The sequence below is a fragment of the Cellvibrio sp. UBA7671 genome (assembly GCA_002483145.1).
Lineage (GTDB): Bacteria > Pseudomonadota > Gammaproteobacteria > Pseudomonadales > Cellvibrionaceae > Cellvibrio > Cellvibrio fibrivorans.
Map to the genome: position 1 here is coordinate 1 of DLHJ01000006.1, position 57,060 is coordinate 57,060.

The following is a 57,060-nucleotide window of genomic DNA, read 5'->3' on the forward strand; positions in this document are numbered from 1 at the left end:
GCGTTTTTCTACAGTTTCGTTAAGCATAAGGAGGTAACGTGTTAGAAATTATAAGGAATCTGCATTTGGGTGAATGGGCAACATTTGTTCTTGTTGCATATCTGCTTTGGAAATTTGTCATCAAATCATTTGTTGAAGCTTGGTTTAAAAATAAACTAGAAATGCAAAAGCAAGAAGTTGGTCTGTCACTTCAATTACAAAAGGACTTGGCTTTAAAACAAGCAGAGTTTGAGAAGATCAAGCTTGAAAGGGTGCTGCCTTTGCTTGAAGGAATGAACGCCTCACTATCTGAGCATAAAATGATGTTTAACTCTTATATTAGCTACATTATAAACAAAGGAGGTTTGCCTGAAGATTTTGAGGATATAAGGCTAGAACAAGACAAAAAAATAGTTTCTAATTTGTCTTCGTTATCAATCTATTTACCCGAAGAATTTAGGAATTTGTTATTTCAACTTAGAAAAGTTATTAGCTGTTCGTGGCATGAGCCAATAATCATTTATCGAATACTGCATTCTTTTAACGCAGTACAGCAAGTACCTCTTGCCGCACAAGATCTATACATTGATCTTTTAGAGTGCTTTTATTCCATGTGCAATAAATATTTAGGATTGGGTAATGAAGCTCTATCGTACATAGAGATCCTTAACGCTCACAACCTTAACCATGAGGCAGCAACTACAAAATTAGACCCTGTAAATCAATTAGCATATAAATTTATACTGTTTCACGAGTACTTTGGGTCTGGTGAAAAAAGCGAGGCCCAGTCAAAGGTGGAAAATCTATTTGGTGCATTTTCAAAAAACAATCAGGCTTAACAGTATTATCCGTTTATCACAGCTTTAGGCGACCGAGTTACCGACGAACAGCAGATGCAGAATGTCCGCAATTAGCCGTTAGCTGCCCTTAATAAAAAGAATTTAAAAATCTGGATTGAATCAGAGGTAAGTTTACAAACACTTTTGAACGTGTCCCTGTTCATCGCAACCTATATTTAGAATACAGCGGGTTGGCCAATCAAGCCAGCCCGGGCAGTTATATTTTTCGAAAATATTTAATCCCGTTTCATCGCAGGCAATAAAATAGTGATGATTCCCAACAATGGCAAAAACGCGCAGTAATTAAACATATTTTCAATCGAAGTCGCATCAGCAATCGCGCCCAATCCCGCCGCCGCTATACCGCTAATCCCAAACATCAATCCAAAAAACACACCGGAAATCATACCTATTTTACTGGGCACCAATTCCTGTGCGAGCACCACAATGGCGGAAAATGCTGAGGATAAAACCAAGCCAATCACGACCGACAATACTGCTGTCCAAAACAAATTGCAGTAGGGGAATAGCAGGGTGAAAGGCGCCGCGCCGAGAATGGAAATCCAGATTACTGCTTTGCGCCCCACCTTATCGCCAATCGGGCCACCTGCAAATGTCCCTACTGCAACGGCAGCGAGAAACAAAAATAAAAACAATTGTGCATTGGCGACTGAGGTTGAAAATTTTTCGATCAAATAAAAGGTGTAGTAGTTGGTAAACGCGGCCATGTAAATGTATTTGGAGAATACCAGCAGCGCTAATACCACGAGTGCGCCTATAACTTGCTTGCGAGTTAAGTGCGCAAAATGTGGATGTTTTTTGACGCTTTTAAGTGAAGCTCGTGAACGGATTGTCCAGCGGCTTACGCCAAATAAAACGCTGAAACCGAGAATCGCAAAGAGCGTGAACCAACCAATCGCACCTTGCCCTTGCGGAAGAATAATTGCCGCTGCCAACAGTGGCCCGAATGCAGACCCAGCATTGCCACCCACCTGAAAAAAGGATTGTGCGAAGCCAAAACGCCCGCCCGATGCCATGCGCGCAACGCGCGATGCTTCCGGGTGGAATGTTGATGAACCCAAACCAATCATGGCCGATGCAATTAACAGCCAGGTAAAACTATCGGCCAGCGCCAGCATCACTAATCCGCACAAGGTAAATAGCATTCCGGTTGGCAATAAATAGGGTTTGGGATGTTTGTCGGTATAGAGCCCAATGCCTGGTTGCAGGAGTGAGGCGGTCATTTGAAAGGCGAGGGTGATCATCCCGATCTGCGTAAAACTCAACTCGTAATTGGTTTTCAGCATGGGGTAGATCGAGGGCAAAATTGCCTGGATTAAATCATTCAGCAAGTGCACAAAACTCACCGCTCCCACGACCGGCAAAATCGTTTTGGTGGGATCAAATTCGGTGGGCGTGAGAGTTTGGTTTGGAATGGGTTCCATCTTGCTCATGGCTGTGGGTATCTCCGGGGCGGGGCGTAAACAGTAAATGCAGTCGCACAGTATAAAATAACGAAAAAAGCAGATATGACATAAACTGTCGAATAAGTGACAATTTGGTCAACGCTTATTTGGAGCCGTTATGAGTAAACTTCTGCCTCGCAGTCCGGAAGAGTTGCAACATGTACCGCGCCCGATTGTGGCGTGGGGTGGGCATTACAAAAATGGAGATGAAATTCCCCCGCACACCCATCCGCGTGCGCAGTTGCTCTATGCCGTTGAAGGGGTAATGCGGGTGTTAACGCCGAATAGTGTGTGGACAATTCCATCGCACCGCGCGCTCTGGGTGCCGCCGAACGTTGAGCATCATTCATTTATGATGAGCGACCTGCAAATGCGCACGCTTTATGTGAGCGCCGATATTCCGCTTTCGCTCGGCACAGAGTGCCGCGCAATTTCGGTCTCGGGTTTGCTGCGCGAACTGATTTTGGGGTTGCTGCAGGAGCCGGCGGAATATCCTATTCCGGGGCGCGGCGAACATCTGGTGGCGTTAATTTTGATGGAGATTAATCGCGCTGCAACCCAAGCGGTAGAAATCCCCTGGCCTCAGGATCGACGCTTACAAACGGTTTGCCAATTTGTGATGAACTCACCCGGTGTCAGTCACACCATTGATGATCTCGCCGCTATGGCGGGCGCAAGTACGCGCACGCTTATCCGGTTGTTTCCCAAAGAAACTGGTTTGAAATATCACCAGTGGGTGCAGCAAGTCCAACTCGCCGAAGCGCTCTGCCGTTTGGGGCGCGGCGAGAGTATTGCACGCATCGCCAGTTTTCTCGGCTACGCCAGCCCCAGCGCATTTTCGGCGATGTTCAAACGCAATTTTGGAGTGACACCCAATCAGTATTTTCAGCGCGCAAGCACTAACTAAGTGATCGACATTGGCTGTTGTTGTTTTAGGACACTATCTTGTCAAAAAGCATTCTTCCGTTATTGTTGCCAGTGATTGAAACGAGGGGCGAGCAAAATAATATCCCTGGAACAATTCAACGCCCATATCTTGCAACGCGGCAAATTCTTCGTATGTCTCTATACCTTCTGCTACAACCGTCATTCCCAGTTCGTTACAAACTTGAATGATGCCGCGCACGATAATTTGGCTTGAGCGGCGTTTGTCGATATCACGCAGCAAGGCCATATCCAGTTTCATAATATCGGTTTGAATTTCAGCAAGCAGATTCAAACCTGCATAGCCTGCACCAAAATCATCAATGGCGGTTTTAAAGCCGCGTTGGCGATAGTAGTCAACAATATTACGCAGGTGCGCAAGGTCATCGACTTTTTCACTTTCCGTGATTTCAAAAATAATTTGCTCGATAGGAAAACCGTATTTTTCAGCCGCCGCAAGCGTGGTGCGAATACACAATTCAGGGCGATAAACTGCATTGGGCATAAAGTTAATACTGAGCAGCGATTGCATACCCAATTCAGCGGCCAACTTGATCGCTGTAGTGCGGCAGGCTTGGTCAAAACGATAGCGATTAGCGTCATTTACATGCGCAAAAATGGTTCCGGCGCCTTCGTTGTTTAATCCACGCACGAGTGCTTCATGCGCATATATGCTGTGAGTGCGCGCGTTTACTATGGGTTGGAAAGCCATAGTGAATTCAAAGTCCAAACCTTCGCCATTGGTGCATTCTTCACAGCCCGTGGGGCGGCATTGTTTTTGGTCTGTCATTGTAAAGATCTTTTTTGAAAGGATTTGTAAGCGTTAAGAGGGGAGTTTGTTGTTGCCCTCAATCATGCAAGGGCATGAGGGGATATCAACTACCACTTTTGATCATAGACCGAATGCCGGGATTTGCCATTCGTGAAGGAGTTTTGTTGTTTTCGATAGGTTGTCAGGTTAGCGGCTGGCCGATAGGCCACCGGTCCATTTTTTAAATGCGCGGCGCAAATTGGCAACGTCGTAGAAGTGAAGTGCCTGTGCCACTTGGTCTTTACTCCAGCCTGCTTGATGCAACCAATAGAGCGCAAGATCTTTGCGCACCAGATCGTATTGTTCCTGAAAATGGCTATGGTGTTTTTTCAGTTTGCGTTTGAGGCTGGCGCTGCTCATACCAAAGGCATCGGCCGTTTGCTCAAGGTTAGGGTTGTGCTGGATATTATGATGCAGGTAATGATACAGCTCGCTTAAAAATCCCCGCTGCAAAGGCATTGATTGTGAGGGCACATTAGCAATTGCAAAAGCATCTGTAATCCTTGATACACAACGATTGTTCCATGGGCGGTGTAAATAATCGCGCGCAATCGCCATGGCATTCGCTTGACTGGAAAATTGCACATGATTGTTTAGATGAACTTCATATTGTTCAATGTAATGGGGTTTGCTGTGGGTAAAATAAAATTGCCAGGGTAAATTTTCTCCATTCTGCCAGCGCGACAGTGAACTGAATGCGGTGAACATCATTTCGAGTAAAAAGGGCATAGCCTTCTCGGCTCCGCAGGCATCTTGTCCGTATATGACCAGACGATCGTGTTCATAACATACGCGTAAATTGAGCAGTGGCATAAGCTGTGTTTGGTGTTCAATTAACCTATCGATTGCTGCCTGTAAGTTGGCGACCTGGGTGAGCGCTGCGATTGCAGGGTTATCCGGTGAAGAAAAAAATTCATGCCCTAATAAAAAGCCCAGTTCATTGCTGTGAATCTGCTTTTGCATATTGTTGATCAGCTGGAAACACTGCTGCGGCGCTAGTTGGCTATTTTTATTTGCGATGTCTTCGCGAAAAATTCCGGTGCCGCGCAACAATTTATATTCTTCCACACCACGGCTTAGCGCCATATCAATAAGCGCGAGTGGCCACTCATGGCCAGGAATAAACGGCGTATCAATTTCAAAGTAGGGTGCTGGGTGATAGTAATGACCCACAACGCCAGCGGATTCATTGACTGTATTGTGCATGCTGTTCATCACGCTGCACACTGTAGTGTAGTGCGACGTTTTTCTTTGGCGTGCAGCAGTGCCCGATTGGCGCGCTCAATCAATGTTTCTACCGAGTCGGTCGTTGTTGCATCACTGCTGGAGAGTGCAATACCTATACTAACCGAATGAAATAAACTTTCATCCTGATTCTGGGGTTTGTAGGCCAAATGTTGCACTGCAGTAGCAATTTCGCTGGCAAGATTTTCTGCTACTGCTCGTCCGGTATTGGGCAATATCAAGGCAAACCTATCACCCGCATAACGGCACAATACATCCCCGCGGCGAATATTTAATAAGATCAATTCGCTCAGTGACTGCAATAAGTGATCGCCCTGTTGATGGCCGTAGCGACGATTGATTTCGCGAAAGTTATCGACATCAATAAACAATAGCGCCAGCAATTTTTCTGAATGGCGATGTTCAGGCAGCGCCTGTAGTAGTTGCTTGCGTAAATAATCGGCTCCGCTCAAATTGGTAGTGAAATCCAGGCTGCGGTGTTCGCGAAACAATCGTTCACGTTTGCGCAACTGTTCATTAATGCTGAGTTGCTCTTTATGCCAGTGGAAAATACCGAGTGTGAGCAACACCAAGCCAATTGGCATACAGCCCGATTCTATCCAATGATCCCAGCGAGTCGCTTCAGGGAAACGAATAAATTCATCAAGTAGATCCTGAAAGCCTGCCAAAAAAATTCCGCTTAATCCCAAACTTAAATATTGCGTGACGCGTCCGGCGGGGCGACTATGCAAAATCAATCCCAACCATACCAGCGCGAGCATCGCGGCTCCACCCTCACTGAGTACATCAAGCCAATTTATCTCGGCCAATACTTTTAAATCGGCGACGGCAAGGCTGGCGATCAAAGCCACATTGGCGCCCATGCCGACAAAAAACAGTTTCCATTTATGGTGTTTCAACATAACGGCTCGCAACCCATTGGGATAAAAGTGCTGCACCGATAACAGATCAATATGACAGTTTTATGAATGTTGGTTTTATCAAAAAAAATCGCTCGATTAGTTGCAGGGAGGCAAATCAGCTCAGCCTATTTGTTGGCTGCAGAGCCTGCTCGTCACAGAAGTGTCATTTATTCCCCCTAGTTTGGCGTCGTCTAAATCTCTTGGCGTTTTAACTATCGAGTCTTTTAAAAAAGATCGGGGAGCACACTGTGAAAAAAACTGTATCCATATCCAAAAACAAAAATTTTGTTAAGACGGCGTTGGCGGTAGTGGTTGCTGGCCTTGCCGGGACTGTTCTGGCTGACGGCCGCATTGAAGGGCAAATTAAAGCTACTGAGCAAGGTATTGCATTACAGGGAGCAAAAATTCGTATCCTGGAATTAAATCGCGAAGCAGTAAGTCAACGCGATGGGCGTTTTGTGTTTTTGGATGTGAAGGCGGGTAATTACACTTTGGTCACCAGTTATATCGGTGCGGATGATATTAAGCGTTCGGTGGTTGTACAGGATCAACAAACCACACGCGAAAATTTTCAATTAGTGGGTGTATCCGGTCTGGTTGAAAATGTCATCGTGATTGGGCAAGCGGCAGGCATTAACAAATCGCTGAATAAACAGCGCAGCGCCGACAATATTCTCACTGCGGTATCAGCGGATGCGATTGGCCAATTTCCCGATACAAACGTTTCCGAATCCTTGCAGCGTTTGCCGGGTTTATCGATTGAGCGCGATCAAGGCGAAGGCCGTTATGTGCGCGTACGCGGAATGGGGCCGGATTACAACGCAGTGACTATTAATGGTGTGGGCGTGCCGGGGCCGGATGCGGATCGTCGCGCAGTTGCACTGGATGTAATTCCATCGGATTTGTTGGAAAACTTAACCGTGACCAAAAGTTTAACGCCGGATATGGATGCCAATTCACTCGGCGGCAGCATTGATGTACAAAGTTTGTCAGCGTTTGATCGTGATGGTTTCTTTTATCAACTCACTGCTGAAGGCAGTTACGATGAAAATACCGAAGAGACTAGCCCAAAAGTGGCAGCGACTGCGAGCAACCAATTTAGTCTCGGTGGCGACGAAAATAATCTCGGTGTTGCATTTGGGGTAAGTTCGTTCAAGCGCGAATTCGGTTCCGATAACGTCGAAACTGGCGGTGCATGGGATTTTGAAGATGGCGAAGCGCGCTTGGAAGAAATGGAACAGCGCGATTACCGCATCACTCGTGAACGTTCAGGTGTGACCTTAAATCTGGATTACAAGCCAAGTGATGACACGGATTTATATTGGCGCAATCTTTACAGCGAATATACCGATTCAGAAATTCGCTTGGCGAATGTCATTGAGTTTGAAGATGCGCTTGCCGAAGGTGAAGGAGGTTCGGCTGAAGTGCAGCGCGAATTAAAAGACCGCACTGAAACACAAAAAATTCTCTCGACTTCTTTGGGCGGTCAAACCCGTTTGGATAAGTGGACCGTGGATTATCGTGTGGCCTACAGCAAATCCAGTGAAGATGAACCGCAAAATGTCGCCGGTGCCGTGTTTAAAATAGATGACGATGTTATTGCTGATGAAACTTTCGATCTTTCCTACACCAATACTGGCAAGATATTGATTTTCGCTCCGGCTGAATATTATCAATCCGCCAGCTATAAATTGGACGAAGTGGAATTGGGTAGCACCAACACCAATGATGAGAGCACTGCGATCAATATGGATTTTACGCGCGATCTCGAATTAGCAGGTAATTCAGCGCAATTGAAGTTCGGTGTCAAACACGCTGAGCGTGAAAAAGACAATGATGTTGATATCTGGATTGCCGAAGATTTTACTGGCGATACGTCGCTCACTGAATTTTCTGGCAGTGAAGTGGATTATCAAATGGGTCAGTTTGGCAGCACCATTAATGCCGCACAGGTGAAATCCGCCATCGAAGATGCTGAAGAAGACGAAGTGGAAAGCAGTATCGGTGATTATCTGATTACTGAAGATACCAGTGCTGCCTACGTGATGGGGCGCGTGGATATTAACGACTGGCGTATCCTGACTGGTGTACGTTATGAAAATACCGATTTTACCGCGCAGGGCAATTCATATGATGGCGAGAACGAAGAATTAAATGCGCAATCGTTTGAGAATTCCGATGATTATTTTTTACCAGCATTGCATATCCGCTACAGTATCAGCGATAAAACCCAAGTGCGTGCAGCCTGGACTAATTCAGTGGTGCGCCCCGGTTTTGCACAGTTGTCGCCCGGTCGTTTAATTGAAGAGGATGATGGCGATATTGAAGCGGAATTTGGCAACCCGGGTTTGAAATCACTGGAATCCAGCAATATCGATTTTGGTATTGAGCATTACCCTGGTGTAGCCAGCGTTATTTCTGCGTTTGCGTTTTACAAAGCTATCGATAATTTTGTTTATCAAACCGATTTGGGCGGCACAGCGGGCTACGAAGATTTTGATAAATCGGTAACCTTTGTTAATGGCGATAAAGCAGATATTCTGGGGCTCGAATTGGCTGCATCCAAACAGTTCACCAGTTTGCCGTCACCTTGGGATGGCCTGTTAATTGGCGGTAATGCGACCTTTGTTGATTCGACTGCAGAAATTGGCGGTTATGACGATGGTGAGTTTGTTGCGCGCGATATTCCCATGCCCAGCCAATCCGATACTTCAGCTAACTTTATGATCGGTTATGAGTCAGACAAAATTAGCATGCGTTTGTCAGCTAATTACAAATCCAATTATTTGTTGGAAGTGTTAGAACCGATGGAAGCGGATTATGATGCTTATGTCGATGATCAAATGCAGCTGGATTTTTCACTGCGTTATTATTTGACCGAATCTATCAAGCTGCATTTTGAAGCGCTGAACTTGACCGATGAAGTTTATTATTCCTACGTGAAAGATACCCAATACAATGCGCAATACGAAAGCTACGGTGCCACTTACAAACTCGGCATTACCTTTATGCAGTTTTAAGTTTTGATTAAGTGTGTATTTGTAGTCTGAATGGCTCCTGCTGGAGCCATTTTATAAAAAGGTCTTGATTATGATCAGTTTGCGTAAATCCTTGCTTGCCTGTTTGTTGACAGGTTTTTGTTCGTCAGTTATTGCAGATGCTAGTCCGCCACCATCATTAAAAGATGGGGTGATCGCGCCTCTGCCCACCTTGCTGCAGCACCAATCTACTTTTTTGGCGCTGGGCGATAACATTGACTGGCTCGATGCCAGCGGTAAATCTCTCGCGCAACTCAAACTGCCGGCAGAACTTTTGGATTGGCGTTACCCAGTGCAATTGCAATCTGGAAAAACAATATCATCCGAATTGGTCGCGGCCACGGTATTTTTGCCGGAACAACAACCGGGGCTGGTTGCGCTTGATCCTGAATCGGGAAAGTTGCGCGAATTGCTGCGTCTGCCCACGCCGGAATTTAAAATCGAGAACTTGTGCCTCAGCCGCGTAAATAACCATCTTTCTTTATATCTATTGGATGAGCGCGGCACGGCGGAGCATTGGTTGGTCGTAGATGCAAAAGGCACGGCGAATGCAAAACTGCTGCGCCGTTTACCTATCGCACCCAACAGTAAATCCTGCGCGGTCGATGATGAACAGGATTTATTGTTTATTGCAGAAGAAGGTATTGGTATTTGGGCGCAGGGTGCATCAGAAGAATCGGCTCCCGGCCGTGTCGCGGTCGATTTGCAAAAACCTTTCGGTTCATTATCCGGCAGTGTGGAATCACTGGTAGTAATTCCACAAGGTTTCGTTGCTGCGGTGGCAGAAGAAAAACAACTTGCGCTCTACAGCACCAAAGAAAGTAAATTCAAACAGCAGCAGTTAGTTGATCTCCCCAATACCGATGAGCCGGAAGTAGTTAAAGCAGCTGTCGGTGCTCCTGACAAAAATTCACTTGCACTGGTAGTCGGCGATGAAAAAACCGGGAATCATTTTTTATCCTTGCCTTGGATGGTCGCGCCGCAGAAAAAATCAGCTCACGCCATAGTGAGCGTCACGCCCGATGTGCAGACCCAGGTTATGGCGAGATTTGGTGATGCGGCAGATGATCCCGCGATTTGGGTCAATAAAAAACGCCCACAAAAAAGTCTGGTGATTGGCACCAACAAACAGCAAGGTTTATTCGTGTACGATATGCATGGGCGCGAAGTGCAGCATTTCAATACGGGCAAATTAAATAATGTGGATGTCCGTTATGGAGTGCGATTGGGTAAAGAAGTTGTCGATATTGCCGTAGCTACCAATCGCGATGACAACAGTTTAGCGATTTACACGATTGATCCTAAAAACGGGAAATTACGTTTTTCTGGCAGTGTCCCAACGGATCTTAAGGAAATTTATGGTTTTTGTTTGTATCAAGATGCCAGCGGAGTTACCTATGCGATTCCCAATGGAAAAAGCGGTGAGTTTCAGCAAATTCAATTAAGTGCTGTGATTGATCAACAAGATAAAAATTCTCATGTCTGGCAAGGAAAGAAAGTACGCAGTTTTTTTGTAAAGAGCCAACCGGAAGGTTGTGTAGCTGACGATAAAAATCAGCGCTTATTCGTCGGTGAAGAAGACGAAGCTGTGTGGACAATTGGCGCTGAGCCAAACGCGGGCACACAAGTGGAATTGGTATTGCGTGCCGGTGATGTGTTGGTTGCCGATGTGGAAGGCATGGGCATCTATCAAGGTAAGAATAAAAACTATCTTGTAGTATCCAGTCAAGGCAACAATAGCTATGTGATTCTGGATGCAACAGCGCCCTATAAAACGCGCGGTGTGATTAGAGTGGATCTGGATGCAGAGCGTGGCATTGATGGTGTGTCGGAAACGGACGGCCTTGAAGTTACCCATGCCAATCTCGGTGGTGCTTTTGGCGAAGGTATGTTGGTGGTGCAGGATGGTCATAAAGTGATGCCGGAAGCGCCGCAGAATTTTAAATATGTGAGCTGGGAAAAAATTCGCACAGTATTAGCACTCGAATAATGGTGATGGCCAATGAGTAATAAAAATGAAATGCCGGTGGTGGATATCGATGATATTCCGGTAAATCCGTCCAACAATCCCTGGTTGTCAGAGGTTATCGCCAGCCGTCGCAATTTATTGAAAGGTGGATTGGGTTTGGCGCTGGGAGGATTTTTGGGTGGACATTTATCGGGCTGTGCAGCAACCAATGAAAAGGCATCGCCATTCGTTGGATTAAAAAATACATCGCCAAAAATTGGGTTCACCTCAGTTCCTCTTCAGCACGCGCAGGATTTTGACCGTGTTCTGGTCGCCGATGGCTACACTGCGCGCGCGTTTTTTTCATGGGGTGATGAAGTGGTGACTGGCGCTGTGCCCTGGAAGGCTGATGCGAGCAATAGCTGGCAGGAGCAGCAATTGCAGGCAGGGCAAAATCACGACGGCATGGCCTATTTTCCTTTTTCCGATGCACCGAATGATCATGGCTTGTTGGTGATCAACCATGAATACACTAATCCGACCTTGCATCCTAATGGTCCCACAGAAACGCGCGACGCACAGGGTGTTATCCGTCGCCCAGAGCATGAGGTATTAAAAGAGCAGGCGGCGCACGGTGTAAGCGTGATTGAAATTAAACGCGACCAGAAAAATCTTTGGCAGCGAGTAAAAAATTCTTCGTTCAATCGCCGGTTGACTGCTAATACGCCAATGGGAATTACTGGCCCGGCCGCTGGATCGGAACATTTAAAAACCGCGCAAGACCCTACCGGTACGCGCGTGCTTGGCACCTTAAATAATTGCTCTATGGGAAAAACCCCTTGGGGCACCTATTTAATTTGCGAAGAGAACTGGAATAATTATTTTGTGAACCGCAATACCGCCGATTGGCAGCAGCGCGTATCCCATAAACGCTATGGTATTTCCAACGGGTTAAATAGCAGTAAATATTATTGGGAGACGGTTGATCCGCGTTTCGATGCAACACCCACCGACAAACAATATTTTAAGGGTTTTGTGAATGAACCTAATCGTTTTGGTTGGGTGGTGGAGTTTGATCCTTTTAATCCGGATTCACTGCCACAAAAGCGTACCGCGTTAGGCCGCTATGCACGCGAATGCGCAACGGTGGTAATTGGCGATGAGGGTGAGGTAGCAATTTATTCGGGTGACGATACGCGCGGCGAATATATTTATAAATTTGTTGCGCAAGAGCGTTTTGATAAAACCAATCCCAAAGCAAAATCCGATTTATTGGATGAAGGGATTTTGTATGTTGCGCTATTTCACGCTGATGGTCGCGGTGAGTGGTTGCCGTTGTTGTGGGGTGAGCGAGGTTTAACGGCGCGCAATGGTTTTATGAGTCAGGCCGATGTGGTGATAAATGCCCGTGCTGCTGCCGATATTCTCGGTGCAACACCGATGGATCGCCCTGAGTGGGTCGCGGTTGATCCGCATACACGCGAGCTTTATGTCACGCTCACTAATAATGTTGAACGCGGTATCAAAGTGGATCAGCCAGTCGATACAGCAAATCCGCGTAAAGAAAATCATCACGGACAAATCCTGCGCTGGGTGGAAAAAAATTCTAATCCTGCGGCGACAGAATTTAACTGGGAGATTTTTTTGCTTGCGGGTAATTCAGCGCAATCTTCTGTACCGGAAAATCAACAGGGCAATATTCGCGGCGATATGTTTTCCTGTCCGGATGGGCTTTGGTTTGATGCGGATGGTCGCTTGTGGATTGAAACTGATTTTGATGATGCAGAAGATGTGTATCAGCCCATGGGGTGCAATCAACTGCTCTGTGCTGATCCTTTAACGCGCGCTGTAAAACGTTTTTTAGTGGGACCGCGCGGCTGCGAAATCACCGGGTTGACTGGAACGCCGGATGGCAAAAGTCTGTGGTTGAATATCCAGCATCCCGGGATTAGTTATCCTGCCAGCGATGGAAAAACCCGCCCACGTTCCACTACAGTGTTGGTGACAAAAAATGATGGAGGGGTGATTGGAACTTGAATAAATAAAATGGCGTAATCAATAAAAAAGCTCGTCAAATGTGCGAGCTTTTTTATGTGGGCTTGATATCCCAGGAGGGTTTTAAGACATAGCCTTTTTCAACGTCACCGCGAAACCCTAAGTTCTCATAAAATCCATGTGCTTCAATACGCTGAATTCCCGACAATAGCATCACTTTATAACAATCATGTTGCCACGCAAGATCAATAACAAAGCGCAGCATCTGTTTGCCTATTCCCTTTCCGCGCACCGCATTGGTGGTGACAACATGTTCGATCATGCCAAATGGTCGCGCGCCATTGGTTAGTGTCGGAATCAGGCCCAGCATGCAGGTACCAACCAGCTGTTCACCGTTATCAACAACAATTAAATGTGTTAATGGATTTTCAATCAGCTCGCGCAAACGTTGTTGCGCGAGTAATTGGGGTAGGTCTGGATCGGCAGGGCGAAGCTCGCGGTAGAGTTCGAGAATGCCCGTCAAATCTTGTGTGCGGGCGCTACGAATATCAAGCATAAAAATTACTGGCCTTTCTGTGATTCGCGGATATAAAAGCGTGCGTCTTTGGCTAGGTTGTAGCAGTTGTCAAAATTCTCTACGGTTTGCATGGTGCCCGCCGAGGTAATTAAAGTCAGTGCTTTTCCGTAACTGGCTGTGCCACCAAAGCCTTTTGCTTTTGAAATGGATAATTCGCTCCAGGCGGCTTCGAGTTCTTGATCACAGGCGCTGCGGTATTGGGTTTTCCCGGCGCAGGCGGAGAGGGTTGCGGCAACTGCTAATAGGCTACAGACAAGAATAACTTTGGAAGATGGCATCTGTGATTCTCCGTGGGTGATGTTGATCATTGGATCAAGATCCGGCTCAAGAGTTCACATTCTCGCTGGTGTGGCGCCTAATGCCAAGCCTGATCTATCAGGCGAGCAGTGCATCTGCCTGATGATGAAGCTCGCGGTCAACCACGTGAATCGCCAGTGCCAGCACTTGATCCAGAGGAGCGTTCACATCAATGGTGTAAACATCTGCTTCATGGCGCGGGTCTTCAAGGCTCTCGAATTGACTATCGACCAGACTCGGTGCCATAAAATGCCCGGCGCGTTTGTTGACGCGGGTTTGAATGGTGTCTTTATCGCTGTGCAGGAATAGGAAAATCGTTTTTAGCCCGGCTTTGCGCAGTTCATCGCGGTGGGCGCGTTTAAGGCCGGAAAAGGCCAGGGTCGAATGCTGATGATTGCGCGCAGCATTGCGGAAGTAATCGCGCATGCGGATGACCCAAGGTAGGCGCATGGTGTCGGTCAACGGCAGGCCTTTTGCCATGCGGTCGCGCGCTTCCTGGCTGTGAAAATCATCGCCATCCAGATACTCATAACCATAGTGATCAGCCAGTGCTTTGGCCAAGGATGATTTACCGCTACCAGAAACGCCCATCACAATAATGAGGTTGGTATCGGCATCAGGATTGGTGATGGCGGTTAAGTGCGGCATATGCAGGTTTTCTCGTGTACACCTAATGACCAGCAAGGTAGTATACATGCTGATGATAGCGCAATCATTACGCTTGTGGTATGTTAGCAAAAAATAATAGCCAAGTGCAGATATTGCCTATGAGAACAGCAAAAAAAAGAAGTTCAGATAAGAAAATTACCCTGGTTGATGTCGCCGATGCATCGGGTGTTAGTGCAATCACTGTATCGCGGGTGATCAACCAGCCGGAAAAAGTCTCGGAATCCCTGCGGATTCAAGTCCAAAAAGCCATTGATTCGCTCGGTTATATACCCAATCAGCACGCCAGTTCCCTGGCTTCATCCAAGTCCCGGGTGATAGGCGTTGCCATTCCATCATTAAGTAACATCGTGTTTACCGAGGTCTTGCGCGGTATTTATGAGGTGATGGGTGCGGCGGGCTACAAGGTGCTGTTAGTGGACACCCATTACTCGCCGCTGGAAGAGGAAAAAATGGTGCGCACCCTGCTGAGCCAATCCCCCGAAGGATTGATCATTACCGGTGGCGATCAGACAAAGGCCTGCCAGAACTTCCTGCACAAGGCGCGTATCCCGATTGTGCAGATCATGGAATTGCTTGCCGATCCTATCGATATGAATGTCGGTTTTGCCCATGGTCGCGCCGGTTTTGATGTGGTCAAGCATCTGTTGGGGCAGGGGTACGAGCGCATTGGTTTTATCGGCGCGCGTATGGACCCGCGTGTGCAACAGCGTATGCAGGGTTACAAATTGGCATTGGAGCAGGTGGGTAAGTTTGAGAAAAACTACATCGTCACCACGCCTGAACCTTCATCCATAGGTGTGGGCGGTGAATTATTTAAGAGCCTGATGGCGTCAACGAACGGTGTTGTCGATGCGGTGTTTTGCGTGAACGACGACCTGGCACTCGGCGCATTGTTTGAAGCGCAGCGGATGAATATTCGTGTCCCGCAGGATATGGCCATTTGTGGCTTTAACGATATTGAAGCGGCTGAATATGTGAACCCTTCATTGACCAGCGTGTCCGTTGGCCGTTATGAGATGGGTGTAAAAGCATCGGAAATGATTATTCGTGTGCTCAATGAAAAGCCAATCGAATCGAAGAAAGTCGATATGGGTTACGAAATTAAAAAACGCGCTTCGACCAGTCGTTTGTAGTTTCTTTTTGCAATTACATAATAAATCTATAACGGGGTTTTCTTTTGACTAGTCGCAATAGTGATCGTTTGGCCAAGCTCTCCTCGCGTGAACGCATCGGTTACGGATTGGGTGATGCCGGTTTCAATTTCTACTGGGCAATAATCGGATCTTATCTGGTATTTTTTTATACGGATGTATTTGGTATTGGCGCTGCGGCAGCGGCGACCATGATTACCGTTACCAAAATTATTGATGCGATTACCGACCCGATCATGGGGGGTATTGCGGACCGCACCAATACTCGCTGGGGTAAATTTCGCCCCTATTTGCTTTGGGGTGCACTGCCGATGATGGGGGCAGGCATTTTAACCATGAGTACGCCCGATTTGGATGAGACGGGCAAGCTGATTTGGGCTTATGCAACTTACAGTTTGCTGATGCTCTGTTATACCGTATTGAATATGCCTTACAACTCGCTTTCGGCAGTGTTAACAGCTAACACACAGGAACGTAACAAACTCAATAGTACGCGTTTCTTCTTTGCTTATTTCAGTAGTATTTTTGTCGGAGCAGCCACGCCGGAATTAGCGGAGTATTTTGGTGATGGTGATCGTTACAGTGCGCGCGGTTGGCAATTGACTATGGTGGTTTATTCAATAATCGCTAGCTGTTTATTTGTCGTGACTTTTTTGACTACACGCGAGCGAATCCAGCCATCGATAACCCAGGAAAAAACCAATCCGCTGAATGATCTTAAAGATTTATTCACCTGTCGCCCATGGTTGGTGCTTTTTGTGTTGGCACTGGTATTCATGATCACTATGACACTGCGCGGAAGTTCAGCGGCTTATTATTTTCGCTATTTCGTCGAGCGCCCGGATTTGCTTGGCAATTACATAGGTTTGCAAATGGCGGGCTTGATGGTCGGTGCAATGTTCGCGTCAACAGTCACTAAATACATTGATAAGCGCAAATTGATGATGTCGTTGCTCTGTGTGGTGGCGATATTATCGATTGCATTTACATTTGTTCCCAAACCGCAATCCAATGGTGTGTTGGATGTTGCATCAAATGAGATTCAACTTGATGCGGGCACGCTGCTTGGGCAGTCACATGTCGAAGGTGATACCTATCAGTGGCTGCGTCACGACAAAATTTTCTGGATTATTAAAGAGCGTGTTCCTCTGGGTGAAACCGGACCGAATTTGAATCTGGCTGATGCGAAAGGGCAGGTCATCAGTGTGATACGTACTGGGGCGGATGGCAGTGTGCGCGATAGCGCAGAATTACCGAAAGAAATTATCTGGATGTTTGCGTTGAATATTTTGATCAGCATTGCGCTGGGCTTTAAACCGCCAATTACTTGGGCGATGTATGCCGATGTCGCTGACTATAACGAGTGGAAAAATGGGCGCCGTGCGACCGGTATGACTTTCGCTGCAACGACCTTCTCGCAAAAAATTGGCAGTGCAATTGGTTCCGCATTAATGCTCTCTGTGCTCGCGGTGATGGGCTATCAGGCGGGCCAGATGCAGGCGGGCGCATCGCTCGACAGCATCATCTATATGCAAACACTAGTGCCCGGATTATTTGCTTTACTCACTGCATTGTCGCTGGTGTTTTATAACCTGAGTGATGCAAAAGTTGAATCGATCCAACAGGATCTTGAAGCGCGTCACTCCTGATTTTTACAGCTTTAATCAAGCGCCGCGCTGCGGCGCTTTTTGTTTTTGGCCCTCTTATTATTTGTTTTCGATAGGACACCTTCATGACTAACGCTTTACTGAATCCCAGCCAGGCTGGCGAACGCTATGATTTGTTAACTCCGACAGCTATGCCGCGCGCTGCCGGGTTCCTGTGGAATCAGCAAATGATGATCCAGGTAACTTGTCGCGGTTATGCAGTTGCACAATTTATGCAGCCAGAACCTGCCAAATATGCGTATGCTCCAAATCTGGAAGCAAAAACATTTATGCAGCCGGAGCAGCCATATTACGCACATCATCCGGGCCGTTTTTTTTATATCAAAGATGAAGATACGGGTAAGATTTTTTCTGCGCCTTATGAGCCGGTGCGTGCGCCTTATGACGATTATTCTTTTTCCGTTGGCAAAAGCGATTTGCAATGGGCGATTGAGTGCGATGGTGTGCGCGCCGAGTTAATGTTGTCACTGCCAGTAAAAGATGTGGTGGAGTTGTGGCAATTGCGTGTGATTAATAATTCCGGTCGTGTGCGCAAGCTAAGTATTTACCCCTATTTCCCTGTTGGCTATATGTCCTGGATGAATCAATCGGCCGAGTATCGCGCTGATCTGGGCGGTATTGTTGCTGCTTGCGTTACTCCTTATCAAAAAGTTGCCGATTACTTTAAAAATAAAAACTTTAAAGACAAAACATTTTTCCTGCATGAAGTTAATCCGGTTGCATGGGAGGCCAAACAGGAGACTTTTGAAGGTGAGGGCGGTTTGCATAATCCAATGGCATTGCAAGCTGATGTGCTTGCCTGTGGCGATGCGCGCTATGAAACACCTGCCGCAATTTTGCAGTATCGCTTGGAAATGCCTGATCAGGCGCAGCAGGATTATCGTTTTATTTTTGGCCCGGCGTTTGACGATGCGGAGATTACAAAGCTGCGTGACACCTATTTAAGTGCGGCAGGTTTTGCGAAAGCCCAAGCTGATTACGCAGCTTATATCGCTACTGGAAGTGGCTGTTTGCAAATCGAAACTCCAGATGCTGAGCTAAATAATTTTGTTAACAATTGGCTGCCGCGCCAGGTGTTTTATCACGGTGATGTCAATCGCTTAACCACTGATCCGCAAACGCGCAATTATCTGCAAGATAATATGGGCATGACGTTTATCAAGCCTGATGTTACCCGCGCGGCATTTCTGCATGCGTTAAGCCAACAGGAAGAATCGGGCGCAATGCCGGACGGTATTTTGTTGGCGGAAGGTGCCGAGCTGAAATATATCAACCAGATTCCGCATACTGATCACTGCGTGTGGTTGCCGGTGTGTTTAAAAACCTATCTTGATGAAACCAATGATTATGCGATCTTGCAGGAAATGGTAGCGGGCCACGATGGCAAAACGCTGTCTGTTTTTGAACGCATCTCCAATGCCATGCGCTGGCTGTTGCAATCGCGCGATTATCGCGGCCTGAGTTTTATTGCGCAGGGCGATTGGTGTGATCCAATGAATATGGTGGGTTACAAAGGTAAGGGCGTTTCCGGTTGGCTGTCAGTGGCAACCGCGTACGCGTTAAATTTGTGGGCGGATGTCTGCGCGAAAAAATCGTTGCCTGATCTGCAACAAGAGTTTATTGCGGGCGCCCAAGAAGTGAATGCTGCAGTGAATAAATATTTGTGGGATGGCGAATGGTTCGGGCGCGGTATTACCGACGATGATGTAGTGTTTGGCATCAGTAAAGATAAAGAGGGGCGCATCTTTTTAAATCCACAAAGCTGGGCCATTTTGGGTGGTGCCGCAAATGCAGAGCAGCGCAAAAAAATGATCGCTGCAGTAGAAGCTCAATTGGAAACACCTTACGGCGTTACTATGCTTGCACCTGCTTATACCGCGATGCGTGATGATGTCGGCCGTGTTACGCAAAAGCATCCCGGTTCGGCGGAAAACGGTTCGGTCTACAATCACGCGGCGATATTTTATATTTACAGTTTATTCACCATTGCTGAAAAAGATCGCGCCTATAAGCTGCTGCGCCAAATGATTCCTGGTCCAACAGAAGCGGATTATTTGCAGCGTGGGCAATTGCCGGTGTATATCCCCAATTATTATCGCGGCGCTTATCATCAGTATCCGCGCACTGCAGGTCGTTCATCGCAATTGTTCAATACTGGAACCGTTTCCTGGGTGTATCGCTGTTTGGTTGAAGGCGTGTTTGGTTTGCAGGGTAGTGAAAGCGGTCTGCAAATTGCTCCGCAATTGCCGTCAAGTTGGCCGGGCGCAAAAGCAGTGAGGCAATTTCGTGGTGCTGAGTTTCATGTGTCGATTGAGCGGGCAAATATTGCGGCGACCGAAATTCGCTGTGAAGGTGAATTGCTCAGCGGTAACTGTATTGACAATATCCAAGCAGGGCGCAGCTATTCGGTGCAGGTATTGATTCCGCTCTAGATTGCCAGTGTTGCTCCCGAAAAAATCAGCACAATTAAAAAGCGCACAATCGAGTGCGCTTTTTTGTTTTGCGAGTGTGCATTTATTCTGTTTTGGCGGTTTTTTTGGCGGCTTTTGCCTTTGCGGGTTTGGCTTCCGGATCGGTAGCTGCAGGTTCTGCCGCTGCGGGTTCGGCTGGTTTTGGTTTTGCCTTGGTTTTGCTGGATTTAGCTGGTGCTGATGCTTGGCGCGCTTTAACTATGGAGAGATATTTAGTCCAGGCCTGCTCAATGGGGCTTTTGGGGGCGCTTTGATTGGCAATCACTTTGAGAATGTGTAAGTCATCCGGTGTTGGATCCGAGACTTCATCCATTGTCAGAGCATTAACTAGCACCCCTTGTTTGCGTATCAGACGTGCCTGAATATCCGAGAGCCCACCTTTTTCAAAACCATCAGGAAAGTTAACAGTGTCTTGAAAAGTCTGTTTCAGATAATGATCACGCGGCAGCATAGAGTATCTCCATTATTAGTATGTGCACTTCGGGGTGAGGCGTTAACTGCAAACAGCCGCGTCTTGGTTGTGGTTGCTCGCTGGTGATATCGCCCAACCCCAGCTCTCTTTTTGTAATGCCGGAAAAGGGTTCCGGGCAAAAGTTGCTGCCGAAGATAATCTGTTTTTGTGACAGTGTATAGAGCTAAAGTTATGCTTTGTGGTGCCTAAGGCAGCACTTTGACCAAATTGCGGGCATAAAAAAACCGGCTTGAGCCGGCTTTTTCACGCTTGAAACCAAGTAGGCAATTAGGCTGCTGCCAATGCCTTGAGCTTGGCGTTCAAGCGGCTCTTGTGACGAGCTGCCTTGTTCTTATGGATCAGGCCCTTGTCAGCGATACGATCGATCACTGAAACAGCTGAAACATAAGCGGCTTGGGCTGCTGCCTTGTCACCAGTTTGGATAGCGGCAAGCACTTTCTTGAGGTAAGTACGCCCCATAGAGCGCATGCTTGCGTTGTGCTTGCGAGCTTTTTCATTTTGACGCGCGCGTTTTTTGGCTTGGGGTGAGTTTGCCACCTTAGTGCTCCTATAGATAAATTCTGGACAAAACTGTCGAAAAGGGGTCGGGATTCAAGGACGCGACATTATGCCGTGTTCGATTCGTTTGTCAACCGAAGAAACTGCGATCTTTTACTGGAGTTGGTACTTGGCGGGGCGCAGGCCTACTTTGTCCCGCTTGTTTATTCGTCGGTGTTACCGCTTGGAGCAACATGCCGTAAAACCCGCGGCCGTGTTAGTATTCGTGGTTATAAATACGCCAAAAGCTCAGGGGATTTTTGCGTGGCCGACAACGAAGAATCGAATAAGACCAGCCTCAGGGCCTCGGTTGAAGAGGGGGAAACACGCGTTGCACTGGGGCGCCCGGAACCCTCGTTGCCGGTCGCCGATACAGCTTACGCCACTCAATTCACCCAATATAGTGCTCCACACAATCACTCGACCGGGTTTGCGCAAGCCCGCGAACTGGTTAAGCAATCCCAAAGTGGTAAAGGCAGGCTGCTGAAAAAGCGTTTCCTGTTAGAAGATGTGCTGGGGCACGGCGGTATGGGGACCGTCTACAAGACCAAAGATTTGCGCAAAGTCGAAGCAGAAGACCCCAATCCGTATATCGCCACCAAGATCCTCAACCAAGATTTCAAAGATCACCCCGACGCGTTTGTAACGCTGCAGCAGGAAACGGCTAAATCCCAGACGCTCGCACATCCAAATATAGTTACGGTGCACGATTTTGATCGCGAAGGCGACACGCTGTTCATGACCATGGAGCTGCTCGAAGGGCAGCCGCTGGATCAACTCATTAAAGCGCAGCGCAGTAAGGGCTTGCCCAAAGAACAAGTGTGGCAAATAGCTAAAGACCTTTGTGCCGCCCTGGCTTATGCACACCAGCGCCAATTAATTCATGCGGATTTCAAACCCGGCAACGTGTTTGTGAACACCGACGGTAGCGCCAAGGTGTTGGATTTTGGCATCGCCCGCGCAGCCTCGAAGGAGGCGCAAAAACACAAGTTTGATGCTGGGCAATTGGGCGCGCTGACGCCGGCCTATGCCACTATCGAAATGGTAAAAGATGAGCCACTCGGCTTTAGCGATGATGTCTACGCGCTCGCCTGTGTGATTTATGAGATGTTGGCTGGGCGCCATCCTTACAATAATCGTTCCGCACTAGAGGCATACCAGCAAAAACTGGTACCTAAACGTTTGGATAAACTCAGCGCGCGTGAGTGGAAAGCCTTGAGTCATGCGCTCGCGCTCACCAAAGCTGAGCGCACTGCGAGCATTACGCAATTTGTCGATGAGTTATTTCCCCGTCGCAACCCCTTGATGTTGACTGCCGCAGTGGGGATGGCGTTGGTGTCGCTTGCAGGTGCGGCCTGGTTTGGCTTTAGCCAGCATCAGGCGCAGCAAAAAGTGCAGGCAACCATCGCCGAAAAAATAACACAAGCGCAAAGCTGTTTTGCAACTCAGGATTTTGCCTGCGCAATTGAACAGAGTTTGGTGGCGACCAATCTTGCCCCCGATAATTCTGTGGCGCGCCAGTTATTGTTGGCCGCCCAGCAAGCGCAAGAGCAGCGTCTTCAAGACGATAAAATCGGCGAACTGATTGGTGAGGCGCAGCGGTGTTTACTACAACAGGATTTGGAGTGTGCGGCTGTGTATTTGCAAAAAGCCGAGGCAGTCGGTGTGCACAATTCGCAAGTGGTCAGTTTTCATGAGGCGTTAAGTGTGGCGCGCGCGCAGCAGGCGCAATCGGCGACACAAAAGCAGGCGGAGATAGATGATGCCTTGGCGCGGGCTAACAGTTGTTTCACCGCCAGGGATTATACGTGTACAGTTAATTCAGTTGACCGCATTTTGGCGTTGGACCCAGCACATGCCGAAGCCATCGCACTGAAGCAAAAAATCGCTTCGGCCAAGGAGCAGGAAGGTGCGTTAGCCGGAAAAGTCAGCCGCTTGATGGTCGATGCCGAAAACTGCATGGCTAAGAAAAATTATTCCTGCGCTATCGCCAAAGCAGAATCGGTGCTGGAATTGGATGCGGGCTACCAACTGGCGACAAGTTTAAAAAGCCGCGCACAGGAAACCCAGCGCAAGCTAAAAGAAACAGGGTTTACCATTAAATAAGTATTCAATAATCAATAGGTCAAGGTGCGGCAATTATGAAAACCAAAGCGATAATCTTTATGTTGTTTTGTGTCTTGGTTAATCCGGCGCAGGCATTTAGTTTGGGCGATCTGAAAGACAATATTGACCGCTCGCATAAATGTAAAAGTGGTGACCAGGGTTGTAAAAATCGCGAGCATCTTAAAGCGGTTGCGCGTGTGGCGGCGGTTGCTGTTGCGGTGACAGTACTCACTAAAATGATTATCAAGCATCGCTCCGAGCGCATTGCTAAAGAAGAGCAAGTTGCCGAGGAATATAAAGCCCAAAATAATAACTTGCCGACCGAACCTACCGCGACTGAATACACCACCAAAACCCTTCCCGGCAACGTGGTTGAGCCTGGCAAAGAGGTGATTATCCAATCCGATATAGTGGTAGTGCCGGGCACTAAACAAAAAACAGCATTGATCGAAGAAAGCATTGTTATTTATGACAATGAAGACAACACCAAAGAGTTAAAAAACTTCACCAAACCGGTCAATGAAAAAACTAAAAAAGGTGGGCGCTACCAAAATGAATTTTCATTTACCTTGCCTGAAGGTTTGCCGCAGGGGGTATATCCGATTAAAACGGAATTGCTGCTCAATGGTAAGGTGGTGGATACATCAAACAACGATATTCAATTGGTCTTACATGTCAATGAGCTGGGCGCAATGCAATTGTTGGCGATGAATTAGTTCTTCTTGAAGCAGATCAACATCGAATATAAAGAGGGCGCCGATAAGGGCGCCCTTGTTGTATCTTTCGCAAGAGTTTCTATTTGTTGGCATTAAAAAATGGCAAGGTGCCGTTGGGCAGCATGGTTTTTGGTAACTGTCCGTCCCATTTTTCTGCCTTGGTCAATTCGATCAAATTTTGGTTTTGCGCCAATGCTTCCGCGCGGCTTTTAATTGCAGAGGCTTCCGCATCACCTTTTATCCGAATGCTTTCCGCCTCGGCTTTGGAGCGTGCAAGTTGTGAATCTGCCTCGGCCTGTGCTTTGGTCACTGCAATTTGCGCACTCACACGCTCTTTTTCCAAGTTTTGTTTTTGCGTCTGTACCTCCACCTCTGCGCGCATACGGTCTTCAACCGATTTTTCATAGGCCGCGCTGAAATCGATATTTTCAATCTGCACCGAATTGATCACTATAGGGCCGTTAATAGATTTGGTGATGGCATCGGTGACATCGATACCGAATTTAACCCGCTCTTGCACCACCGAGATGGCGGTGTATTTACCGAAAATATTTTCCACTTGTGTCGGCACTTGGCGATCTACAAGGCGCGCGATCATTGAATCGATACTTTTGAAGTTTTCATACACTTCTTCCACTCTATCTGCAGGGACACTGAAGGTGACTGAGGCGCGGATGGTGGCCGGTTGTTGGTCGCGGCTGTAGGCCTGTAATTCTTGATAGCTTGCCGTGTGTGTTTGGGTGGATATTTTTACCACTGAATCGATAAGGGGAATTTTAAAGCCCAAACCCGGTGCTGCAGTGCCGATGATTTTGCCGTTGCGCAAATGTACGCCGCGCTCGCCCTGGTCAACGGTGTACCAGCTGCCATAAAGCACGGTGATAAGAAAAAGTATAACAATCGCGGGAATAATTTTGCCCAAGCTGATTGGGTTGGGTGAACTGAAATCGGCTTTTAACATGATGCGTCCTTTTTGTGTTGTGGTGGTAGAGATTGATTATTTATGTTCGGTGTTGATTAATTTGGCTGACAGATAATCTTCCAGTAGGTGTAATCGCACCGGGGTTCCAACATCACTCCAGTGTCCGCGATGAACTTGTCCTGTGATTTGCTCGTTGCTTATTGCGCGGCGTAACACTTCTACCAAGGGGAATTTTTGGCGTTTATCCGGGTAGGCGGCGATTAATTCCGGTTTGAGCAAACTGATACCACCAAAAGTGAATCGCTGTTGGGCTATTTTTTTGGGGCCATCAGGTTTTTCGGGATCATTAAGTAATAGCCCGCTACTGGCAAGTGCAAAATCACCCTGCGGATGAAATTCCGGATTAGGTACCAGCAGCAAATGCCCCAGCTGGTTTTGCGACAATATATTTTCAGCAATAGGCTGGTGGATAAATTGTGCAAACTCCAGATCGCACCAGACATCGCCATTAATCAATAAAAAAGGTTCTTCACCGAGTAAATCCAACGCATGCAAAATAGCGCCGCCGGTTTCCAGTGGCTCGGGCTCGGTGGAATAGCTGATCTTTAATCCAAATTGTTGGCCATCACCCAAGTGCGAGCGAATTTTTTCGCCTAGATAGGCGAGGTTGATAATGACTTCGCGAATACCCGCGCGCTGCAGGTTTTCCAAATGGTATTCAATCAGCGGTTTGCCACCCGCACACAGCAGCGGTTTGGGGGTGTGATAGGTGAGTGGGCGCATGCGATTGCCGAGCCCGGCAGCGAGGATCATGGCTTTCATTGGTCGCCTGCTGATTGATAGTCCCGATACCAGGATTGTTGTTGCGCGAGTGGTAATAAAGTCTGTTTAAACCAAGTCACAAAGGCTTTTAGTTCCAGATATTGTTCGGCGACTTCCAGTGTATAGCGAATCACTAGCGGCAAATCATTCAGGTAGCCGGTTTTGCCATCGCGCAGATTTAAACGTGCAAAAATACCGAGCACTTTTATATGGCGCTGTAAGCCGAGCCAGTTAAACCAGCGCAGGAATTCCGTTTCACTGACATCCGGAATAATGTTTGCGCTGATTGCCTGTTGACGATAATCCAAAGCCCAGCCTGTTACCTTTTCCGCTGGCCAGTGCAGATAGCAGTCGCGCAACAGCGAGACCAGATCGTAAGTCACGCCGCCCCAAAGCGCGCCTTGGAAATCAATTACACCAAGCGCGTTATCATCCAGCAATAAAAGATTGCGCGAATGGTAGTCGCGATGCACAAACGTTTGCGGTTGCGCGAGTGCATTGTCCTCCAGCCGGATAAATAATTCATCGAGCAATTTTTTCTCTGCAGTAGCGAGTGGATGACCGAGCAGTTTACCGGCAAACCATTCGCTGAAAATTTCCAGCTCGCGGTGCAAAAGTGCGCGGTCGTAACGCGGGATTAGTGCGGCATCATCCTGAATGTGCTGAAGCTGCAGCAGGGTGCTGAGCGCCATTTGATAGAGGTCATCGACGTTACCGGTGTTCACTGCGCGGAAGAACAAGCGGTCGCCCATATCTTCTACCAGCAAAAAGCCCTGGTTTGCATCCGCGGTGGCAATACGCGGGCTGCGCACGCCTTGTTGCTCGATAAGGCGGGCGATAGCGAGAAACTGGTGGGTGTCTTCGCTGGCGGGCGGTGCATCGACTGCCAGCCATTGCGATGGGGTTTGATAGCGGAAGTAGCGGCGAAACCCCGCATCACTGCCCAGGCTAAACAGTTCTATCGGGTGTTCCGCGAAAGATGTTTGCTGTGTGACCCAGTTGGTGAGGGCTAACTTTCGGGTATCGATTGGCGCGCTGGGGCTGTCTCTGGTGTGATTGGTGGTCATGCGGGATCCGGCGTTATGTCAATTATTAGTTGGGCGTTGGGTGTGGGTGCCTCAGTGGTCGGATTCTACCCCAGTCAGGTGATTTCCCCCAATTCATTCCCAGTACAGACGGTTTACAGTAGAATCGCCTCAATTTTTCGGCGGCATATGTATGGCGCGCCTATTTGAGACCGCGGTTAATGGCTCCAACCCAGAATCATTCCAAACAGAATCTGCGCAATAAATTCCTTCGCTCCCGCCTAGCCCTGTGTGTTGCAGCCCAGTGCGCGGGGATTTTGCTATTGTCTGTGCCTTTAACCTGGGCTGATGACACTGCATCGGCGCCTAAAAAAGACCCCAACGAGCAGCTGCGCGAATTGGATTGGGTGCCCATGGAAGAGCTTACCCCGGAGCAGAAAGCGCAGGTGCCCACCGCCTGTTGTGGTGCCTATGTGGCGCCGCCGCGCGACGATGTTGAGTCGGAGATGGATCCGGAAAAAGCCAATATCTTTGGTACCGCCGATTACTCGGAATCCGAAAAGCAAACCAAATTCATCATGCGCGACGATGTGCGCCTGACCCAAGGGCGCCGCTCGTTCCGCGCGGATACCTTCACCTTTGATAAAACTACGCGAGAAGCGGAGCTGGATGGTGACATCCAGGTGCGCGAGCCGGGAGTATTGTTGCGTGCTGACAAAGCTTATGTCGATACCAACACCGGCAACGCCCGTTTGGATAACGCCCGTTTTGTGCTCTATGAAACCCGTGTGCGCGGTCGCGCGGAGAGTTTGGAAAAATTTGGCGATGCTGTTATCAGCCTTGATCAGGGTACATTTACCAGCTGCGAGCCGGGCGATAATACCTGGCTGATCAAAGGCTCGAATATCACCCTGCACAACGATAAACATTACGGCACGGCTAAACATATGCGCTTGCATATCAAAGATGTGCCAGTTGTCTATGCGCCTTATTTTCGTTTTCCGGTAGGGCCAGACCGTCTGACAGGCTTTTTGTTTCCCTCGATCGGCTTTGATGAGAGCGATGGTATCGGCGAATTTTCTGCGCCCTTTTATTGGAATATCGCCCCTAATTACGATGCCACTATTACGCCGCGCTACCTCGCCGAACACGGTTATATGCTCGCGACTGAGCTGCGCCACAAATCCGAATTGTTTGATAGTGAGTTGAGCGGCAGCGCGCTGAATAACGATCGCAGCGGAGATACCGGCCGCGACGACGATGAGATCAACCCACAGTATCTCGGCAAAGATCGCTGGCAGTACAACCTGGTGCAAACCGGCGGGCGCAACCAGCCTTGGTCAACTGAAATTGATTACACCGATGTCAGTGATACCGACTACATCCGCGATGTAGACGGCAGTGCCGTGGATTTAAATCGCCAGGCTTACATCCGCCAGCGCGCAGCCGCTGGTTACAACAGCGAGCATTGGCAACTGGGCGCCAAAGCGGAAGAGTTTCGTTTGTTGACCAGCACGCAATTACCTTATCGCGAATTGCCGCGTCTGCATGCCGATGGTCAATACCGGGTGAATGACTGGCTGGTCGAGCTGGATAATGAATATACTCACTTTGGTATGAACCGCTACTTTGAGGGCGATGAGGCCAACCTTATTGTTGGCGAGCGTTTGCGCACCAATTACAAACTGAGTTGGGATAAAGAATACACCGCTGGTTATGTAAAACCGGGCGTGGGTTTGAAAACCCTTGGCTATGAATTAGAAGCCACTAACCTGCGCACTGATGCGGAAAGCAGCCAACAATTCACTGCCCCGCAAGGCTCGCTTGATATGGGGCTGTATTTTGAGCGCGACAAAGCCTTATTTGGTGATGCCTTTACCCAGACTCTGGAGCCGCGCGCGTTTTATCTCTACCGCGATTACGAAAATCAGGATTCGCTCTACGCTCTCACCTCTGATGCCAGCTATGTCAACTTTGACACATCGGATCTGATCTTCACCTACGAGCAGTTGTTTCGTGACTCGCGCTTCTCTGGTGGCGACCGTATCGATGACACCAATCATCTCGCATTGGGCCTTACCAGCCGCTTCGTGGAATCCGACACCGGCGTTGAGCGCTTGCGCCTGAGTATTGGTCAGATCACCTATTTTGAAGACCGTGAAGTCAGCATCCTCAATGACGATGACGCCTATGCCAATACCCGTACCAGCTCGGCAGTGGCAGGGCAGGCAAGTACTCTGATTGGCGATCACCTGCGCATCAGCAGCGATGTACTTTATGATCACCAACAAGAGCAGGTGAACACCGTCAGCACCAGCTTGAATTATATGGATGAGCAGTACCGGATCCTGAACCTTGGCTATCGCTACAGCCGCGATCCGGTATCGCTCAGCCCACTGGAAACCACACCGAACATCGGTGAAACCCTGAACCAGATAGATGTCACCACACTCTGGCCAGTTTCCAGTCAATGGTCAGTAATTGCCCGCGCCAACTACGATTTTACGTACAATGCGGAACTCGACACCTTTGCCGGGCTCGAATACACCGATTGCTGCTACCGCATCCGCGTGCTAGCGCGGCAGTGGGTGGATTTCGATTTTAGTCCCGACTTTATGGAAAACCTCAGCAGCGACGATTATGACCGCGGTGTGTTTATCGAAGTGCAATTGCGCGGCTTCGGCAGCTTGAGTCAACGTATTAGTAACCTGCTCGACAAAGCTATGTTTGGCTACGGCGAGCGTGAAGCATCTCTACAATAAAACAGTGATTGAATTATGAGTAAGAACCAAAACAAGCCACATTCATTGCATATGGGCTGGACGCTATTGCTGGGCGGTTTGCTTCTGGCGACCAGCCAGCTCGGCCTGGCCCAAAGCAATGCGGTATCACTGGATCGCGTGGTGGCGATTGTCGATAAAGATGTGGTACTGCAAAGTGAGTTGGATGATCGCAAAGCATCTATCCTGGAGCGCTTGAAAGGCCAATACCAACAGCTGCCGCCGGAGGATGTGCTCAATAAACAAATCCTCGAACAATTGATTATTGAACGTATCGAACTGGGCTTGGCCGAGCGTTACGAAATTAAAGTGGATGAGGCGGAAATCGACCAGGCGATTGGCCGTGTGCTGCAAAAAAATCAAATCACCTTGGCGCAGCTTGAAGCTGATCTAAAAACCCAGGGGTTAAATCTCGATGGTCTGCGCAAACAAATGCGCAACGAATTGACCATCAGCCATTTGCAACAAGGTGTTGTGAATAGCCGCATCAAAGTGACCGATCAGGACATTAACAATTTCCTCGCTTCAAGCGACGGCAAATTTGCCACCTCACCGGATTTTCATATCGGCCATATTTTAATTGCAGTCTCCAGTAGCGCTGATGCTGACGCGATTGCCGCTGCTGAAAAGCAAGCTAACGATATTTATCAAAAACTGCAAAGTGGCAGCGATTTTTCGCAGATGGCGATCAGCTACTCCAACGACCAAGCCGCCCTGCAAGGTGGCGATATCGGCTGGCGTAAACTCGCGCAATTGCCGGAGCTGTTTGGCAATCAAATGGCGAATTTAGCGGTAGGGCAAGTCTCCAAACCTTTCCGCAGCGGTGCCGGTTTCCATATCCTTAAAAATATTGAACAGCGCGGCGGCGGCGAGCAATTGGTTGAGCAGACCCATGCGCGCCACATATTGGTAAAGACCTCGGAAATTATGGACGATGCCCAAGCGCGCCAGAAACTGTTGGATTTAAAAGCGCGGATCGAAAAAGGTGAAGATTTTGGCAAGCTGGCCCGCGAGCATTCAGAAGATACCGGCTCTATGTTGAGCGGCGGTGATTTGGGTTGGTCTACACCGGGCATGTTTGTACCGGAATTTGAAGAGGCGATGGGCAATACTTCCATAGGTGGCATCACCCGCCCATTCAAAAGTCAATTTGGCTGGCATATTTTGCAAGTGATCGAGCGTCGCAAAGAAGATATGAGCGATAAAATGAAGCGCAACCAAGCCGCCAACGTATTGCGTTCACGTCGCTTTGAGGAAGAATTCCAACTCTGGCTGACACAAATCCGCGAAGAGGCTTACGTCGAAATTAAACTCTAAGCCAGCGCTCTTTTTTACCGGCGGCTAAAAATAGATTGCACGAAAAAATGTGCAATTTGTTTTTAGCCGTTGTGCATTTTGAATCCTGTGTTTTTATCGTGACTTTTTCAGGCTCAGATGATTATGGTTCCCTGTTATCGAATTGCACTTACCCCCGGCGAACCGGCAGGTATAGGCCCGGATCTTATTATTGCGCTCGCACAACAGGCGCAGCAACATGAAATTGTCGCCATTGCTGATCCGCACTTACTGCAAACACGTGCACAGCAACTTGGGCTCAGCCTGACGTTGCGCGAAGTTAACCTGCAGGATGCGCCGCGTCCGAGTGCGGCGGGTGAGTTGGCAATACTGCCCGTTACACTCGCTGAACCTGCCGTGCCTGGCAAACTTAATGTGCACAACGCGTCCTACATTTTGCGCACCCTGGATGCGGCTATCGAAGGCTGCGTTGCCGGGCATTTTGCCGCGCTGGTTACCGGGCCAGTGCAAAAAAGTATTATCAATGATGCGGGTATCGCTTTTAGTGGCCATACCGAATATCTTGCTGAAAAAACCCATACCGAAAAAGTAGTGATGATGCTTGCCACGGAAGGTTTGCGAGTGGCACTCGCGACTACCCATTTGCCGCTGAAAGATGTCGCGGCTGCTATTACGGAAGATGAACTCACACAGGTGACGGAAATTTTGCACCGCGATATGCAAGTGCAATTTGGCATTGCACAGCCGCGCATTTTGGTGTGCGGATTAAATCCCCACGCTGGCGAAGGCGGGCATCTCGGGCGAGAAGAAATTGAAGTCATCGAACCGGTACTTAAACAATTGCGCGCGCGCGGCATGAATTTAATCGGCCCACTGCCAGCAGATACACTGTTTACACCAAAATATCTGGATCACGCTGACGCGGTACTTGCGATGTATCACGACCAGGGTTTGCCGGTATTAAAATACAAAGGTTTCGGCCAAGCGGTGAATATTACCCTCGGCTTGCCAATTATCCGCACCTCGGTAGACCACGGTACCGCATTGGATTTGGCGGCGACTGGCAAAGCCGATTTGGGCAGTTTACGCACCGCATTAAGTTATGCCCTTGCGATGGTGCAAGCAAAACACGCGCGCTAATTATTGGAACATGTGCATGAAAAAATTTCTTAATGACGAATCCCAGCACAAAGCGCGAAAACGTTTTGGCCAAAACTTTTTGATTGATCACGGCATCATTCGCGACATAGCGCGCTCTGTTCACCCGAAAAAAGACGATCTGATTGTCGAGATTGGGCCTGGCAAAGGTGCAATTACGCAATTGCTCGCTGACAGCTGTGAAAATTTAAGCGTGATTGAATTGGATCGCGATCTGGTGCCCTGGTTGAAAGTGAAATTTGAGCAGCATCCCAACTTCCAATTATTCCAGGCCGATGCGCTGCAATTTGATTTTGCACAATTAATAAAAAATGGCCAACCGCTACGTATCGTCGGCAACTTGCCTTACAACATATCTACGCCGCTGATTTTTCATCTGCTTACCTATGCGAACCGCGTGCAAGACATGCATTTTATGTTGCAGAAAGAAGTGGTCAAACGTATGGCGGCGCAACCGGGCGATAGCGCTTATGGCCGCTTGGGTATTATGGTGCAATATTATTGCGCCGTAGAAGATTTGTTTGATGTACCGCCGACATCATTTGATCCTGCTCCCAAAGTCGATTCAGCCATTGTGCGTCTGACTCCGCATGCACAATTGCCACATGTCGCCAATAATATAAAAAGTTTAGAGACGCTGGTAAATGTGGCGTTCCAGCAGCGGCGCAAAACCCTGCGCAATTCACTCAAACAATTGCTGACCGCCGAGCAAATGGAAAGCCTGCCGGTGAATTTACAATTGCGCCCGGAAGAAATCAGTTTGCCTGAGTATGTCGCAATGAGTAATTTGCTGGGCGAACTTTCATTGAATGGCCAACCATTGAAAGAGGTTGATTAACATGTCGAACATCCAGGTCCTGGTGCGCACCAATTATGTCGAAGCGCAATCCATCCCACTCGAACACCGCTATGTGTACACCTACACCATCACTATCGCGAACAAAAGTGATGTGCCTGCACAATTAATCAGTCGTCATTGGCGCATTACCGACGCCAATGAAAAATTACAGGAAGTGCAAGGCATGGGGGTGGTTGGCGAGCAGCCGCATCTCAAACCGGGTGAAAGTTACACTTATACCAGTGGTGTAATTCTTGAGACTGAAACAGGAATAATGGAGGGCACTTACCATATGCGCACTGACGAAGGCGCTATGTTTGATGCACCTATCCCCACTTTTGCTTTAGTGCCGCCGCACGCGGTACATTAGTTTCTCTCCAAACATTTTCGATAAAAAAGTTAGCAGGTATTGATATGGCAACCTATGCAATTGGGGATATCCAAGGCTGTCTTGAACCGCTGCAATGCCTGTTACAGGAAATCAAATTCAATCCATCCAAAGATAAGCTTTGGCTTGCAGGTGATTTAATTAATCGTGGGCCGGATACGCTAGAGACACTGCGCTTTTTATATCGGCTGCGCGATTCCATTACCATCGTATTGGGTAATCACGATCTGCATTTTATTGCCGTGTATTACGGCCAGCGCAAACGCGGTAAAAACGATACGCTGGATGAACTATTACGCGCGCCCGATTGCGCCGATCTGGTTTATTGGTTGCGCCAGCAAAAATTAGTGCATCATGACCCGCTCTTGAATTTCACTATGGTACATGCTGGCATCCCGCCCCAGTGGGATTTATCTGAAGCCCTGGCGCATGCGCGCGAAGTGGAAAATGTGTTGCAAACCGATAAGGTCGAAATCTTTCTCGCTGGTATGTACGGTAATTTACCCAATCGCTGGAATGATAATCTCGCCGGTGTCGACCGTTTGCGTTTAATCACCAATTACTTTACGCGCATGCGTTTTTGCAGCGCCGACGGTGAATTGGAATTGCAAACGAAAGAAAGTGTCGATGCAGCGCCTATTGGCTTTGCGCCCTGGTTTTCATTTGCCGAACGCAAAACCTGGGATCAACGAATCCTGTTTGGCCACTGGGCTGCCCTCGAAGGCCGTACGGATGTAGAAAATGTTTACGCACTCGATACCGGCTGCGTATGGGGTGGTTCGCTCACTGCATTGCGTTTGGAAGATGAACGTTGGTTTGCATGCGATTGCCTCGCGTAAATTTTTTCTGCTCTTAATGTACGCGTTCCGCACAGTAAATAACCTTCATTTGTAACACTCTGTAACGTTCAGGTTCAATTCAATTTTCTTCCTCTAGTATGACTCCAAGCATCACTACAGATGCTGTTGTTTATATCAGAGGATAGATTATGAAATTAAAATTATTGCCTGCCATTATTGCTGCTACCGGTTTTTTAGTTGCCCCTTTTGCACTTGCTGCAACCTATCAAAGTGAAATATCGGCGTCTTATGCGGATATTGATGTTAATGATGATTCCGAAGAAGGTTATTTTGTTGGCCTTGAAGGAAAATATTATTTTTCTCCTGTAGATACTGCAAGCCATCCACTCGCTGAAGCCGCTTTTATTGAAAAGGCGAGCAATGTCTATTTGGGAGTTGGTAATTACGAATACAAAGAAGAGGGTGATCGTCTCGATATTTATCTGCGCACATTGGGTGTGGATTTTTATATTCCCAATACCATGTTTTATGTGGGCGCTGGCGTTAATGAATACAAATCCAAATATTCCTGGCCAGCAGAGGGCAGTTTTGACGGGGGCAGTGAATCATCCAAATGGGACTCTAGCTGGTTTGTAAAAGCCGGTATAGCACCCGTCACCGGTTTGTTAGTCTGGTCTGAATTTACTGAAGATGTTGATGTGTCAGATGAGTGGAATATCAATGGTAAATACGTGATTCCTTTGTCTGGTGAACAGGCGTTGAATGTTGAGGCCAGCTATGAGAAGTCGGATATTAGTGATACCGATGACATTATTACAGGTGCAGTAGATTATTACCTAGACAGGCATTTGAGCTTGGGTGCTGGTTTTATCAATAGCTCTTATGATTCCGGTAGTGATAATGAAAGCACCACCGACTACTTTATCCGCGCTCGTAATTTCTTCACCGACAATATAAGTGCGGAGCTGAGTTATACCGATGGTGATTATGAAAGCAGTTTGATGTTGGGGGGGGCGATTCGTTTCTAAGTGCAACGTTTCTAAATTTAGCGTTTCTAGGTCTTGCACTTTCAAGTATTTGGTTTCTGTGTATCTTGCTAATTCATTAAATGCTTTAATGGAGCGCCAATGCTGTTAACGATTGGCGCTTACATCAACTACAGGATAGCGATCATCATGCGTATAAAATCTGTGTGTGCAGCAATAATGGTGTTGGTTTTTGTGAGTGCAGGTAACAGTTATGCTGACCAAAAAATAAAAACGAAGAGTAATATTAAGAATGACCGTGTTGTACAACCTGTTGCGAGTTCCGAATGCACAGAGATCTGTGCCGAAGGTGAACAATGTGTTAAATCTCCTACAATTGAGGCAGTCTCATCTGATGCAGTTAAAAGTTATTGTGTTGCCGTGAGTGAGGAAAAAAGCTCTGCTGCCAGTGCGGAAAGCCAATAATGCTGAGTTTATTTTGTTATATAAAAAAATGTGTTTAGTGCTGATGTTTTGTTTAAGTGTTACTCCTTGCGTTTTAACTCGATGGGTTTATAGTTAATCCATCGGGTAGCTTTTTATTCTCAGTAGTTTTTAAGCTTAATCACTCGCTGTGGCTCAAGTTTCCCGATGATTGTTGGAATTGAGGTGTCCGGTTTTCTGGTACGTCCTGTGTTCTGGCTGTGTGTCTTTGTTTTCAAAGACTTGGGTATTTGAAAAGCGATTGATGAACGTGCTTTTCAGTAGCTATCCCCGCTTTTTGGCCAGTTGGCTATTTCTGTTGTCAGGTCGCACCTTGTTCTGGTTTGTTGACTGGATTTGTTCACCTGATTCCCGTTGCTGGATGAGTTCCAGCGTCTGTGTGTTGCTACTTTTTTACTACAAAGTGGTTACTAAAAAAGCGGTGCAATAACAATGGCCAATATTTAGGTCATTCTCTTTGGTTATTGCCGTTCGTTTTGTGCACATGATTTTTAATATACCGTTTTATGAATTGTTGTGAGTAGAACAATATTCCTTCATTGATTGTGGGATGGCTTCGCTCATCTGTTCGTTTACACGTTTCCACACTCATAAGATCAATGCCATAAGACCAAAGCCATAAGAAGGAGTCGTGCAGTGAAACGCTATTTATCCAGCTTGAGATGCGTGGCGAATTATCCGGTGCTGATGTGGATGTTATTCATCAGCACTCCGCTACAGGCACAAACTGAAAAATACAATATGACGCGCGGCGCGACTGATATCAGCCATCAGGTGTATGACCTGCATATGGCGATTTTTTATATCTGCTGTGTCATAGGTGCAATTGTATTTGCGTTGATGTTTTGGTCGATTATCTATCACCGAAAGTCCAAAGGTGCTAAAGCTGAACAGTTTCACGGTAGTTTAAAAATAGAATTGTTATGGACCGCTATACCGGCGGTAATTTTGGTGGTGATGGCAATTCCCGCAAGCAAAACCCTGATTGCCATGGAAGACGCTTCTAAAGCGGATCTCACGGTGTTAGTCACAGGCTCGCAATGGAAATGGCACTACAAATACATGGAATATCCAATTGAGTACTATTCCATGCTCGCCACGCCGCGCGACCAGATCGATAACCTCGCGGAAAAAACCGAATTATATTTGCGCGATGTTGATAAGCCTCTCGTACTTCCCACCGGCAAAAAAATTCGTTTTCTGGTGACTGCTGACGATGTAATCCACGCCTGGTGGGTGCCTGCATTTGCGATAAAAAAAGATGCCAACCCCGGATTTATTAACGAGACCTGGACCAAGGTGGACAAACCCGGCATTTATCGTGGCCAATGCGCTGAGTTGTGCGGTAAGGACCATGGCTTTATGCCAGTGGTCGTCGATGTAAGGACACCGGAAGAATTTGATCGCTGGGCGGCAGAGCAAGTAGAGCTGCAAGCACAGGCAAAAGCCGAAGCTGAAAAAGCAGCGCAACAAACCCAAAGCATGGAAGAGCTGATGGCGCTCGGTGAAAAAACATACGAAAGCCATTGCGCTATGTGCCATCAAATTTCAGGTGAGGGTTTGCCGGGCGCTATTCCTGCACTTAAAGGCAGTGCCATGGTCACTCAGGATATTTCCGCGCACATTCACATTGTGGTTTATGGCAAACCGGCAACGGCCATGCAGGCATTTGCAAAACAATTAACGACCAGCGAGCTGGCGGCGGTGATTACCTATGAGCGCAATGCCTGGGGAAATAATACCGGCGACTTGGTGCAAGTGGCGGATGTTGCTGCCGCTATAGAAGCAGGGGAATAAGTAATGAGCACAGAAAATTCAAGCGCCCTCGATATTAATGATGGTCATCACGATGACCACGATCACAAACCCAAAGGTATTACGCGCTGGTTATATACCACCAACCACAAAGATATAGGCACGCTCTATTTATTATTTGCACTGCTGATGTTGTTTATCGGTGGTAGTTTGGCGATGGTCATTCGCGCAGAATTATTTCAACCGGGATTGCAATTTGTCGATCCACATTTTTTTAACCAGATGACTACAGTGCATGGGTTGGTGATGGTGTTCGGTGCGATTATGCCCGCATTTGTCGGCCTCGCCAATTGGATGGTGCCGATGATGATAGGCGCACCGGATATGGCACTGCCGCGCATGAATAACTGGAGTTTTTGGATTTTACCTTTCTCGTTTTTTATTCTGTTATCGACTTTGTTTATGGAGGGTGGTGGTCCTGCTGCGGGCTGGACTTTTTATGCGCCGCTCTCAACCACCTACAGTAATGACAGCACCGCATTTTTTGTATTCTCTGTGCACTTGCTCGGTATCTCGTCAATCATGGGCGCGATGAATGTCATAGTCACCATTTTTAATTTGCGTGCACCGGGTATGACCTGGATGAAAATGCCGCTGTTTGTGTGGACCTGGTTAATTACAGCATTTTTATTGATTGCGGTTATGCCAGTGCTTGCCGGTACTGTGACTATGGTGCTCACCGATAAATATTTTGGTACCAGCTTTTTTAACGCCGCGGGTGGTGGTGATCCGGTTTTATTTCAGCATATTTTTTGGTTCTTCGGACACCCTGAAGTGTACATTATGATTTTGCCTGCTTTTGGTATCGTCTCCAGCATCATTCCCACTTTTGCACGCAAACCTTTATTTGGTTATGAATCTATGGTGATCGCAACGGCGAGTATTGCGTTCCTGTCATTTATTGTGTGGGCGCACCATATGTTTACTACCGGTATGCCGGTAGCTGCTGAATTGTTTTTTATGTATACCACTATGTTGATCGCCGTGCCCACAGGAGTAAAAGTATTTAATTGGGTGGCGACTATGTGGCGCGGCTCCATGACCTTTGAAACACCGATGATGTTTGCCGTTGCATTTATTGTGCTCTTCACCATTGGTGGTTTATCGGGATTAATGCTCGCCATTATTCCTGCAGATTTTCAATATCAGGATACCTATTTTGTCGTCGCGCATTTTCATTATGTGTTAGTGACTGGAGCGCTTTTTGGCATCATCTCGGGAGTTTATTTTTGGATTCCCAAATGGACGGGCGTGATGTATAGCGAGCGTTTGGGGCAATGGCATTTTTGGTGTTCATTAATATCAGTGAATATGTTGTTTTTCCCGATGCACTTTGTTGGCCTAGCAGGTATGCCGCGCCGTATTCCGGATTACGCATTGCAGTTTGCCGATATGAATGCCTTTATCAGTATTGGCGGTGCCCTGTTTGGTTTGTCGCAGTTAATTTTTGTATGGTGTGTGGTGCGCTGTATGCGGCGCAAAGGTGAAAAGGCAAGCACACAAGTATGGGAAGGCGCGCATGGGTTGGAGTGGGAAATTCCGTCCCCCGCGCCTTACCACACCTTTCAAACACCACCTAATGTGAAATGATCAATTAACAGATTGATGCACGTGTGGCGGAGAAAAAAATGGTGTCGCACAGGTTACTGGTACGCAAATTGGTATTGATTTGTATTGCCATGTTTGGTTTTGGTTTTGCATTGGTGCCTTTGTACGATGTGTTTTGTCGTTACACCGGCATTAATGGAAAAACGGAAAATACCGCTGCACCCGCATCGCGCCGCATCGATGAAAGTCGTGACATTTCGGTGGAGTTTTTAGCGAACCGCGACGCCGGTATTCCCTGGAGTTTTGCACCGGAAATTACCCGTATCAGTGTGCATCCCGGGCAGGTAAAGATCGTTAATTTCTTGGTGGAAAACCTGAGTGGCGCAGCGACGATTGGCAGAGCAGTGCCGTCAGTATCACCGGGCGAGGCTGCACGCTACTTTAAAAAAATAGAATGTTTTTGTTTTGTAGAGCAACCGCTGGATGCGCATCAGGCTAAAGCCATGCCCGTGCAATTTTATATAGACCCGGATTTGCCGAGTCATTTTACGACTATCACTTTGTCTTATCGTTTGTATAACAATACGCCGCAAACAGTTGGGCGATAGGCTTCGTTAGTAGACTGTTCATCTGTGCTAGTGGAGGAATTACCATGGGTACTGTTTATCAAAAATATTATGTTCCCCATCAAAGTAGTTGGCCAATTTTAGGGGCAATAGCGCTTTTTTTGCTCGGTTATGGTGCTGCAATCTGGATTAATGCGCTCGCCAAAGATCAGCATGGTTTTGGCTGGCTATTTATTATTGTTGGTTTTGCCTTGTTGTTTTATATGTTGTTCGGTTGGTTCAGCAATATTATTGATGAGTCTATGGATGGGCTATACAGCCAGCAAATGGATCGCTCTTTCCGCCAGGGGATGAGTTGGTTTATTTTTTCCGAGATTATGTTTTTCATGGCGTTTTTTGGAGCGCTCTTTTATGCGCGGATGATTGCTGTGCCCTGGTTGGATGGAGCGAGCAATAATGTGATGACTGCTGAAGTACTCTGGCCGAATTTTGAAGCTATCTGGCCGCTGACTAAAACCCCGGGTGGCTTAGAAACCCAAGCTATGCCATGGGAAGGGATCCCACTCTATAACACCCTTATTTTGCTTGCCTCATCGGTCACCTTGCAATTTGCTCATGTTGGCATAGAGCAGCGCAAATATACCCAGTTAGGATTTTTCCTGTTGTTAACCATCATCCTCGGTGTGTGCTTTTTATATTTGCAAGGTCATGAATATGTTCACTCTTATCAAGAGTTAGGCCTGCGTCTTGACTCGGGGGTTTACGGTAATACTTTCTTTTTGCTTACCGGCTTTCACGGTTTACACGTCACGCTTGGGGCGATTTTTTTAACTGTGATTTTTTTGCGCATTGTTATTAAAGGCCACTTTACCCCTGAACGTCATTTTGGTTTTCAGGCAGCGGCCTGGTATTGGCATTTTGTCGATGTGGTTTGGTTAAACCTGTTTGTGTTTGTCTATGTGTTGTAAGGGTTGTTGTCAGTATCCAGAATCAATAGGGGCGTGGATGGGGCGTAATAACACCGGTTAGTAACAAGATGATTAAAAATAAAATGACGACGGCGGAGAAGATCAGGCGTCGCCCCAAAAATTTTGACATCTTGGGTGCTGCCTCATCGTTTTTCAGCATCACAATCAATGCCTGAAATAAACTGAATACGACAATTGCTAATAGCGTTACCAGAATTATTTTGATCCACATGGAAACACCTCTGTAGGAGTGATGAGTGTATGACCATTATAGCGTTTAATCGCTATTGGGTAGTTCGCTGGCCATGGGTGTTGATTAATCTATTGGTGCTGGCGCTGTTGTTGGGCCTGTCGTTTTGGCAATGGCAGCGCGCCGCAGAAAAAACGCAGACCCTCGCACGCATTGCCAAATGGCAGCAGCAGGATGCGGTAGACATTGCACGCTTAACGACAATAAATGCAATTGGTCGCGATGGAGTACAAATGGATTTTATGGGCCGTTGGTTAGCGCCCATGGTGTGGTTAGTGGATAACAAAATGGTGAATGGCCGCATTGGTTACGATGTCATTATCGCCGTTGAAGATGTCTCAGCATCAGACCCTGTACATGGCGCTTCACAAGAGAAGTCTGCTGCGTTACTGGTCAATTTGGGTTGGGTTGCAGCGCCGACGCAGCGCGATTTTTTGCCGGCAGTTGATATCCCCGCAGAATTACGCGTGCAAGGAATTTTCCGCACTCGCATCACAGGGGTTTTATTGGGCACCAATATCGAAAATAAAAGTGTATGGCCGATGCGCATCCAACAAGTTGACATTGATTCCCTCTCTTTGCAGCTCAATCGCACACTGGTGCAGGGACTTACCTATCAGGAAAAAAATTCTCCTTTTCTCATCCATTATCGCCCGGTAATTCTGCCGCCGGAGCGGCATAAGGCGTATGCACTGCAATGGTTTTTATTAGCCGTCGCGGTAATGGTTATCGCATTGCTTGCCAGCGCCCGCAAACATCCGCAGGGAATTGAATTATGAACAGTCGAAAATTTTTTATATTATTTATTGCCTGTGCGGCAGTGCCCTTGGTTGCTGCACAGCTCAGTTTATCCATGGGTTGGTTTAGCCAGGGAGGTAACAATAAAGGCCAATGGTTGCAACACGAAATTCAATTGTTGCCTGATGCAAGTCATTCAACGAAAGGAAATTCTGTCAGTAGTAATGTGCATTGGCATTTGGTTTATGTACAGGCTGCCGCGTGCGACCAAGAGTGTGAGCAAGCGCTTTTTACACTGCAACAACTTTACGCAGGTATGGGGCGCAAACAATTAAAAATTAAACCGCTGGTGATGGCAGCACAAGAACCTGCGCAACTAAAAAAATTTCCGGCAATTGGTTGGCAATCCGAACAACGCGTAGCGACTGAATTGCAGAACCAGATAGTGATTGTTAACCAGCGTGGTTTGGTACTACTACGTTATCCCGTTGATGGTAATCCTGAACATATGCGCGATCTCGCACGCGATATTCGCACAGATTTATTGCGCTTGATCAATTACGACAGGAGTGGAGCATGAGCCGGTTTGCTACGCTGATAAATTTTACGCTCTTGTTAACTCTGATTGTTATCGCCTTGGGCGCTTATACACGCTTGACCGATGCCGGGCTGGGCTGTCCGGATTGGCCGGGCTGTTACGGAAAATTAACGGCGCCACTCCACGATGGGCATATCGCTGAGGCGCAAGCAAAATTTCCCGATGCGCAAATAGAACCGCACAAAGCGCACAATGAAATGTTGCATCGTTATATCGCCGGCTTATTAGGCTTGTGTGTATTGGCGATTGCGATTGTTAGTTTTTTCCTTAAAAAATTCAGGCTGTTGAGTGGAATTATTTTACTGTTGGTAATTTTTCAAGCGGCTTTGGGTATGTGGACAGTCACATTGAATTTATTACCGCTGGTTGTTCTTGCCCATTTGCTGGGTGGTTTTGCACTCTTCACGCTGTTGGCCTTATTGCGGGTGGAGCTTGCGTGGAAAATAAAAGTAATGAATACCGATTCAATTGGGCTCGATGTAAAAAAATATCGGGAACCAGGGTTGAATTCACTTTTGCCATTAGGCTATCTGACAGTCTTGGTGTTGGTGCTGCAAATTGCACTGGGGGGATGGACATCGAGTAATTACGCCGCCGCGGTCTGCTATCAATTACCCGTGTGTGAAGCTGGTTGGAGTGACAGGTTTTCATTGCAGTCGGCCTTTAGCTTGCCGCTGGGGCACGACACTTACGAATATGGAGTGCTGCCCTACGAAGCGCGTATGAGCATCCATGTTTTGCACCGTATGGGCGCGGTGGTGACGTTGCTGTTGTTGGGAAGCTTTGCCTTTTTATGTTGGCGCAGGGCAGTGACTAAAACTATACGTGTCATAGCGGCCAGCATTGGTGGATTACTCTTGCTGCAATTAACACTGGGGTTGATCAATATTGTTGCACAGCTTCCGCTATTAAATGCGGTTATGCACAATCTGGTGGCGGCCAATTTGCTGATGCTGACGGTGGTTTTTGTGCGGCAGATTTATCTGCGGCGAATAGTGAGAGAGCCGTTATCGGAAATGAAAAGTGTGCAGAAAAATCATTTCGTTACTGATAGATAAAACATGGTGTAGCGGCATCGAGTAACTGCATTAAATAAAAAATGGGAGCTTGTGATGGCAACAATAAAAAATTCCCTGGCACCAGTATTGGCGCGTACCGATATTGCTGGCTACTGCCGCGCTTATTATCAACTCACCAAACCCAAGGTAGTGGCGCTATTGGTGCTCACCGCATGGGTAGGGATGATGCTGGCGACGCCCGCACCACCGGATATGTTATTAGTCATAATGGCAAGTTTGGGAATAGCTCTGGTGTCTGCCGCAGCGGCTGCATTTAATCATGTACTCGATCAAAAAATTGATGCGCAGATGGCGCGCACCTATATGCGGCCATTACCGAAAGGCAAGCTGACTACTGGGCAGGCAGTAGCCTTTGCTTGCACCTTGGCGATTACCGGTTTTTTAATTTTATTGCTGGCCGTCAATACCCTTACCGCTCTCTTGACCTTGGTTGGTTTGTTTGGATATGCGGTGGTGTATACACTTTTGCTAAAACGCGCTACTCCGCAAAATATTGTGATTGGTGGTGTTGCCGGTGCGCTGCCACCGGTATTGGGTTGGACTGCCATCACCGGTAGTTTGAGCGGTGAAGCGCTGCTGTTGATGATGATAGTATTCACGTGGACACCACCCCATTTTTGGGCGCTCGCGATTCACCGCTGTAACGATTATGCAAAAGCCAATATACCCATGTTACCTGTCACTCATGGGATTGAATTTACCAAAACGGCTATTTTGCTCTATACATTCTTATTGTTTCTTGTGTGTTTGCTGCCCTTTTTGGTGGGCATGACAGGCGTTATCTATTTATTTGCCAGTATTTATCTCAACGTTAAATTTATTTATCACGCCTGGATATTAAAATTTAATGCTCAGGCTGACACCGCAATGGCAACCTTTCGTTTTTCGATTGTGCATTTGATGGTGTTGTTTCTGGTGCTTTTAGTTGATCACTATGCGAAGTGGAGTTTCAGTGAATTATTACAATAATTTTTTCGCGTGTGTTTTGATGGCGCTGCTGGCTGGTCGTTGTGCGGCACAAGTGCAGGTGGAAAATGCCTGGATACAATTGGCACCACCGGCAACTGCCGTAAATGCTGCCTATATGACGATCCACAACCCACAATTGCGCGAGCAAATCATTGTGGGTGTGAGTGCTGATTGCTGCGCGGGGGTGATGCTGCATAAGACGCACCGGGAGGGCGACAAAGTAGTGATGGATCATCTTGAGTCTTTGGTTGTCCCTGCACAAGCCCGCGTGCAATTGGCACCCGGTGGCTTGCATCTCATGTTAACGGAGGCGCAGGAAGAATTAACTCTCGACAGTAAAGTGAAAATAACCTTTAGCTTTGGCGATGGCAGCACCCAGGAATTTGGTCTTGATGTTAAACAAACCGGGCCATAAAAAACGCTGGCAGCTGTTATATGCCGTGGCGATTGTAGCCAGTTTGGGGCTGGGAGTGGTGTTGGGTGCACAGCAATTTTCTGCAGCATCACCACTGGCTGCTGCGCAGTTATTACCTGCTCCTAAAACCTTGCCTGAATTTACGTTGGAAAATCATCGTAGTGAAGCTGTTGGTGTGAATGTGTTTCGTCATCGCTGGAGTTTGGTTTTTTTTGGGTTTACTTCCTGCCCGGATTTTTGCCCGCTGGAATTGCAAAAGTTAGCCAAACTATTGAACTTGATGGGCGCTGGTGACGAGCTGCAAGTGGTATTTGTGAGTGTTGACCCGGAGCGCGATGGGCAGGAAAAACTCGCTAACTACGTAGGTTTTTTTCATCCACAAATTCTCGGCCTGCGCGGTAGTAATCTTGCGTTAGCAAATTTTGCCCAATTTTTTGGTGCGGCCTATGATCGCTCGGCGATTGTTGAGAGTAAATTAATAACAATTCCCGCTGGCATCAACTTGCCAACCAATGTGGGGGAGCAGTATCAGGTAAACCATTCTACCCGGGTATTTGTTGTAAATCCCCAAGGCGAATTTATTGGTAGCTTTACTTCCCCTTATGAGTTGGAAGAGATGTTATCTGATATGCAAAAACTGATGGGAAGGTAATTTTTTTTATGTGGTTACGATTCATCAAACAGTTAATAAATATAGATGTTGTAGTTATGGAGATTTTTTTTTTGAAGTTGATTTAGTCTAACCACTCTCAGGAAGATAGCGGGTTGGCGCTATATACTCAGTAGACAAGACGATAGCAGTTCTTCGCCGTGCGATTATTTGTGTAGCCAAATTAATGGTCAATACCTAATAACAGTGTTGGAGAAAGAATATGATTTCCCATGTTGCCGGTCTTTTTACCCATCCCCACCAGGAGTGGGAGGAAATTCGCGATACGCCCGAAAGCGTTTCTCATTTGTATTTCGCCCACGTCCTGTTCCTCGCCCTGATACCGCCCGTCTCAATGTACATTGGCACAACCAAAGTGGGGTGGGTAATTGGTAAAGGTGATCCAGTGATGTTGACGGAATCCAGCGCGTTAATAATGAGCGTGCTGATGTATTTGGCAATGTTAGCTGGTGTTGCGGTTATAGGTGCATTTATTAATTGGATGTCGCGCACCTATGATTCGGCTCCCGGCTATGCCCGCTGCGTAGTGTTCGCCGCTTACACAGCAACTCCCTTGTTTGTGGCGGGGCTCTGCGCGCTCTATCCAAATGTCATTCTCACAATGCTAGTGGGTATAGCGGCGGTGTTTTATACCGTGTACCTGTTGTACATGGGCATCCCGATTTTTATGAAAATTCCTGAGGATGAAGGCTTTATTTATTCCAGCTCGATTCTCACTATTGGCTTGGTGATGTTTGTATCGATTATGGCTATTACCGTATTGATCTGGAGTTTTGGGTTTGGTCCTGCCTATACAGGCTGATCGATGGATTAATTGTGGGTAAATTTTTACATCAAAAAAAAGCCGGTGCAGTTGTTGCGCCGGCTTTTTGTTTTCCGCGTCCAGGTGAACTTATTTCAAGGTTGCAAAAACCTCGGCGGCAATCTTGAGTGTGTTGTTAATATCGTCTTCAGTGTGCGCACCGGACATAAAGCCCGCTTCGTAAGATGCCGGTGCCAAATAAACACCGCGCTCCAACATGCCGTGGAAAAATTTATTAAAACGTGGAATGTCGCAGGCCATCACTTGCTTGAAGTTGGTGACTTTTTTCTCGCTAGTAAAAAAGAAACCGAACATGCTGCCGATATGATTGGTGGTAAAGGGAATGCCTGCTTCATCCGCTAATTTTTGCAGCCCTTCAACCAATTGCGTGGTGCGTGCGCAGAGGTTTTTATAAAAACCGTCTTGCTCCAATAACTCCAATGTTTTTAAACCTGCTGCCATAGCGACTGGATTGCCGGAGAGGGTTCCCGCTTGGTACACAGGGCCGGAGGGCGCAATCATTTGCATAATATCGCGACGGCCACCAAAGGCACCCACTGGCATGCCACCGCCGATCACTTTGCCGAGCGTGATGATATCGGCATTTACGTTGTAATGCCCTTGCGCACCTTTGTGTGCGACGCGGAAGCCGGTCATCACTTCATCAAAAATTAATACGCTGCCATATTGGTCGCACACCTCGCGCAGGCATTCCAAAAATCCTGGTACGGGTGGAACACAGTTCATATTGCCCACTACAGGCTCAACAATAATGCAGGCGATTTGGTCGCCCAGTTTGGCAAAACATTCACGCACTTGTTCGGCGTTGTTGTAATCGAGCGTGAGTGTGTGATCGGCCAATACTGCAGGCACACCCGGTGAGCTGGGTACGCCGAGTGTCAGTGCACCGGAACCCGCTTTAATTAATAAAGAATCTGAATGGCCGTGATAGCAGCCTTCGAATTTAATAATTTTATCGCGCTTGGTGAACGCGCGCGCGAGTCTGATTGCGCTCATGGTTGCTTCGGTGCCGGAACTGACAAAACGCACCATATCCATATTGGGAATCAGGTTGCAGAGTTTTTCTGCGAGTGTAGTTTCGCGTTCAGTGGGTGCACCAAAACTCAAACCAAATTTTGCAGTTTCAATAACGGTGTTGATCACATCAGGGTGTGCGTGGCCGAGTACCATTGGTCCCCAGCTTTGTACGTAATCGATATATTGTTTGCCGTCTGCATCCCACACATAGGCGCCCAGCGCGCGCTCAAAAAATACGGGTGTGCCACCGACGGCTTTAAACGCGCGCACAGGCGAGTTGACGCCGCCGGGAATGGTTTTTTGGGCTTGTAAAAATAATTCTTCTGAGCGGCTCATAATTAATCCTGATCGGTAAAAGATAATGCAATAAATTTTTTGGCTTGTGCAGTAATGTCATCCGCAGAAAATAAACTGTGGCAGACAGCGAGCATATCGGCGCCCGCATCTAATAATTGCTTGCCGTTATCCAGAGTAATTCCTCCGATAACAACGATAGGTGTATCGCTAAATGCTTTGCGTGCATCGCTGATTAATGAAATCGGCGCAGGGCGTGCATCAGGTTTTGTATTCGAGGAAAAAAAACGCCCAAATGCAATGTAATTGGTACTGTCTTTTATAGCCTGCTGCGCAAGCGCCAGTGAGTCATGACAGGTGACGCCGATAATTGCGCGGCTGCCGAGAATAATCCGTGCAGCAACAGGATTGGTATCACCTTGGCCCAAATGTACGCCGTGTGCGCCGACTTCTTGCGCGAGACTCACATCATCATTGATTAATAACTGCGCCTGATGCTGATTGCAGAGATCGAGTAAACGTTTGGCTTCAAATAAGCGGCGTGCATGATCTGCTGATTTATCGCGGTACTGCACCAGCTTGCAACCGCCTTTGAGCGCAGCTGAAACACCGGTGAATAATGTATCGCCGGGCAGCAATTGTGAGTCGGTAATTGCGTAGAGGTTATTGTTCATCTTAAAAAGGTTTTACCACCACCAAAATAACAATACCGATTAATAGAAACACCGGTAATTCGTTAAACACGCGGAAAAACTTATGGCTCTTGGTGCATCGGTCATCGCGCAGTTGTTTGAAATAGGCGATGCAGGCGTGGTGATATCCGGTCAACAGCACTACCAGTGCAATTTTGCACCAGTACCAGATTTGTGTGGAGTAATACTCCCAACCGAGCCAGCTCATCCAGATGCCAAAGGTATAGGTCGCAATCATCGCGGGGTTGGCGATGCCGCGCAGTAATTTTCGCTCCATGATTTTAAAGCGTTCGCGGCTGATCTCGTCTTCGCTCATGCTGTGGTACACAAACAGACGCGGCAAATAAAAGAGCGCGGCCATCCAGCTGACAACAGAAATAATATGGAAGGCTTTTATCCAGAGCATAGGAGCATCTCAAACGTTAAATACGGTAATAGTCATCGATTTTTGCGCGGCTGATTATACCCAGTGGCTGATGGGAATCGCTAAGTGATTCCACCCAGAGTGCATCGATTTGCTGGCGATTCATCAAATCGAGCGCTTCAAATAAATTAGCATCGGCAGTAATACGCGCAAGGTCGTAACGGCGCGCGGGAATATCCTGCAGGTTGATGATGCCATCTCCCGCGATGTCTTCTGCTTGTTGTAGATAGCTGTGCAGGTCGGCGGGTTGCAGTAGCTGATTGGTATCACGTAATAAAATCCAGTGTGGATGATGGGCAAGTAATTGCTGGGCACCGGTAATGCTGATCTGATTTTGTGCCACTACCAAATGTCGGTCCATTAATCCGCGCACGCCGGTACGGCTGAGCAGTTGTTCCATTGCCTCTGCACTACGGAACTTGCCCTGAATTCGCAATACATGCTGAAACAGCCCATCGCAGCGAAATACCCAGCGAGTTGTGAGGCAGGCGGCAATTACCACTAACATGCTAGGGAAAATAATATTGGGGTTATAGGTGAGTTCGAGGATTGCCATCATTGCTGCAAGTGGAGCGTTTAGCGTTGCACCCATCATCGCGCCCATTCCCAAAATCACATAGAAGCCGATAGCGCTTGCTGAGCCGGGCATAAGTATTTGCGCTGCACTACCGACTGCGCCGCCAACGCAGGCGCCGATAAACAGCAGCGGGCCCACCACGCCGCCGGGCATACCTACGCCGAGGCTAATCGATGTGGCAAAGAGTTTGGTCACTGCAATCGCTAACAACAACGCAAAACCTATATCGCCCGCCAAGGCGCTACTGATGGTGTCGTAACCCACACCCATAATCTGTGGAATCCACAGGGCGCAAATACCGGTGAATAATCCCGCCAAGGCAAGGCGCAAGGCGATAGGACGGTTTAGCGCCCAACGGCAACTGGCACCGTGCAGGCGAATATAAGCAGCGGCAAATACAGCAACTACTAGGCCGACCAATCCCATCAACGGCAGTTCGCGCAAGTCGCCCATGACCGATTGCGCGTTAATAAAAGCGATCTCCGGCCCAAAGGCGAGGCGAGTCATAGTTGCACCCGCGACTGCAGCAAGAATGACTGGGATAAATCCGGCGATGGTGTATTCCATTATCACTACTTCCATAGCGAAGATGACGCCAGCCATGGGTGTGTTAAAGCAAGCAGCGATTGCCGCTGCAACGCCACAGCCCGCAAGTGGCCGCAAGGTATTTGCAGGAAGTTTTAACCATTGGCCCAGCAGACTGCCACTAGCGGCGCCCATATGCACGGCAGGGCCTTCGCGCCCGACAGATTGCCCGGTTAATAGGCAGGCTGCTCCGCCAAAAAACTGGGTCACCATATTGCCGGGAGGCATACGCCCCTGATGGTTTTGCAGGCGGTCCAACACGTGGCCAATACTGGTTGCGTGATGACGTTTATCAACGCATTGCAGGATTAGTCCCAGCACTACTGCGCCGGTTAAAGGCAGGGCAACGTGCATGATTGAGCTTATCGCTTCAAAATTTTCAAAGCTTTCCGGCAAAAAATAGGCGAGTGGAATTTCTACTATCCAGCGAAACAGCACAATCACCGCGCCAGCGATTAGCCCCGTCAAGAGTCCGAGTAGGGTCAATAGTGGAAGCGAATCTGCGCCTGCAAGCTGGTCGCGCATGGACTCGACGTGCAGGCTCATGCGTTTGCTGGTCGTTGGGGATTGCGATGGCTCTGTTGGCACGCGGTTATACCTATTGAAGTGGCTGCTTTTTAGGCGGCACTGACCAGATCTTCTGATTTATCAAAGGGCTATTATCAACACCCGTTAGCTTTTGCTTTTGATTTATCGATAAGGCTCTTATGATAGCCGTCTTTATTTTTCGCCAGCATCGGTTGGCGGGTGCTCAGGATAACAGAGTCTCCGCAACTGGATTAACCGCGATAACATTGAACAAGATTGGAGGAGACTGAGGTGATTAAAGCAGCGATTGTCGGTGGGACTGGTTATACGGGCGTAGAACTGTTGCGCTTATTGGCCAAACATCCACAAGTAGAAGTGACTGTGATTACCTCGCGCGCGGAAGCGGGCACCAAAGTCGCCGATATGTACCCCAGCCTGCGCGGCCATATCGATCTGGCATTTACTGAGCCGGATGTGGCGGTATTGGGCGAGTGTGATGTAATCTTTTTTGCCACGCCCCACGGCGTTGCGCAGAACATGATGGGTGCGCTGATGAATACCAAAGCGCGCATTATCGATTTGTCGGCTGACTTCCGTATCCGTGATGTGCCCCTGTGGGAGAAATGGTACAACCAAACCCATGGTGCTCCAGATCTTGTGGCTCAAGCTGTTTATGGTTTACCAGAGGTCAATCGTGCAGCGATCCGCACCGCCAAATTAGTGGCTTGTCCTGGTTGTTATCCCACCGCGACCCAACTGGGCTATTTGCCGCTGATTGAAAACAATCTCGTTGATCCGACTCGCCTCATCGCCAACGCCGCCAGCGGTGCCAGCGGTGCCGGGCGTCAGGCCAAAATTGATAATCTGTTGATGGAAATCAGCGACAGCTTTAAAGCCTACGGTGTTGCCGGTCATCGCCATTTGCCGGAAATCGAACAGGGCTTGCGCGATGTGCAGCCTGCCGGTGTTGCACCGGTTGCGCTGACGTTTGTACCTCATTTGCTGCCGATTATTCGCGGCATCCACGCCACGCTTTACGCGACACTGTTGGACGCGAATAAAGTGCCGGATTTGCAGTCCCTCTACGAGCAGCGCTATGCCAATGAGCCGTTTGTGGATGTGCTACCTGCAGGGGAATTGCCACAAACGAGAAGTGTGAAGGGTTCGAATGTCTGCCGCATCTCGGTTTTGCGTCCGCAACAGCGCGATACTGTGGTCGTGTTGTCGGTTATCGACAATCTCACCAAAGGCGCTTCCGGCCAGGCTATCCAGAACATGAATATCATGTTTGGGTTCGATGAGAAAGCCGGCTTGGATGTTGTGGCTTTGATGCCCTAAATTTTCCGGGCTGATCCTAACTGCGCGGGATGGTGTAATTCCATCCCGTGAATAATAAAAATGGTAGCTATGAATCCTGCTAAGACCAAAGTAAAAGGCTCCCCGGTTTACCGCATGAAAGTGGTACCCCATCGGCCGCTTAAAAATGCATTTATGACCCTTGCGTTGCTCGCGTTGATCGGAGCGGCGCTCATCGCCACCTATTTCTATGCCCTGAATCAGGCAAGCCGTGAACGTCTTTCGCCTCAAGAGGCGGAGGAGCTGCGTGCGCAGCTGGAAAAATTGACGCAAGAGGCAAGTGAGTCAAAGCGCGAGCTGGCCAAATTCCAGTTAAGTGCAGAGGTTGATCGCCAAGCGGGCGAGGAATTGCGCAAGCGTGTAATGGTTTTGCGCGATGAAAAAGCCGCTTTACAGCGCGATGTCGAGGTTTATCGCATCCTTACCTCGAAAAAAAGTACCAATCCCATGGGGATCAGTTTCGGTATTTTTTCCGTTTCAGCACTGGCGGACAGCAAAAAACAATTCAAATTGGTCGTGCAAAAACTGGCGGAAGGCGATGATGATTTCTCAGGTCAGTTGCGGGTATTTGTGGTCGGCCAAAAGGATGGTTCTGAGACCAAAATATCGCTTCATGAGCTGACCGTTAGTAAGATTGACGCCGAACCTATGGCTGAAGATATTCCACTCAATTTCAAGTTTTTCCAGAATATCGACACCGAAATTGTGCTGCCGGACGGTTTTGTTCCTGCGCGGGTTGAGTTAGCGGTGAAATCCAGTTCAAGGCGTAATCCAGTGACCGTTGAATCAGAACTTGAATGGCCAGAAATTAAATAGCATTTGCTAAGGAGTCTCCCTGATGGCTTTTTCCAATAATCACACTCTTATTTCACGCGCGACCAAGGTAATTGGTGACCTTCACTTTACCGGCGAGCTGCAATTGGAAGGTAAGGTAACCGGCAATATCATCGCTGAGGATGAAAAGGACGCAAAAGTGGTGATCGCCGATACCGGCGTGGTGGAAGGGGAGATTCGCGCGCCGGTGGTGATCGTCAACGGTAAGGTGCAAGGGAATATCTACTCCAGTAAACACCTGGAACTGGCGGCCAAAGGAAATGTGACCGGCACCGTGCATTATCATTCGATTGAGATGGTAAAGGGAGCGCAAGTGAACGGCAGCATGATCAATAAACAACAAGAGTCTGCCAGTGTGTTGGATATTGCAGTCGCCAAAGCTTAATAGTTGACTGTTTTACTAGGGTAAAGGGATAATAAAGATTGCCCCGTCGGGCTTGCTAGTTATCCGGAGTATGTATGTCTACCGCTGAAATCTATGTCCCGCAGGTTGTTACTGTCACCGAAAGTGCTATCGCCAAGGTCAGAAGCCTAATCGAGGAAGAGGATAATCCCGATCTTAAACTACGTGTTTATGTTACCGGTGGTGGTTGCTCAGGCTTTCAATACGGGTTTACGTTTGATGAGGCGGTCGCCGATGACGACTCAGTTGTCGAGCGCGATGGTGTGAAAGTGGTAGTAGATGCAATGAGTTATCCCTATCTAGTTGGTGCGGTAGTCAATTACGAAGAGGGATTGCAAGGCTCCAAGTTTGTGATCCAGAACCCCAACGCTTCCAGCACCTGCGGCTGCGGCTCCTCCTTTACTGTCTAATCTACTCGCTTAAAAATCCTGCGCGGTTGTTCTATCAAGCGTAGTAAACGCCGCCCAAAATAACTTCCCGCTTGGCTCCCGTCACTGCGCGCAGATTGCCAGCGCGATGATTTATGGTTTGCTGTGCCAGCCAAGCAAATGCCATAGCTTCTATCCATTGTGGATCTATCCCCAATACTGCTGTACTTGCCACTTTGTCGGTCGGCAGTAAATCCTGTAATCGCTGCATAAGCCTTGGGTTGTAAGCACCGCCGCCGCATACATAAATTTCTTTTGCTGTTTTGCCAAGGCAAGAAATGCTGTTTGCAATTGTTGCGGCGGTTAGTTCCAGCAAGGTCGCTTGCACATCTGCGGAGGAGGGTGCTGTTAGCAGTCTCGCGAGACTTTTATTGAGCCACGCGCGGTTAAAGCTTTCTCTGCCAGTGCTTTTTGGTGCGGGCAATGTGAAATACGCATCAGTCAATAAAGCTTCGAGGAGTTCCGCGTGCACCTGGCCGCTAGCTGCCCAGGCTCCATTCTTATCGTAGATATCTCCTGAGTGAGAATGTATCCAGCCATCCATCAATACGTTGCCAGGACCAGTATCAAAACCCGTTGTTTGGCCTTGCGCGGGCAGGTATGTGATGTTCGCCATGCCACCAATGTTAACAATGACGCGGTCATGATCTTGGGTATGAAAAATAGCGCGATGAAAAGAGGGAACTAAAGGCGCCCCCTGGCCCCCTGCCGCCATATCGCGTCGGCGAAAATCAGCCACTGTAGTAATTCCGGTCAATTCGGCAATCAGATTGGGGTCGCCAATTTGCAGGGTAAATGTGCCCTCGCTTGAGCCGGGTGGGCGATGGCGGATAGTTTGGCCATGGCTGCCGATAGCGCTGATTTGTGTGGCACTAACGCCAGCGTTGGCGAGTAATGCCAGAGTGGCTTGGGCGAAGAGCTTCCCTAAATCCGTATCCAGTGCCCCCATGCGATCGATTTCGTTATTGCCAGGGAGCGAAAGCGAATGGATTTGTTGGCGAGTCTTTGCTGGGAACGGTAGCGTATGTTGTGCAAGCAGTTGCGGAATGGATTGTAAATTGACGAGTGCTGCGTCAATAGCGTCTGCGCTGGTGCCCGACATCAAACCTATGTAGAGCTGGGGCTGCTTCATGAGCTATTTGACTTAGTTGCTATTGCTGCCGCCTTTGGCAACTGCCAGACGGCTGGAAGATTTGTATTGATCCAATTTGGCAATCAATGGCCGGGTGGTTTCGTTAAAGCGCGCCAGCTCGGTTTTTTCGATACCAATTGATTTGGGTAGTGGGACGGTCACAGGGTTGCGCACTTGGCCGTTGACATGGAATTCGTAGTGCAGATGCGGACCGGAGGCCAATCCTGTAGAACCAACATAACCAATCACATCGCCTTGGCTGACACGTGACCCTGAGCGAATGCCTTTGGCAAATCCGTTCATGTGCCCATACAGTGTTTCAATACCTTGGCCGTGCTGAATAACAACAGTATTTCCGAACCCATTTTTACGGCCGGCAAAAGCTACCTTGCCATTACCGGTAGAGCGTATTGGCGTTCCCCGCACGGCAGCGTAGTCAGTGCCTTTGTGTGCTCTGATGATGTGTAGAACTGGATGCTTGCGCCCCAAACTAAAATGAGAGCTGATTTTGGCAAATTCAATTGGGCTGCGTAGAAAGGCTTTGTGCATACCGCGACCATCAGGGGTGTAATAGTTGCTTGCACCTTGTTTGTCGGTATAGCGAACAGCTTTGAAAGTTTTTCCAGCATTGGTAAATTCTGCTGCCATTATCTTTCCTGTACCGATTCGTTTGCCCTCAAGAAATTGTTCTTCGTACATTACCTTAAAGCTATCGCCTTTCTGGATGTCAAGCGCAAAGTCGATATCCCAACCGAAAATGTTGGCTAATTCCATGGTCAGATTGCTGGGCATCCCTGCGCGTTTTCCTGCCATGTAGAGGGAGCTATCTATAGAGGCTTGGCGGAAGGCATATTTAACATCGGGCTTGAGTGCAATTTCTTTGCCGGTGAAGCCCTTGGTGCCGCGGGTAAAGTTCAGGCTATTCAATTCGTCGATAATATAATTCAGGCCTTGCAGCTGCCCATTTTCCACCAAAAAAGCCATTTTTTGGCCTGGGCGGATATTGCGTAAATCTTTGGCATCCTTGGCGTCGCTGAATAATTCGTAGATAGTGCGATCATTCAGACCTGCGCGTTTAAATAAGATCGATAGGTTATCGCCATTTTGTACTGTGAACTCTTTCCATTGTGGTACTGCTGGTTTTTGGTCCTGTACTTTTACTGCTTCAGGAATTGCCGCAACTGTTTGGATAATGGTTTCTACTGCGGGCACTGATATGGGGGTGGCAGGGGTTTCTATGCCTTGTATTTCCAAACCGGGGATGTTTTTGCTAGGGATACTTACGATTGCGGAGTTTTCTTGAGAGTTGCTGCCTAAAATGATTACCAAACCTGCCGATAGCACCACTGCGGCCGCGAGATGTCCGCGCGGCACGTATTGAAGCAGGGTCGATCGAATGATTTTGTAGTAATTTTTTATTTGGGGCATGGGTAAAAATTTCGCAATTTTTTATAGATAAGTGATCCAAGAAAGAGCATTTATAGCAGAAAAAAACACCATTAACACCCCAAAATTTCATCTTGCTGCAACAAGCGTCTGGTTTTGTCTTGTAATTGGAACAAGATGCGGTATCTTTGCCGCCTTTTTGTTCCTAATCGAAACACTTTTTACAAGCTTGGTTGGTGCGTTATGGCAGCTATTGACACTAATTTCCTGCAAGAGTTGCAGGATCGCGGGCTAATTGCCCAAATGACTGGCGGTGATGCTCTTGCGGAGCATCTCAATTCAGGTAGTCGCACGCTTTATTGCGGCTTTGATCCGACGGCAGACAGCTTGCACATTGGCAGTTTAGTGCCCCTACTAATGCTGAAGCGTTTCCAGCTTGCGGGTCATAAACCTATCGCTCTTGTGGGCGGTGCAACTGGCCTGATTGGTGATCCAAGCTTCAAGGCGCAGGAACGAAAACTCAATACTGCTGATGTGGTTGCCAATTGGGTGGATAAGTTAAAGACGCAGGTTAGCCAATTTATTGACTTTAACTGCGGTAGCCAATCGGCCGAAGTAGTTAATAACCTTGATTGGGTTGGCAAAATTGATGTGCTTAGTTTTTTGCGCGATGTGGGCAAGCATTTCTCTGTCAATAACATGATCAATAAGGAATCGGTAAAGCAACGAATTGAGCGCGAAGGCGAGGGGATTTCCTTCACTGAGTTTACCTACATGCTTCTCCAGTCGTACGACTTCGCCGAGTTGTATGTGCGCAACAATTGCACCCTGCAGATTGGTGGCAGTGATCAGTGGGGCAATATCACTGGCGGTATTGATTTGGCGCGCCGGATGCATGGAGCTCATGTGTTTGGCCTGACTATGCCGTTGGTGACCAAGTCGGATGGAACAAAATTCGGCAAAACTGAAACGGGCACTGTTTGGCTCGATGCCGCGAAAACGTCCCCCTATGCCTTTTATCAATTCTGGCTAAATACTGCGGATGCGGATGTCTACAAATTCCTGCGCTACTTTACCTTTTTATCGGTTGCTCAGATTGCATCTATAGAGTCTGATGATACGGCTCGCCAAGGCAAACCGGAGGCGCAGCGTATTCTGGCGGAAGAGGTGACCAGGCTTGTGCATGGTGACGCTGGTCTATTAGCTGCCCAGCGCATCACACAGGCCTTGTTTAGCGATGAGTTGTCTAACTTGAGTGAGTCAGACTTCCTTCAGTTGCAGCAGGATGGATTGCCTTCGTCAAAATTAATCCGCGCAGAAATTGCTGATTTACCGCTTACCCAGTTATTGGCTGATGCTGAATTGGCTGCTTCAGGAAAGCAAATTAAGGATGCGTTGGCTAGAAGTGCCGTGTTCGTTAATGGTGTTGCCAAATCCATCGGCGACAATATGCAATCGGCTAATTGTTTTGCGGCAGGCAGTGCTTTTTTTGATCGCTTTTATCTCGTAAGGGTGGGTAAAAAGAAGTATCACTTATTTGAAGTTGTGTAGTTTTTGTTGCTATTGGTTGTCGATTGATCGCATATGAAATTAAGTATGGTTGGCGCTTAAAAAGAGCTTGCGCAGGTGCGGTCGGATTCGTATAGTGCGCGCCCTT

At 47.9% G+C, this 57,060-nt stretch carries 53 protein-coding genes; 34 read left to right on the plus strand and 19 right to left on the minus strand.

What is annotated here, in order from left to right:
- Positions 1–38: 38 nt before the first annotated feature.
- Entirely contained in the window at positions 39–818 is a 780-nt protein-coding gene (locus B4E62_RS07540; protein ID WP_331351641.1) for a hypothetical protein, read from the plus strand.
- 236 nt (positions 819–1,054) lie between these two features.
- On the opposite strand, the gene B4E62_RS07545 is transcribed toward B4E62_RS07540, so the two are convergent.
- Positions 1,055–2,272, minus strand: a complete 1,218-nt coding sequence (locus B4E62_RS07545; protein WP_331351642.1) for an MFS transporter — start codon at positions 2,270–2,272, stop codon at positions 1,055–1,057.
- A gap of 130 nt (positions 2,273–2,402) precedes the next feature.
- Here B4E62_RS07545 and B4E62_RS07550 point away from each other — a divergent pair, with 130 nt between their 5' ends.
- Positions 2,403–3,191: a helix-turn-helix transcriptional regulator gene (locus tag B4E62_RS07550; protein ID WP_331351643.1), complete on the plus strand. Its 789-nt coding sequence runs from the start codon at positions 2,403–2,405 to the stop codon at positions 3,189–3,191.
- Between the two features lie 33 nt (positions 3,192–3,224).
- On the opposite strand, the gene B4E62_RS07555 is transcribed toward B4E62_RS07550, so the two are convergent.
- The 3 genes from B4E62_RS07555 to B4E62_RS07565 form a co-directional block, all read right to left on the minus strand.
- Positions 3,225–3,998 (minus strand): EAL domain-containing protein, encoded by a 774-nt coding sequence (locus tag B4E62_RS07555; RefSeq protein ID WP_331351644.1) that lies wholly within the window; start codon positions 3,996–3,998, stop codon positions 3,225–3,227.
- Positions 3,999–4,166: 168 nt separating this feature from the next.
- Positions 4,167–5,225, minus strand: a complete 1,059-nt coding sequence (locus tag B4E62_RS07560) for an AraC family transcriptional regulator ligand-binding domain-containing protein (protein WP_331351645.1) — start codon at positions 5,223–5,225, stop codon at positions 4,167–4,169.
- Between the two features lie 8 nt (positions 5,226–5,233).
- Complete coding sequence (locus B4E62_RS07565) at positions 5,234–6,166, minus strand: GGDEF domain-containing protein (protein ID WP_331351646.1); 933 nt, start codon at positions 6,164–6,166, stop codon at positions 5,234–5,236.
- Between the two features lie 248 nt (positions 6,167–6,414).
- On the opposite strand from B4E62_RS07565, the gene B4E62_RS07570 reads away from it, so the two are divergent.
- From B4E62_RS07570 to B4E62_RS07580, 3 genes are all read left to right on the plus strand, one after another.
- Positions 6,415–9,186 (plus strand): TonB-dependent receptor, encoded by a 2,772-nt coding sequence (locus B4E62_RS07570; RefSeq protein WP_331351647.1) that lies wholly within the window; start codon positions 6,415–6,417, stop codon positions 9,184–9,186.
- A 70-nt stretch (positions 9,187–9,256) separates the two neighbouring features.
- Positions 9,257–11,194, plus strand: a complete 1,938-nt coding sequence (locus tag B4E62_RS07575; protein WP_331351648.1) for a phytase — start codon at positions 9,257–9,259, stop codon at positions 11,192–11,194.
- Between the two features lie 12 nt (positions 11,195–11,206).
- Complete coding sequence (locus tag B4E62_RS07580) at positions 11,207–13,189, plus strand: PhoX family phosphatase (RefSeq protein ID WP_331351649.1); 1,983 nt, start codon at positions 11,207–11,209, stop codon at positions 13,187–13,189.
- A 52-nt stretch (positions 13,190–13,241) separates the two neighbouring features.
- On the opposite strand, the gene B4E62_RS07585 is transcribed toward B4E62_RS07580, so the two are convergent.
- The 3 genes from B4E62_RS07585 to B4E62_RS07595 form a co-directional block, all read right to left on the minus strand.
- Positions 13,242–13,703: a GNAT family N-acetyltransferase gene (locus tag B4E62_RS07585; protein WP_331351650.1), complete on the minus strand. Its 462-nt coding sequence runs from the start codon at positions 13,701–13,703 to the stop codon at positions 13,242–13,244.
- Between the two features lie 5 nt (positions 13,704–13,708).
- Entirely contained in the window at positions 13,709–14,002 is a 294-nt protein-coding gene (locus tag B4E62_RS07590; RefSeq protein WP_331351651.1) for a hypothetical protein, read from the minus strand.
- Positions 14,003–14,099: 97 nt separating this feature from the next.
- Complete coding sequence (locus tag B4E62_RS07595) at positions 14,100–14,669, minus strand: gluconokinase (protein ID WP_310067165.1); 570 nt, start codon at positions 14,667–14,669, stop codon at positions 14,100–14,102.
- Positions 14,670–14,788: 119 nt separating this feature from the next.
- On the opposite strand from B4E62_RS07595, the gene B4E62_RS07600 reads away from it, so the two are divergent.
- The 3 genes from B4E62_RS07600 (at position 14,789) to B4E62_RS07610 (ending at position 19,940) form a co-directional block, all read left to right on the plus strand.
- Entirely contained in the window at positions 14,789–15,823 is a 1,035-nt protein-coding gene (locus tag B4E62_RS07600; protein ID WP_331351652.1) for a LacI family DNA-binding transcriptional regulator, read from the plus strand.
- 44 nt (positions 15,824–15,867) lie between these two features.
- Positions 15,868–17,490, plus strand: coding sequence for an MFS transporter (locus B4E62_RS07605; RefSeq protein WP_331351653.1), 1,623 nt, complete (start codon positions 15,868–15,870; stop codon positions 17,488–17,490).
- A gap of 83 nt (positions 17,491–17,573) precedes the next feature.
- Complete coding sequence (locus B4E62_RS07610; RefSeq protein WP_331351654.1) at positions 17,574–19,940, plus strand: GH36-type glycosyl hydrolase domain-containing protein; 2,367 nt, start codon at positions 17,574–17,576, stop codon at positions 19,938–19,940.
- A gap of 82 nt (positions 19,941–20,022) precedes the next feature.
- Here the strand turns inward: B4E62_RS07610 and maoP are convergent, their stop codons facing one another.
- Positions 20,023–20,430: a DUF413 domain-containing protein gene (maoP, locus tag B4E62_RS07615; protein WP_310067157.1), complete on the minus strand. Its 408-nt coding sequence runs from the start codon at positions 20,428–20,430 to the stop codon at positions 20,023–20,025.
- Between the two features lie 288 nt (positions 20,431–20,718).
- Positions 20,719–20,988, minus strand: a complete 270-nt coding sequence (rpsT, locus tag B4E62_RS07620) for a 30S ribosomal protein S20 (RefSeq protein ID WP_310067153.1) — start codon at positions 20,986–20,988, stop codon at positions 20,719–20,721.
- Between the two features lie 264 nt (positions 20,989–21,252).
- Between rpsT and B4E62_RS07625 the strand changes: the two genes are divergently transcribed.
- Both B4E62_RS07625 and B4E62_RS07630 read left to right on the plus strand, forming a co-directional pair.
- The gene (locus tag B4E62_RS07625) at positions 21,253–23,094 is read left to right on the plus strand and encodes a serine/threonine-protein kinase (protein ID WP_331351655.1); all 1,842 of its coding nucleotides are present in this window, start codon (positions 21,253–21,255) and stop codon (positions 23,092–23,094) included.
- 35 nt (positions 23,095–23,129) lie between these two features.
- Entirely contained in the window at positions 23,130–23,810 is a 681-nt protein-coding gene (locus tag B4E62_RS07630) for a hypothetical protein (protein WP_310067147.1), read from the plus strand.
- Between the two features lie 79 nt (positions 23,811–23,889).
- Here B4E62_RS07630 and B4E62_RS07635 read toward each other — a convergent pair whose 3' ends face one another.
- Genes B4E62_RS07635 through B4E62_RS07645 form a run of 3 tightly spaced genes read right to left on the minus strand, consistent with a single transcriptional unit; the run spans position 23,890 to position 26,621 of the window.
- Positions 23,890–24,771: an SPFH domain-containing protein gene (locus B4E62_RS07635; RefSeq protein WP_331351656.1), complete on the minus strand. Its 882-nt coding sequence runs from the start codon at positions 24,769–24,771 to the stop codon at positions 23,890–23,892.
- 36 nt (positions 24,772–24,807) lie between these two features.
- Positions 24,808–25,554: an N-acetylmuramate alpha-1-phosphate uridylyltransferase MurU gene (gene murU / locus B4E62_RS07640; RefSeq protein WP_331351657.1), complete on the minus strand. Its 747-nt coding sequence runs from the start codon at positions 25,552–25,554 to the stop codon at positions 24,808–24,810.
- A complete protein-coding gene (locus B4E62_RS07645; RefSeq protein ID WP_331351658.1) occupies positions 25,551–26,621 on the minus strand; it encodes an aminoglycoside phosphotransferase family protein in 1,071 nt (356 codons plus the stop codon). The genes murU and B4E62_RS07645 overlap by 4 nt, the downstream gene beginning before the upstream one ends.
- Before the next feature lie 287 nt (positions 26,622–26,908).
- On the opposite strand from B4E62_RS07645, the gene B4E62_RS07650 reads away from it, so the two are divergent.
- The 12 genes from B4E62_RS07650 to B4E62_RS07705 all read left to right on the plus strand — a co-directional run bounded on the left by B4E62_RS07650 (position 26,909) and on the right by B4E62_RS07705 (position 40,205).
- Entirely contained in the window at positions 26,909–29,341 is a 2,433-nt protein-coding gene (locus B4E62_RS07650; RefSeq protein WP_310069399.1) for an LPS-assembly protein LptD, read from the plus strand.
- A 15-nt stretch (positions 29,342–29,356) separates the two neighbouring features.
- A complete protein-coding gene (locus B4E62_RS07655; RefSeq protein ID WP_331351659.1) occupies positions 29,357–30,676 on the plus strand; it encodes a peptidylprolyl isomerase in 1,320 nt (439 codons plus the stop codon).
- 117 nt (positions 30,677–30,793) lie between these two features.
- A complete protein-coding gene (pdxA, locus tag B4E62_RS07660) occupies positions 30,794–31,795 on the plus strand; it encodes a 4-hydroxythreonine-4-phosphate dehydrogenase PdxA (RefSeq protein ID WP_374725237.1) in 1,002 nt (333 codons plus the stop codon).
- A 16-nt stretch (positions 31,796–31,811) separates the two neighbouring features.
- Entirely contained in the window at positions 31,812–32,651 is an 840-nt protein-coding gene (gene rsmA, locus B4E62_RS07665; RefSeq protein WP_310067133.1) for a 16S rRNA (adenine(1518)-N(6)/adenine(1519)-N(6))-dimethyltransferase RsmA, read from the plus strand.
- Between the two features lies 1 nt (position 32,652).
- The gene (gene apaG / locus B4E62_RS07670) at positions 32,653–33,021 is read left to right on the plus strand and encodes a Co2+/Mg2+ efflux protein ApaG (RefSeq protein ID WP_310067130.1); all 369 of its coding nucleotides are present in this window, start codon (positions 32,653–32,655) and stop codon (positions 33,019–33,021) included.
- A gap of 44 nt (positions 33,022–33,065) precedes the next feature.
- Positions 33,066–33,878 (plus strand): symmetrical bis(5'-nucleosyl)-tetraphosphatase, encoded by an 813-nt coding sequence (locus B4E62_RS07675; protein ID WP_310067127.1) that lies wholly within the window; start codon positions 33,066–33,068, stop codon positions 33,876–33,878.
- A gap of 149 nt (positions 33,879–34,027) precedes the next feature.
- Complete coding sequence (locus tag B4E62_RS07680; protein ID WP_310067124.1) at positions 34,028–34,867, plus strand: putative porin; 840 nt, start codon at positions 34,028–34,030, stop codon at positions 34,865–34,867.
- A gap of 99 nt (positions 34,868–34,966) precedes the next feature.
- On the plus strand, positions 34,967–35,290 hold the full coding sequence (locus B4E62_RS07685; RefSeq protein ID WP_331351660.1) for a hypothetical protein: 324 nt from the start codon (positions 34,967–34,969) through the stop codon (positions 35,288–35,290).
- A gap of 654 nt (positions 35,291–35,944) precedes the next feature.
- On the plus strand, positions 35,945–37,105 hold the full coding sequence (coxB, locus tag B4E62_RS07690) for a cytochrome c oxidase subunit II (RefSeq protein ID WP_331351661.1): 1,161 nt from the start codon (positions 35,945–35,947) through the stop codon (positions 37,103–37,105).
- 3 nt (positions 37,106–37,108) lie between these two features.
- Positions 37,109–38,713 (plus strand): cytochrome c oxidase subunit I, encoded by a 1,605-nt coding sequence (gene ctaD, locus B4E62_RS07695; protein WP_310067110.1) that lies wholly within the window; start codon positions 37,109–37,111, stop codon positions 38,711–38,713.
- Between the two features lie 38 nt (positions 38,714–38,751).
- On the plus strand, positions 38,752–39,279 hold the full coding sequence (locus B4E62_RS07700) for a cytochrome c oxidase assembly protein (protein ID WP_331351662.1): 528 nt from the start codon (positions 38,752–38,754) through the stop codon (positions 39,277–39,279).
- Positions 39,280–39,323: 44 nt separating this feature from the next.
- Positions 39,324–40,205, plus strand: coding sequence for a cytochrome c oxidase subunit 3 (locus B4E62_RS07705; protein WP_310067107.1), 882 nt, complete (start codon positions 39,324–39,326; stop codon positions 40,203–40,205).
- A gap of 22 nt (positions 40,206–40,227) precedes the next feature.
- On the opposite strand, the gene B4E62_RS07710 is transcribed toward B4E62_RS07705, so the two are convergent.
- On the minus strand, positions 40,228–40,437 hold the full coding sequence (locus B4E62_RS07710; protein WP_310067105.1) for a DUF2909 domain-containing protein: 210 nt from the start codon (positions 40,435–40,437) through the stop codon (positions 40,228–40,230).
- 29 nt (positions 40,438–40,466) lie between these two features.
- On the opposite strand from B4E62_RS07710, the gene B4E62_RS07715 reads away from it, so the two are divergent.
- The 7 genes from B4E62_RS07715 (at position 40,467) to B4E62_RS07745 (ending at position 45,726) form a co-directional block, all read left to right on the plus strand.
- Entirely contained in the window at positions 40,467–41,234 is a 768-nt protein-coding gene (locus B4E62_RS07715; RefSeq protein WP_331351663.1) for an SURF1 family protein, read from the plus strand.
- On the plus strand, positions 41,231–41,773 hold the full coding sequence (locus B4E62_RS07720) for a hypothetical protein (RefSeq protein WP_331351664.1): 543 nt from the start codon (positions 41,231–41,233) through the stop codon (positions 41,771–41,773). Before B4E62_RS07715 ends, B4E62_RS07720 begins: the two co-directional genes overlap by 4 nt.
- A complete protein-coding gene (locus B4E62_RS07725) occupies positions 41,770–42,849 on the plus strand; it encodes a COX15/CtaA family protein (protein ID WP_331351665.1) in 1,080 nt (359 codons plus the stop codon). The genes B4E62_RS07720 and B4E62_RS07725 overlap by 4 nt, the downstream gene beginning before the upstream one ends.
- 54 nt (positions 42,850–42,903) lie before the next feature.
- Positions 42,904–43,839, plus strand: a complete 936-nt coding sequence (gene cyoE / locus B4E62_RS07730; RefSeq protein WP_331351666.1) for a heme o synthase — start codon at positions 42,904–42,906, stop codon at positions 43,837–43,839.
- Positions 43,823–44,254, plus strand: a complete 432-nt coding sequence (locus B4E62_RS07735) for a copper chaperone PCu(A)C (protein ID WP_331351667.1) — start codon at positions 43,823–43,825, stop codon at positions 44,252–44,254. Before cyoE ends, B4E62_RS07735 begins: the two co-directional genes overlap by 17 nt.
- Positions 44,232–44,906, plus strand: coding sequence for an SCO family protein (locus tag B4E62_RS07740; RefSeq protein ID WP_310067092.1), 675 nt, complete (start codon positions 44,232–44,234; stop codon positions 44,904–44,906). The genes B4E62_RS07735 and B4E62_RS07740 overlap by 23 nt, the downstream gene beginning before the upstream one ends.
- Before the next feature lie 220 nt (positions 44,907–45,126).
- A complete protein-coding gene (locus tag B4E62_RS07745) occupies positions 45,127–45,726 on the plus strand; it encodes a Yip1 family protein (RefSeq protein WP_310067090.1) in 600 nt (199 codons plus the stop codon).
- Positions 45,727–45,816: 90 nt separating this feature from the next.
- On the opposite strand, the gene hemL is transcribed toward B4E62_RS07745, so the two are convergent.
- Genes hemL through B4E62_RS07765 form a run of 4 tightly spaced genes read right to left on the minus strand, consistent with a single transcriptional unit; the run spans position 45,817 to position 49,924 of the window.
- Entirely contained in the window at positions 45,817–47,100 is a 1,284-nt protein-coding gene (gene hemL / locus B4E62_RS07750) for a glutamate-1-semialdehyde 2,1-aminomutase (RefSeq protein WP_331351668.1), read from the minus strand.
- A gap of 2 nt (positions 47,101–47,102) precedes the next feature.
- A complete protein-coding gene (gene thiE / locus B4E62_RS07755) occupies positions 47,103–47,732 on the minus strand; it encodes a thiamine phosphate synthase (RefSeq protein WP_331351669.1) in 630 nt (209 codons plus the stop codon).
- A gap of 1 nt (position 47,733) precedes the next feature.
- Entirely contained in the window at positions 47,734–48,156 is a 423-nt protein-coding gene (hemJ, locus tag B4E62_RS07760; protein WP_331351670.1) for a protoporphyrinogen oxidase HemJ, read from the minus strand.
- Between the two features lie 16 nt (positions 48,157–48,172).
- Positions 48,173–49,924, minus strand: coding sequence for a chloride channel protein (locus tag B4E62_RS07765; RefSeq protein WP_331351671.1), 1,752 nt, complete (start codon positions 49,922–49,924; stop codon positions 48,173–48,175).
- Positions 49,925–50,155: 231 nt separating this feature from the next.
- On the opposite strand from B4E62_RS07765, the gene argC reads away from it, so the two are divergent.
- The 4 genes from argC to erpA all read left to right on the plus strand — a co-directional run bounded on the left by argC (position 50,156) and on the right by erpA (position 52,867).
- The gene (argC, locus tag B4E62_RS07770) at positions 50,156–51,202 is read left to right on the plus strand and encodes an N-acetyl-gamma-glutamyl-phosphate reductase (protein ID WP_310067080.1); all 1,047 of its coding nucleotides are present in this window, start codon (positions 50,156–50,158) and stop codon (positions 51,200–51,202) included.
- Between the two features lie 69 nt (positions 51,203–51,271).
- On the plus strand, positions 51,272–52,036 hold the full coding sequence (locus tag B4E62_RS07775; RefSeq protein WP_310067078.1) for a DUF6776 family protein: 765 nt from the start codon (positions 51,272–51,274) through the stop codon (positions 52,034–52,036).
- A gap of 22 nt (positions 52,037–52,058) precedes the next feature.
- Positions 52,059–52,439 (plus strand): polymer-forming cytoskeletal protein, encoded by a 381-nt coding sequence (locus tag B4E62_RS07780; RefSeq protein WP_310067076.1) that lies wholly within the window; start codon positions 52,059–52,061, stop codon positions 52,437–52,439.
- Positions 52,440–52,513: 74 nt separating this feature from the next.
- Complete coding sequence (erpA, locus tag B4E62_RS07785; RefSeq protein ID WP_310067074.1) at positions 52,514–52,867, plus strand: iron-sulfur cluster insertion protein ErpA; 354 nt, start codon at positions 52,514–52,516, stop codon at positions 52,865–52,867.
- Positions 52,868–52,901: 34 nt separating this feature from the next.
- Here erpA and B4E62_RS07790 read toward each other — a convergent pair whose 3' ends face one another.
- Positions 52,902–54,017 carry an anhydro-N-acetylmuramic acid kinase gene (locus B4E62_RS07790; RefSeq protein ID WP_310067072.1) on the minus strand — a complete coding sequence of 372 codons (1,116 nt, stop codon included), beginning with the start codon at positions 54,015–54,017 and terminating at the stop codon, positions 52,902–52,904.
- A gap of 12 nt (positions 54,018–54,029) precedes the next feature.
- A complete protein-coding gene (locus tag B4E62_RS07795) occupies positions 54,030–55,445 on the minus strand; it encodes an OapA family protein (RefSeq protein ID WP_331351672.1) in 1,416 nt (471 codons plus the stop codon).
- 201 nt (positions 55,446–55,646) lie between these two features.
- Between B4E62_RS07795 and tyrS the strand changes: the two genes are divergently transcribed.
- Positions 55,647–56,954, plus strand: coding sequence for a tyrosine--tRNA ligase (gene tyrS, locus B4E62_RS07800; protein WP_331351673.1), 1,308 nt, complete (start codon positions 55,647–55,649; stop codon positions 56,952–56,954).
- Positions 56,955–57,060 lie beyond the last annotated feature (106 nt).

What these genes read in the sequence shown, in the direction of transcription:
- B4E62_RS07545 (WP_331351642.1), bottom strand. Translation starts at nt 2,272, where the DNA reads ATGAGCAAGATGGAACCCATTCCAAACCAAACTCTCACGCCCACCGAA.
- B4E62_RS07550 (WP_331351643.1), top strand. Translation starts at nt 2,403, where the DNA reads ATGAGTAAACTTCTGCCTCGCAGTCCGGAAGAGTTGCAACATGTACCG.
- B4E62_RS07555 (WP_331351644.1), bottom strand. Translation starts at nt 3,998, where the DNA reads ATGACAGACCAAAAACAATGCCGCCCCACGGGCTGTGAAGAATGCACC.
- B4E62_RS07560 (WP_331351645.1), bottom strand. Translation starts at nt 5,225, where the DNA reads ATGCACAATACAGTCAATGAATCCGCTGGCGTTGTGGGTCATTACTAT.
- B4E62_RS07565 (WP_331351646.1), bottom strand. Translation starts at nt 6,166, where the DNA reads ATGTTGAAACACCATAAATGGAAACTGTTTTTTGTCGGCATGGGCGCC.
- B4E62_RS07575 (WP_331351648.1), top strand. Translation starts at nt 9,257, where the DNA reads ATGATCAGTTTGCGTAAATCCTTGCTTGCCTGTTTGTTGACAGGTTTT.
- B4E62_RS07580 (WP_331351649.1), top strand. Translation starts at nt 11,207, where the DNA reads ATGAGTAATAAAAATGAAATGCCGGTGGTGGATATCGATGATATTCCG.
- B4E62_RS07585 (WP_331351650.1), bottom strand. Translation starts at nt 13,703, where the DNA reads ATGCTTGATATTCGTAGCGCCCGCACACAAGATTTGACGGGCATTCTC.
- B4E62_RS07590 (WP_331351651.1), bottom strand. Translation starts at nt 14,002, where the DNA reads ATGCCATCTTCCAAAGTTATTCTTGTCTGTAGCCTATTAGCAGTTGCC.
- B4E62_RS07595 (WP_310067165.1), bottom strand. Translation starts at nt 14,669, where the DNA reads ATGCCGCACTTAACCGCCATCACCAATCCTGATGCCGATACCAACCTC.
- B4E62_RS07600 (WP_331351652.1), top strand. Translation starts at nt 14,789, where the DNA reads ATGAGAACAGCAAAAAAAAGAAGTTCAGATAAGAAAATTACCCTGGTT.
- B4E62_RS07610 (WP_331351654.1), top strand. Translation starts at nt 17,574, where the DNA reads ATGACTAACGCTTTACTGAATCCCAGCCAGGCTGGCGAACGCTATGAT.
- maoP (WP_310067157.1), bottom strand. Translation starts at nt 20,430, where the DNA reads ATGCTGCCGCGTGATCATTATCTGAAACAGACTTTTCAAGACACTGTT.
- B4E62_RS07630 (WP_310067147.1), top strand. Translation starts at nt 23,130, where the DNA reads ATGAAAACCAAAGCGATAATCTTTATGTTGTTTTGTGTCTTGGTTAAT.
- B4E62_RS07635 (WP_331351656.1), bottom strand. Translation starts at nt 24,771, where the DNA reads ATGTTAAAAGCCGATTTCAGTTCACCCAACCCAATCAGCTTGGGCAAA.
- murU (WP_331351657.1), bottom strand. Translation starts at nt 25,554, where the DNA reads ATGAAAGCCATGATCCTCGCTGCCGGGCTCGGCAATCGCATGCGCCCA.
- B4E62_RS07645 (WP_331351658.1), bottom strand. Translation starts at nt 26,621, where the DNA reads ATGACCACCAATCACACCAGAGACAGCCCCAGCGCGCCAATCGATACC.
- B4E62_RS07655 (WP_331351659.1), top strand. Translation starts at nt 29,357, where the DNA reads ATGAGTAAGAACCAAAACAAGCCACATTCATTGCATATGGGCTGGACG.
- pdxA (WP_374725237.1), top strand. Translation starts at nt 30,794, where the DNA reads ATGATTATGGTTCCCTGTTATCGAATTGCACTTACCCCCGGCGAACCG.
- rsmA (WP_310067133.1), top strand. Translation starts at nt 31,812, where the DNA reads ATGAAAAAATTTCTTAATGACGAATCCCAGCACAAAGCGCGAAAACGT.
- apaG (WP_310067130.1), top strand. Translation starts at nt 32,653, where the DNA reads ATGTCGAACATCCAGGTCCTGGTGCGCACCAATTATGTCGAAGCGCAA.
- B4E62_RS07675 (WP_310067127.1), top strand. Translation starts at nt 33,066, where the DNA reads ATGGCAACCTATGCAATTGGGGATATCCAAGGCTGTCTTGAACCGCTG.
- B4E62_RS07680 (WP_310067124.1), top strand. Translation starts at nt 34,028, where the DNA reads ATGAAATTAAAATTATTGCCTGCCATTATTGCTGCTACCGGTTTTTTA.
- B4E62_RS07685 (WP_331351660.1), top strand. Translation starts at nt 34,967, where the DNA reads ATGCTGTTAACGATTGGCGCTTACATCAACTACAGGATAGCGATCATC.
- ctaD (WP_310067110.1), top strand. Translation starts at nt 37,109, where the DNA reads ATGAGCACAGAAAATTCAAGCGCCCTCGATATTAATGATGGTCATCAC.
- B4E62_RS07700 (WP_331351662.1), top strand. Translation starts at nt 38,752, where the DNA reads ATGGTGTCGCACAGGTTACTGGTACGCAAATTGGTATTGATTTGTATT.
- B4E62_RS07705 (WP_310067107.1), top strand. Translation starts at nt 39,324, where the DNA reads ATGGGTACTGTTTATCAAAAATATTATGTTCCCCATCAAAGTAGTTGG.
- B4E62_RS07710 (WP_310067105.1), bottom strand. Translation starts at nt 40,437, where the DNA reads ATGTGGATCAAAATAATTCTGGTAACGCTATTAGCAATTGTCGTATTC.
- B4E62_RS07715 (WP_331351663.1), top strand. Translation starts at nt 40,467, where the DNA reads ATGACCATTATAGCGTTTAATCGCTATTGGGTAGTTCGCTGGCCATGG.
- B4E62_RS07720 (WP_331351664.1), top strand. Translation starts at nt 41,231, where the DNA reads ATGAACAGTCGAAAATTTTTTATATTATTTATTGCCTGTGCGGCAGTG.
- B4E62_RS07725 (WP_331351665.1), top strand. Translation starts at nt 41,770, where the DNA reads ATGAGCCGGTTTGCTACGCTGATAAATTTTACGCTCTTGTTAACTCTG.
- cyoE (WP_331351666.1), top strand. Translation starts at nt 42,904, where the DNA reads ATGGCAACAATAAAAAATTCCCTGGCACCAGTATTGGCGCGTACCGAT.
- B4E62_RS07740 (WP_310067092.1), top strand. Translation starts at nt 44,232, where the DNA reads ATGTTAAACAAACCGGGCCATAAAAAACGCTGGCAGCTGTTATATGCC.
- B4E62_RS07745 (WP_310067090.1), top strand. Translation starts at nt 45,127, where the DNA reads ATGATTTCCCATGTTGCCGGTCTTTTTACCCATCCCCACCAGGAGTGG.
- hemL (WP_331351668.1), bottom strand. Translation starts at nt 47,100, where the DNA reads ATGAGCCGCTCAGAAGAATTATTTTTACAAGCCCAAAAAACCATTCCC.
- thiE (WP_331351669.1), bottom strand. Translation starts at nt 47,732, where the DNA reads ATGAACAATAACCTCTACGCAATTACCGACTCACAATTGCTGCCCGGC.
- hemJ (WP_331351670.1), bottom strand. Translation starts at nt 48,156, where the DNA reads ATGCTCTGGATAAAAGCCTTCCATATTATTTCTGTTGTCAGCTGGATG.
- B4E62_RS07775 (WP_310067078.1), top strand. Translation starts at nt 51,272, where the DNA reads ATGAATCCTGCTAAGACCAAAGTAAAAGGCTCCCCGGTTTACCGCATG.
- B4E62_RS07780 (WP_310067076.1), top strand. Translation starts at nt 52,059, where the DNA reads ATGGCTTTTTCCAATAATCACACTCTTATTTCACGCGCGACCAAGGTA.
- erpA (WP_310067074.1), top strand. Translation starts at nt 52,514, where the DNA reads ATGTCTACCGCTGAAATCTATGTCCCGCAGGTTGTTACTGTCACCGAA.
- B4E62_RS07790 (WP_310067072.1), bottom strand. Translation starts at nt 54,017, where the DNA reads ATGAAGCAGCCCCAGCTCTACATAGGTTTGATGTCGGGCACCAGCGCA.
- B4E62_RS07795 (WP_331351672.1), bottom strand. Translation starts at nt 55,445, where the DNA reads ATGCCCCAAATAAAAAATTACTACAAAATCATTCGATCGACCCTGCTT.
- tyrS (WP_331351673.1), top strand. Translation starts at nt 55,647, where the DNA reads ATGGCAGCTATTGACACTAATTTCCTGCAAGAGTTGCAGGATCGCGGG.